Origin of the sequence: Pullulanibacillus camelliae (assembly GCF_014642655.1) — a bacterium.
In the GTDB taxonomy this organism is placed as follows: Bacteria; Bacillota; Bacilli; order Bacillales; family Sporolactobacillaceae; genus Pullulanibacillus; species Pullulanibacillus camelliae.
The window spans coordinates 115,343-173,013 of record NZ_BMIR01000005.1 but is presented as its reverse complement, the minus strand read 5'-3'; the positions used below and the strand labels follow the sequence as shown (position 1 = coordinate 173,013).

Sequence of the window (57,671 nt, the reverse complement as noted above, 5' to 3'; positions counted from 1 at the left end):
CCATCATACTTGAAACAACATTTCCTAATAACATCGGGAGTAAAATGAGGCCAGAATTAGTTGCTGAACCACCATAAACCCCTTGCACAAATATTGGAATAAAAACAATCGGCACCATAAAGCTCGCTCCATAAAACACAGACAACAGACTACTCGTAGCAAACAGCCGTTTTTTAAACATTTTAAAAGAAATAATGGGATCTTTCGCCTTTGTCTCGATGAATAAAAAGGCCGCGGAAAAAGCAACAAATGCTGCAAGCAAACTCATGATTTCAGTTGAATCCCAAGCGTATTCTTTACCGCCAAGTTCCAATCCAAACATTAAGCAAACGACAGCCACAATTAAAGTCCCTGCTCCCCACCAATCAATTTGCTGTTTGTTATGTTGGGAGGATTCATGATAATAGATGCCTAAGAGCAGCATCGCTGCGATACCGATGGGTAAATTAATGTAGAAGACCCAGTGCCAGCTCCATGTATCAGTAATAAAAGAGCCAAGCAGTGGTCCGACAATGCTGGACACGCCAAAAACCGCACCAAAAAGCCCACCCATTTTACCGCGTTTTTCAGGAGGAAAGACATCAAAAACAATCGCAAAGGCAATAGGCATTAATGCGCCACCCCCGACACCTTGAATCGCTCTGTAGATACTCAATTGCACAATGCTATGCGCAGTCCCACATAAAATCGATCCCACTAAAAACAAGAAAATGCCTAACATAAAAAAGCGCTTGCGCCCATACATATCAGAGAGTTTTCCAAAAATCGGCATACCCGCCATTTCTGTAACCAAGTAGGCTGACGTCACCCATACAAACTTATCCAGGCCACCAAGATCAGCCACTATTGTTCCCATTGCCGTTGCTACAATGGTTTGGTCCATTGCTGACATAAAAATTCCTAAAAGCAAGCCCACGACGATGAGCCCTAACTTATTCTCATCCTTCACCTAACCTACCACCTTTTGTTTTATCTTTAAAATAACTAGAGCTTTTCACTTTTTTTAACCTGACCATTCCCCGTTACCTGTATATCCGAGCGGTATTCAACACAGTCAATTTGACAGCCTTGTCCAATATGGACGTGATTGCCTCTCACAGTTTTGGCTATGGTATTTTCTAAATAAATCTCATCGCCTTCAATAAGCTCTGCCGATAATTCCTTATTCAAGAGAGAATGGATGAATTTCCCAAGCCCAAAGCCTTTTCTTCCTCTTTTTACTTCAATGGTGCCTCCACCAATTTCCTGAGCATAACATCTGTGATAAAGGCGGACCTCCACCCGATCAGCATTCAAAAGCCCATGAATGTCAAAGGACCCGCGAGATTTAAAGGTTTCTGCTGAGCAATACGCCCCAACCTTGAGCCGTCCTTGGACATCGATTGCCTCAGCAACTAGATACTGCCCTATCCCCATGTATCCACTTGCTTTCAGGAATCGACATTGCATATGACCATCCACCGACAGACTCCCACTTGCTTCAGCTCTCTTTGCTTCTATATCATTTTTAAAGCACGTAGAGCCGCTGACTTTTAAGACCTTCGTTATCAGTCTTCCGTACACTTTACTGGCTCCTGAGCTCTTAAAGCTTTGGCTCTCAATATCCCCATTAATTTTACCTGATCCACTAATTTCTACTGAATCAAATAGGCCACCACCAGCACTGCCACTTCCTGAAATTTTCAAATCCTTACTCACGGTTTGCATTCGATGTCCTCCTTAGTTCGGATAGCTTTATTTTGAGCTGTTCTGTATAGGTAGCTACATTCAAGCGCACTACAATTGTTGTTGATTGTTCTATGAAGATCTCGCCAGGAAGCACCTGTAAGAGACAGCTCGTCATACCGTATTTCCGCAACATCACTAATTCAGCATTTCTACCGTTAAGTAGAGGGTAATACGCTTTCATCGTTTGAGAAATGAGCTGAGATTCTTCAATGCTTAGGGTGCCGGTTTGCAATGCCTTATCCACCATATAAATAGTCAAAAGGTCCGGGAATGATAATGACTTCACTTGCAAATACTGTTCATTAAACACCCTTGACGCCGTCTTGGAAACAATGTTTTGTTCAAGAGCTTCTTTTGGAGAAAGATTAATATCGATAGGATGTGCTGACATTTGGTCAGCAATTTCATCTAAAGACAGACCTGCTTTCATATTTTTTATTTTATCGATGCGACCTAATATTTTATCTCGCGGAAAAAATGTTTCCTGTCCAGTAAATGTCGCTTTACGAATAAACCATTCCTCCGGGATTAGCTTCTTTCGTTTCCAGCGGTATAACTGGCCGTAAGAGATATTGGTCAATTGTAATAGTTCCTTTTTTGTGATTAAATCCTCTTCCAAGTGGGTTCACCTCTCACCTTAATATAACATAACATTGTTATATAAAAGAATGAGCAATGCTATTTTTTATGTATTCATATCATAAATCACTATTACGTTGATCAAAACAATCTGCGGGGGTAACCCTGCTCCGCCTCAAGTCTGATTTTAACCATTACCTGAAACCTTAAAGAACCAAAAACGTTTAATTAGAGTAAGAATTCAAAATGACATCTGGAGTGTAACCAATGAATTACAAAGAATATGCCGAAAAAGAATGCTTAGAGTGGCAACAAAAAATGCTAAAATCCTCTGGTGTCCTAGGACGCGCAGCAAAAAATATCCAAACCAAAATCAATAAAAAGATCCCACAGCAGGTCCATACTATCGTGACAGAAAGCATTAAAAAGATGATTCAAGCCGTTCTCCTTGGGTCCAAATGGACATCTAAAAAGACTCCGTTAACCGATGTGACACTCGCGGAGCGTGAAGACCGGGTTCGCGCAAGGATAAAGGTTTATAAACGAATTGCAGCTGCTGAGGGCGCTGGAACGGGGGCTGGTGGCTTTTGGCTCGGTATTGCAGACTTTCCCGCTTTACTATCAATCAAAATGAAGCTGCTCTTTGATATTGCCTCGTTATATGGTTATGATGTCAAAGATTACCGGGAACGCTTATATATTCTTCATATCTTTCAAGTCGCCTTTTCCAGTGATGCGACACGCAAAGCAGCTTTTATGAAGCTTAAGCATTGGAATGAAACGGTGAAGGACTTTCCTTCTGAAGCCACCCATCTCAATCAATTAGATTGGCAAAGCCTGCAACAAGAATACCGGGACTATATCGATTTGCCTAAACTCCTGCAAATGATTCCTGGCATTGGGGCTGCTGTTGGTTTTGTCGTCAACTATCGATTTTTAGACAGCCTCGGGGAAACAGCAATGAATGCTTATCGAATGCGCCTTTTAGAGGTATAATAGACAAAAAACAGAAGGCTCTAGGGAATGGTACACATGTCCAAAACAGCTCGATTACTTGAGCTCATGATGACGATCAATGCCAAAAAAGTGTTTACGGCACGAGAACTCGCTGAAGAATTCAACGTATCCTACCGAACAATATTGAGAGACTTAGAAGAATTAAGCAGTTTAGGCGTGCCCCTTTATTCTGAGGTCGGAGTGCACGGAGGTTATCGGATAATAAAGGAAAGGATTCTCCCTCCCGTTTCCCTCAAAGAAACAGAGGCGATTGCCATTTTTTTTGCGGCGCAATCCCTTGAGTATTTCGGCGCTCTACCTTTTAAAGCTGAAATAAAAACCGCACTTAATAAATTTTATCATTCACTTCCGCAAGATGTTAAATCCACCATTGACGAGATGAAACACCGGGTCGCCTTTTGGAGCCCTAAAAGACCACATGCTGCTCCCTATTTAAAAGACTTACTAGAAGCAGCTGTCTCACAAACGTCCCTCTGTATTGAGTATGATGGATCGCATGGCCCTCAGGAACGAAGGATCTTCCCTGTCGGTTTATATAGCCATAATGGATTATGGTATTGCCCCGCCTATTGTTTTAAACGTCAAGCCTTTCGCTTATTCCGCGCGGACCGTGTCTTAAATGTACTCCCAACACCTCCTCCTGATGCAGTAGACGTACCGAGCATGTCCATTACAGAATGGCTTGAGCATGCTGAAAGAGGGGGACAAACCACACTGCCTCTCAAAGTTCAATTGACAGCAGAAGGTGTGCGACACGCTCAAAATTTACTAGACCTTGAAACTATGATAACTATGAACGCAGATCGAACGGGCACACTCTATGGCAGGATTCCTCAATCAGAAATAGGTTACTTTACCGAGCTGATTTGGTCGTTAGGTACGGAAGCACGCCTTGAAGAACCTATCGAGATCATCGAATTAATACAAGTTAAGCTGCAAAAACTCTCTCATTTTTATAAAAAATAGTGACAAGCTCTGTCACTATTTCGTGCTATAGTAAACATAATTCAAATGAAGGGATGATGCTTCTATATGTCAGATTTAAAAAGCTTTCGAAAAATAGTAGAAGAAGAATTCGAGGTAGGCGTGCGTTCAACACTTGGCCTTGTAAAAAAGGTAAAGGCCAGTGACTGGGACTATCGTCCTGCTAAAAACATGCGCACACTGCGGGAATTAACGGAACATCTTATCGCCATTCCTGAAGTTGATCTGGCCATTATGAAAGAATCGCCAGCTGAAGAGGTTCGCGAGCTTGAAGCAAAATATAGCCAACTTGATACTGTCGACCAATTCGCTGAAGCCATGCAATCAGGGGTACAAGCCTACATAAGCTATTTGGATTCCCTGTCCGATGATGAATTCCTCACAAAAAAAACAAAGCCATTCTATCACGATCATGCCTCTTCCCAAGCCAAATGGATGACAGAAACATTAACACATCTCTTTCATCATCGCGCCCAATTTTTCAATTATTTAAAAGAACTCCATTATGACATCAGCATGTTCGACTTATATGTATAACAGAGTCAGTTTTCCCATAGTAAAGTCAAGATAATATGTTTTTATAAGGAAATAAGCCCGTCCTGTCATCCGAGCGCTAGGATGGGCTATTCCTTTTGAACGTATTTATTTAAATAAATGCTAAACGTTGTGCCGACGCCCTGCTCGCTTTCTACCTCAATGCGACCATTATGAGCTTCAGTTAAATGCTTGACAATGGCTAGTCCGAGACCAGTGCCTCCCGAATTACGGCTTCGCGCTCTGTCCACTCGGTAAAATCTTTCAAAAATTCTTGGTATTTCTTCCTTTACAATGCCAATGCCTGTATCTGTTGTTCTAAAGATCACAGCGTTCCCTTCTTCTGCGACCTCTACAGAAATATGGCTTTTTTCTGGAGAATAGGCGATGGCATTATTAATGATATTCACAAACATTTGCTTCAAGCGCGCTGAATCCCCTGAAGCCACTGTAGTTCCAGAAGTATTAAATTGAACAGAAATCTCTTTTTTCCTAGCGGTCTCTTTTAATAATTCAATGGTTTCCTGAGCGATGCGTGCAACATCAACCGCCTCCTTATTTAATTGAAAATGCTCATCTTCAATCTTTGATAGCTCAAGTAAATCCTGAATAAGAAGCTGCAGTCGATCGCTTTCCTTTAGAATTATCGTAAGAAATTTTTCGCGATCCTCATCGCTAATCTGACTGTCCTCCAAGAGTGTTTCCGCAAACCCTTTTAAAGAGGTGACAGGTGTACGCAGCTCATGTGACACATTGGCCACAAAATCCTTACGTACCTTCTCAAGCTTTTTTAAACGTGTAATATCATGAAAAATGACAACTAAGCCTTTAGAATGGCCGTGCCCTCTCCGAATCGGTATCGAATGCACATCAAAATGCTTACGCTCAATCCCAACAGGAACAACCAAAGTATCGTGAACATCCGTTTTAATCTGGAATGTGCGCGCAATCATAGCGATAATCGCCTTATTCTTGATGACCTGATCATACTTTAAATCCCCATGACTATCGATCTTGTTATCAAAGATCTGTTGAAAGAGTTCATTCGCTAGCCTTATTCGTCCATGACTATCGATAAATAAAAAAGGACTCCCAATGTTTTCAATTAGAGCGCTCAGTTGATCCTGCTGATTCTGAAAGGAACGTCTCATATTTAGTAAAAACGATGACAATCGGTATATTTCATCGTTTAAAGGATTGGCACTGCGATTCCAACGATCAGAAGCACTTAGATTAAAAGACCCTTCTGTAAAACGTTTGATGGTTGTCAATGCCTCATCAGTCACCGTCAACATCGTGCGAAAAAAATAATAAAAAATGGCAATTGTGCAGAAAAAAAGCAGAACAAAAATAAGCGTCAGACTCAGCCAATGCCCCACTAGCGCACCGATGATCAGCCAAAATAAGAATAGACAGCCAAAGACTGTCCCCAACATCGGAAGCCCTAGCCATTGCTTCAATGACATTTTCACTTAGGAACCTCCATCTTATAGCCGAAACCGCGGATCGTTTTAATATAAACAGGCTTTTTCGTATTATCTTCTAGCTTTTCTCTTAGGTGGCTGATATGCACGTCAACAATACGTGTATCCCCTGCAAAATCATAATCCCAAACTGCACTTAACAGTTGATCACGTGAGAGCACGCGCTTTTTGTTTCGCGATAAAAATAAAAGCAATTCGAATTCCTTCGGCGTGAGCTCCATCTCTTCTCCACGAAAATAGGCTTTGTATTCATCAGGAAACACCTTTAATTCAGCAATCGTGATCGGTGAATCATGATCATCCTGCTCCATCTGCTCAGCACTTTTTGAACGCCTTAATACGGCCTTCACTCGAGCGACAAGCTCTCTTGGACTAAAGGGCTTTGTTAAATAATCATCGGCCCCCAGTTCTAAACCAAGTACTTTATCAAATTCATCATCTTTAGCTGTTAACATCACGATCGGCATATTAAATTGCTTTTGGCGAAGCTCCCGACAAACATCCAGGCCATCCATCCCTGGTAACATGAGATCTAAAACAATTAAATCCGGACGCTCTTCCTGCGCTAAGTGGAGGGCAATCGGACCATCAGAAGCAGCAATCACAGTATACCCTTCTTTTTGTAAATGAAACTGGACAAGAGTCACAATAGACTCTTCATCATCTACTACTAATATCTTTTTTGCCACTCAAAACCCTCCCAGCCCAATCTGCTATCTTGTACTATTCATCCTACTTTTATTTTAACAGATTTTTTTGTTTAGTCATTACCCAAATCTGCCGGAAATATAATCGGCTGTCTCTTTATGAAAGGGTTTCGCAAATAATTCACTTGTCTTTCTCTGCTCAATAAGCTCACCATTTAAAAAGAAGGCGGTTTGATCCGAAACGCGCTTTGCCTGCTCCATATTATGCGTCACAATAATAATAGAGTATTGCTGCTTTAATTGATGGACCAACTCCTCTACTTTGGCTGTAGCAATTGGATCAAGTGCGGATGTCGGCTCATCCATGAGAATCACATCTGGGTCAACGGCTAAACAGCGAGCCAAACATAACCGCTGCTGCTGCCCCCCAGAAAGGCGATTAGCATCTTGATTCAGCTTATCTCTTACCTCATCCCAAAGGGCTGCTTGCTTAAGACTTCTTTCCACAATTTCATTGAGAAGTTGCTTATTTTTGATGCCCCTTAGTCTCGGACCGAAAGCAATATTATTATAAATGGATTTTGGAAAAGGGTTGGCTTTTTGGAACACCATCCCGACGCGATGTCGAAGTTGTTCTACAGGATAATGCTTGTCATAGAGATTATTGCCCCTATAACTTATCCGGCCTTTAATCGTAATCTTTGGCTCTAATTCCACCATTCGATTCAAGGTTTTTAAAAAGGTGGATTTTCCACAGCCAGAAGGCCCAATAATTGCTGTCACTTGCTTTTCAAAAATACTGACATTTACATCCTTTAAAGCCTGTTTCTTGTCATACCAGAGTGACAAGCCTTCCGTGCTATAGACTTCCTTTACATCGACAAGCGTCTGCATCCTACTTCTCTCCCTTAATTAACTAAATTGTCCATTAATGTATTCTGCTGTCCGTTTTTCCGTAGGTTGGTTAAAAAGCTCCTGTGTTGCATTATATTCAACGAGTTCGCCTTGATAGAAAAAGGCGGTATTATCCGCAATTCGGGCAGCCTGCTGCATGTTATGCGTGACGACAATCAACGTATAGTGTTCCTTCAATTCAAGCATTAGCTTTTCAATTTTAGCTGTTGAGATCGGGTCAAGTGCGGATGTCGGCTCATCGAATAATATCACTTGGGGCTTTAATGCAAGCGTCCGTGCAATACATAAGCGCTGCTGTTGTCCGCCTGAAAGCGATAAGGCCGAAGCATCTAAACGGTCACTGACTTCATCCCATAAAGCTGCCTGCTCTAAGCTTTCTTGTACCAAAGTTTTAAGCTGACTTTTTTTTCGAATGCCATGGTAGCGCAGGCCATGCACAATATTTTCATAAATGGATTTTGGAAAAGGATTCGGCTTTTGAAACACCATCCCCATTTCCTTTCTCAGTGCAGAAACATCAATAGCTGCATCGAGCAAAGGCACGCCATCATAACGGATTGACCCTTCGCTTCGAGCCGAAGGGATCGTATCATTCATGCGATTCAACGCTCTTAAAAAAGTGGACTTTCCGCACCCTGATGGACCAATCAAGGCTGTAATTGTATTTTTCTCAATCGGCAATGACACTTGTTTGACTGCTTGAAAATCCCCATAATAGACACTTAAATTGTCAACTTGAACAATCGTTTCCTTTCCCAGATCACGCTGTGGCAGTTCAATGATCTTTTTTTCTTGAACACCTATCATAATTGCTGTTCCTCCCTCATGATTTACCGCTCATTCTTTTTTGAATCCATGCACCAAGTCCGCGAGCTGACAGATTAAATATTAAAACAAAGAGCGCAAGAACCGCCGCTGACGCCGCCGCAACTTGGGGAGCATCTTTCACAATGGCCACCGTATTAACAGAATAAATATGAACGGACAATGTTTCTGCTGATCGTAAAGGGTTAAGTGGTGAATCAAAAGCAAATGGCGACCAATTCTTAAAATCAAGATCAGGTGATGTTAACCCCGCAGTAAATAATAGGGCCGCTGACTCGCCAAAGACACGTCCCGCGGAAAGAATAATCCCCGTTAGTATCCCTGGAAAGGCCGCTGGCAATAAGACGTTCTTGATCGTGTACCATTGGCCAACCCCTAATCCAAAGCTTGCCTCTTTAAGGGCAACTGGTACTGATCGAAGGGCATCTTCAGTAACTCTTACAATGACAGGCAGATTAAAGATTGTAAGAGCTACAGCACCAGAAAGGATCGAGTATCCCCAATGAAAGGTATTAACAAAGACGAGCATTCCAAATAGTCCAACGACAATCGAAGGCAGGGAAGCGAGCACTTCAACACATGAGCGGATAAAGCCCGTCACTCGATTCGGCTTAGCGTATTCAGAGAGATAAATCCCTCCAGCAATCCCCAATGGCGTGGTAAAAATCATCGTCACTATGAGCAAATAGAAAGAATTCCACAATTGATCTTTTATGCCACCACCAACCTGAAAAGTGGAGGCGACCGTTGTCAAAAAGTGCCATGTGACATGGCCAAGTCCTTGATAAAATATATAGCCGACTAACGCGATCATAATCAATGCCATTAATCCTGCACATACGCTGATCAGCACGGTGGCCATTCGATTAGTGATTTGGCTTTTCATAGCACTTTACTCCTTCTTGAAAGATAGCGAATGATGAGTATAAAAATATAAGACATGATAAGCAAAATAAGACCTAAGGACCACAGGGCATGATTAAAAGCACTCCCGCTGGTCGTATTGCCCATATGCAAAGTGATAATCGTTGTTAAAGTCGCAGCAGGGTTAACCATGGAATGCGGAATATCCGTGACATTTCCGATAACCATTTGCACGGCGAGAGCCTCACCAAATGCCCGTGCCATACCTAAGACGACAGCTGTTAGCAATGAAGGCAGGGCAGCTGGAATGATCACTTTATAGATGGTTTGCCAGCGCGTGGCCCCCAATGCATAAGAGGCACTCTTTAATTCCTGTGGTATAGATTGAAGCGCGTCAGCAGCAATACTGGTAATGGTTGGCATAATCATTAAGCCAACAACAATCATGCCCGGAAGCAAGCCATACCCAATCCCACCGCCATGATGCGCTATAAAAGGAATAATTAAGGTTAGGCCAATCAGACCATAGACAACCGATGGAATCCCAACCAGAATTTCGATAACGGGTCTAAGTGCCTTATTGCCCCACTTCCTAGAAATCTCCGACATGAATAAAGCTGTGCCAATGCTTATTGGCGTAGCAATCAGTGCTGATAGAAAGGTGATGGCAAACGAACCAAAAATCATAGGAAAAGCACCATAGGTTGGGTGTGCGCTATCTCCTGGATTCCAATCGTTGCTAAAAATAAAATGCAAAGGATTCACACCATCGAATAAAAATAAGCGTAATCCTTGCCATACCAGAAATAGAGTTAAACTGACGGTTGCTAAAATAATGAGTATGGCGCCAAAATAAATGGCTAACTTCCCACGCAATTCACTGTCTCGTCTAAACAATACATTTATATTTTGCCGACGTTTACGCAGGCGATCCTGTGTTGAGACCGCAGGTTCATCCGACATCGAGAAAAGACTCCCTTTATTCAGTGTCATGCTAATGCCTCACTTTCTCTACTTCAAGCTTTGAATAAGAACGTGAGCAAACCATCACACACTTAGGATGGTTTGCTAGAGTTCGTCATTCTATTCAATTGTTATTATTTATCCGTTTGCTTACCTGAGGCATCACGTTCGACCATCATTTTTGTCACTGGAAGATAACCTTGCTTTTCCACTAAGCTACCTTGGACATCGTCACTGAGCATATAGTCGATAAAGGCTTTGGCTACACCTTTTGGTTCACCTTTTGTATACATGTGTTCATAAGCCCAAACTGGGAATTTACCAGTTTGCACATTTTCTACTGTCGGCTTGACACCATCTAAACTCATTGCGACAACACTGTCATCAGAGTCATCGAAGTAAGATAAAGCGAGATAACCTACAGCGCCTTTCGTCGTTGAAATGATTTTCTTAACTGTATCACTGGCATCCTGTTCAATACCCTTTGCAGGCGTTGCACCTTTTAATGCAAATTCATCAAAAGTGGCTCTTGTCCCAGAGCCATCCGGGCGATTCACTAATGTGATTTTGACATCATTACCACCAACCTCTTTCCAGTTGGTCACTTTACCTGTAAAGACTTTGATTAAATCATCCTGAGAAAGATTGGTCACACCAGCGTCTTTATTTACAGCAGCCGTCATGGCAACAACGGCCACTTTATGATCAACGAGCTGATCAGCTGGAATATCAGAAGCTGACTCAGCAAAGATATCTGACATACCGATATTAAAACTTCCATTAGTTACATTGCTAAGCCCTGTTCCACTTCCCCCACCTTGAATTTGGACTTGAGCATCTGGATATTTTTGATTGAAGCCTTCTTTTGCAGCTTCGGCAAGAGGCTGTAATGCTGTTGAACCTCCGACAATGATTTGTCCGGATACTGACGAGGAATCATCTTTACTTTTTGCTTCGGCATTGCTGGAGCTTTTATCCCCACTCGAATTCGACTGACTTCCGCATGCCGTCGCTATAACAAGAACAATAGCTATCATGGCAAATGCTAACCATTTCTTCATCTTTCATTACATCCCCTTTTATAGCCTGTTTTATCTTACAGCCCATATGTTAAAGGGGATTCGTTAACCTGATATGAAGCTATTGTAAAGCAGCATTAAAGAAAGATTAATATTTTGTAAATCTTAGCACGCTATTAGCGGCTATAGAAGGCTTGACCTCTGTCTTTGTCGCCTTCAAGCTAAGTTCGGGTAGCTTTGCTCGCCAAGCTAATATGTAGGGAGCGGTGGCAGGCAGCCCCCCCTCCAAAAACTAGTCCTTCTCATGAATTTCTAAAGCCGTCCTTATGCCCGATTCAACCGCTCCCTCTATCCAAGCAGGATGACTGGAGGCATGTTCACCGGCAAAATGAATATGTTGTTCCGGCTGTGTACATGCCTTTCCAAACCGAAGACGGTTGCCGGGTTGATAAGCAGAAAACCCACCTGCTGCCCAAGGATCTTGAAGCCAGCTATAACTGGCACCTGTGACAAATAAGTCATAGATTTTATGTCCATGCAATTGTGCGAGATTGTCTAATGCCAGTCTTATTCTTTCTTTCTCATCAAGCCCTTCCCAAGGCAAGGTGTCATTCTCCCATGTATAGCTTGCTAAAATTACACCGTGTTTTGTCCCAGGTATAGAATGACTTGGATAATAGGTAAAGCGAATGGGTAAATCGCTCACCGCCTTTCCACCCTCTAATCCTTCTTTCTCCCAGAAGCGCTCTTTAAATTCAATCGCAATTTTCATCGCCGCACCATAATGAACGGATTGGATGACCTTCCATTTTTCATAAGAAAACAAATGGCGAGGCGTGATATTAATGAATTGTAAAACCGGTAGCGGAACCGTCATCACAACGTCATTACAAGCTAAGGTCGTCGTCTCGCCACCATCAGTGGACGTCATCGAAACAAAAACCTTTTCACCGTCCATCGCAATACGGACCACTCTTTTATTAAGAAGTAACGAGGCGTCAAGCTCCGGCAAAAAGCATTGTGGAAGTCGATCATTGCCCCCTTCAATTTCATAAAACACGCCGGGGTTAATGCAGATGAGCATCAGATATTGATTAAAAATTTCTAAGAAGGAAAGCGTTGAAAAGGCTTCAACATCCAAAAGCACTTCAATCATATCTAATGCCCCTTGTGAGAGGTGAACATTGAATGGATTATGCCTTAAATAATCCATTACAGAATAGCTATCAAACTGTTTAATGAGTTGATCCAATGAGTCCTGTGACGTTTCAATTTGCTGCAGCAATGGCGATAAAGCATTTTGAAGCAGTTCAGTAGCAGTTTGTTGTTGCTCTTGCGGGGTAACTGGGAAGTTTAAAATAGCGGGGTGACGCTTGTAGTGTTTATAACGTGTTTTAATACCGTTAACAAATAAAAGGTCATTATCCGATCCATTGATAAATTCATTTAATGGCAGAGAAAACTTCTTAATATATTCCAATGTTAACTTGTGATTCTCGGAGATTCTCATTGCGCCCATGTCCATATACAAGCCCGAGGTAAAAGGCGAGCGCATTGTAAAGACACGCCCCCCTACCCTCGTTCTAGCCTCTATCAATGTAACCTGATGACCCGCTTTTTTTAGAAGAGAGCTCGTAACCAGTCCAGCAATTCCAGCCCCAATGACAATGACTTTTTTGGGATGCTGTGCTGGTTTCAACCCTTGACGAATGATGTTTAAATACCACTTAGTAGTCTCTATATTTTGAAGCAGGTTGATCATGTTTTATCCCCCATGAAATTTATTAGGAAAACTTCTACCCGCTTCATTTTATTCATTTATTTTCCATTTATAATTTGTCTTATCAAGGGACTTAGCCTAATTTTAAATATGGTTCTTAAGCCAATTGGCAGAGACCGGTCCAATATGGACTTGATCGATATTCCCTTGCTTGTCAATGATAATTGTTGTTGGGATCATGGATACCCCAAACTGCGACTTGAATTGCTTATCTTTATCTAACAGAATGGTGAATGGCACATGGTAATGATTAGCAAAGGCTTCCACATCCTTTTTACCATTCATCTCATAGTAGAAGGCATCCACTTGAAACATGACAAAATCAGCATGGGACGCTTGATTATAAAAATCTACAAGATCAGTGGTTTCTCCTTTACAAGGATCACACCATGAACCGAAATAATTTAACACCACGGTTTTGCCTTTATAATCAGACAAATTAATGTGCTCACCGTTTAGACTTTCCATTTCAACAGAAGGTACGGAATCACCGACAGCCAAAGCCGTTGCCCCTTCTTGCCCATTTGCAGCAACCGCAGGTGGATTATGTGACGGTGTAGCCTGCGCATCGCTTTTGTCATCTTCATTTGACTTCGTCTTTTTATCTAACGAGGCGACTTTCTGTTTGACCTCCTTATCAATCTCGTTAACCTGTTGTTTTTGCGAAGGGAAAGGAGCTTCGTTTGGAAAAGCAAAGACTTTCATTACACAAAAAAGAACAGCAACACAACAAAAACCGATCAACATTCGATTGAGCATGATGGACTTCATCCTCCTAAGCAATTCTAAATCATCGTGCTTAGTTTATTTATATGAAAGGTTGTCCTAAGATAGAATGTGGGAATCTTTACTTCCTCATCCTAACGGTTAACCCGATTGGATATAGAGAACTGGGCAAAGAGCATACCCGTTCCTTGCTTGGTATAGAGCATCATCCAATATGAAATGGGCTTCATTGCCTGGTCAAGTGGATTGGAGCGCAAGGCGCGAGACTCCAGCGGGAACAGCGCGTGTCCGAAGATCCATTTTGGAACACAGAGAAGGCCATTCCAAAATGAGCTGAGGCCACTAAGGACGATCGGCTAAAAACATCACATCCATGTGATAACACCGAAGCGAGCAACTCAAGGCCCCCCCAAAAAAAAGTAAAGAACACTTTTCGGGGACCTCGATGGTGCGTCTAACGCCGACCCTACCCATATCGTGTGGATATGAGGAAAGCGAGCTGACTGGAGCGGAATCGCGCACCGTCCTCATGACCAGAAATTTTATACTTTCTTTTCTTTCAAAAAAGGCTCTCTTAAGTTTTTAAACTTAAGAGAGCCTTGTGTTTTATCATTCACACCTCTTGTTGATCTAAAGAAACGACATCTAATTTGCCTGTTTCAGGAGAAATAACAAGTCCATGAACTAAAATGTTTTCTGGAAGTAAAGGATGATGTCTTACAATGTCAACGCTTTGTGCGACGCTTTCCTCTACAGATTCAAACCCCGATAGCCAGTGACCGAGTTCCTCTGGGGATTTACTAAGTGTTGAAGCTTTTACCCCTCTTTTTTCAGCATTTTCTAATACGGTTTTTCCATGAAGACCGTCCATTCCACAGCCATGATGACCAATGATCAGGACTTCCTCTACTGTGAGCTGATAAATCGCAACCAAAAGGCTTTTCATCACGCTATCATAAGGGTCGCGAATGATAGCTCCAGCTGTTTTGATCACTTTAGCATCCCCATTTTTGATATTCAAAGCTTGAGGGAGCAGCTCGATCAAGCGGGAATCCATACATGTCACAATCCCCAGCTTCTTCTTTGGTAAAACATTCGCCAAATACGGCTCATAGCCTTTATTATTAACAAATTGCTCATTGAATTTTAGAATGTCTTCAACTACTGCCACGACTATCACCTTTTTCTCATTTATATATAAGGTTATCGAAGCAATAGCTGGCTTGTCAAACAAAAACCTATCATGACAAAACAGGAAGTTGATGGAAGGATGCTTTGCGTGTTCCGCGTTTCTCAGTCCTCTTCCATGTATTTTTAGGCAAGCACATCAATCATGTCTGGAATCCGCTCTTTTCCTACGACAAGAGCCAGCCTTGATCACCTCTCTGGAATTCCTACCTTTAAGAATAATTTAAAGGCTTTAAAGCATAATATGGGTAGTTTTTCCCATAAACAAGGAGGTTAATATGAAAAAGGATAAAAAAATGTCTGGAGACACAGGAACTTCTGTAACAGGCCAAGGCGGCCCACGGGATAGCCGTTTGACTGAAAATGAAGCAGCCAATACTTTAACCACCCGCCAAGGTCACCCTATTAAAAACAACCAAAATACGCGCACAGTAGGTAATCGCGGTCCGGCAACCCTCGAAAATTATCAATTCATCGAAAAAGTCTCCCATTTCGATCGTGAGCGTATTCCAGAACGCGTCGTTCATGCACGTGGAGCCGGAGCTCATGGGTATTTTGAAACATATGGAAAGGTAGGCGATGAGCCGATTTCCAAATACACTCGAGCAAAGGTTTTTCAAGATGCCGGGAAACAGACACCCGTTTTTGTCCGTTTTTCAACAGTCATGCATGGGAATCATTCACCTGAAACACTGCGTGACCCCCGTGGTTTTGCTGTGAAGTTTTACACAGAAGAAGGCAACTGGGATTTAGTCGGCAATAACCTTAAAGTATTTTTTATTCGTGATGCCATTAAATTTCCAGATTTTGTTCATGCGTTAAAACCTGATCCCGTGACCAATATTCAAGATAATGAACGCGTGTTTGATTTCTTGAGTAACACGCCAGAAGCACTGCATATGATCACGCTAGTATTTTCGCCATGGGGTATTCCGGCGAATTACAGACAAATGCAAGGCTCTGGTGTCAATACTTATAAGTGGGTCAATAAAGACGGAGAAGCTGTGCTTGTTAAATACCATTGGGAACCGAAGCAAGGCATTAAAAACCTCACTCAAAAAGAGGCCGACGAGATTCAAAAGAACAATTTCAATCATGCAACACAAGATTTATATGAAGCCATTGAACGAGGAGATTACCCTGAGTGGGAGCTTTTCGTGCAAATTATGAGTGATGATGAACACCCTGAGCTTAATTTTGATCCTTTAGATGATACAAAAATCTGGCCAAAGGATCAATTTCCTTGGTATCCAGTTGGAAAAATGGTCCTCAATAAAAACCCAGAAAATTATTTTGCAGAAGTAGAACAAGCTGCTTTTGGAACGGGCGTTTTGGTTGACGGTCTTGACTTTTCAGATGACAAAATGCTGCAAGGACGTACCTTCTCATACTCTGATACGCAACGCTATCGTGTTGGAACCAACTATTTGCAATTACCAATCAACGCACCGAAAAAGCATGTCGCAACCAATCAACAAGGCGGTGACATGGAGTATGAAGTCGATACCGCAGGTCAATCCAATCCGCACATCAATTATGAGCCATCGAATATTGATGGGCTAAAGGAATATTCAGATAGTGACAAGGATTACACCCCTCATGTTGAAGGCAATCTTGTCCGAGAAACACTTGACAGAACCAATGATTATGAGCAAGCAGGCAACGCCTATCGCGAGCTTGATGATGTCGAACGCAACGACTTAATTTCGAATCTGGTAAGTGCTTTAGCTGATTGCCGCAGTATTATACAAGAAAAAATGATTGAGCATTTCACAAAATGCGATGAGGATTATGGCCGTCGTGTTAAAGAAGGGCTTGAAAAACACATGCTGAGTATGAAAGCTAAAGCAGAGCAAGCGGTACAAGAAGCGGAACAAAAAGGCCATAGCACCGACTCTTATTAACACATTAGCAAAAGGAGTAAACTGAAAGAACCTAGGACAAAAGTTTAGCTCATAGAGAAGTCGGACGCATTCAACCTTTCGAAGGGATGCGTTCGACTTTTTGAGTGAGTCATGAAGTGTTCCGTCAAAACACTTCGCTTTCCACTCGCACTCCTTCAGCCAACTTGGGAATAACTATTTATCTTTCCAATTGGGACCAAGCCCATAACTATCCGCAAATTTTAACAAATGCCTCAGCAAAAATAACAAATAAAACGCGAAGTGAACAAATAGAGAACAAAACCACGGGGCAAGCTTCCGAATCTAGGAGTAAGCGTCACAAAAGCGCATTTCAACTTAACAAAGGGCTAGCTCCTTTTAACAAAAGCTGTAGGCGTTTTAATACATACCATCGGTTTATCCCTAAGAATTAGCAGCAAAAGGTTATACTTCCTTATTATTTAAAAAAGTGTCGCAAAAGCTGATTCAAGCTTTTACGACACTTTTTTTCTCTTATACTCTAAAGCTATTAAGCTTTTACAGTTAACCCTAGAGCTTTTGCAACACGTTCGCCATAGTCACGATCAGCCTTTAAGAAATGACCAATTTGCCGTTGTTGAATTTCTTCTGGAACCTGCTTTAATCCCCCAATGATGTTTTGAACAAGACGTTCTTTTTCATCCTCAGACATGAGGCGATACAAATCGCCAGCTTGGGAGTAGTGATCATCAGCATCATAAGACACACTGGCAGCGACGCCTGACACTTCAAATGGTGCTGGGCTATCTGCTGGAGACTCTTTTGGCCCACCAAAGCTATTCGGTTCATAGTTTACAGAACCGCCACCGTTGCCATCAAAACGCATGACACCATCACGCTGATAGTTGTTCACTTCATTTTTGGCACGGTTAATAGGAAGCTGTTCGTAATTCCCTGTTAAACGATAACGATGAGCATCTGCATAGGCAAATAGCCGCCCCTGAAGCATTTTATCTGGTGAGGCTTCAATACCTGGTACAAAGTTGCCTGGTGAAAAAGCTGCTTGTTCCACTTCTGCAAAGTAGTTTTCTGGATTTTTATTCAGCACCATTTTACCTACTTCGATGAGTGGATAATCACTATGTGGCCAGATTTTAGTCACATCAAATGGATCGATGTGATAAGTATAAGCTTCTGCCTCAGGCATGATTTGTACATAAAGTGTCCATGAAGGGAAATTGCCATCTTCAATCGCTGCATAAAGATCGCGAGTATGGAAATCAGGATCAATTCCTGCAATCTTAGCGGCTTCTTCCGATGTCATGTTTTTGATGCCTTGGTCTGTTTTAAAATGATATTTCACAAAGAAAACTTCACCTTCAGCATTGACCCATTTATAAGTATGGCTGCCATAGCCGTTCATGTTTCTCCAAGTGGCTGGGATACCACGGTCTCCCATTAAATAGGTCACTTGGTGTAAGGATTCAGGAGATAGAGACCAGAAATCCCAAACTGCAGTTGGATCTTTTAAGTTTGTCGCCGGATTACGTTTTTGGGTATGAATGAAATCCGGGAATTTAATCGCATCTCTGATGAAGAAAATCGGTGTATTATTCCCAACAAGATCATAATTGCCTTCTTCAGTGTAAAACTTCACAGCGAATCCACGAGGATCACGTTCTGTATCAGCGGAGCCCTTTTCACCCGCCACTGTTGAAAAACGAATAAATAGCGGTGTGCGTAGACCACGATCCGATAAAAACTTCGCCTTAGTATATTTTGTCATTTCATTGGTTACTTCAAAGTAACCATGGGCACCAGATCCTTTAGCATGTACGACCCGCTCTGGGATACGTTCACGGTTAAAATGAGCGAGCTTTTCAACTAAATGAATATCCTGCAATAACGTTGGGCCACGTGAACCAGCCGTGATCGAATTTTGGTTGTCATGTACTGGTGTACCAGTGGCAGTTGTTAATTTCTTATTGTCTACCATCAGATCTATGCCTCCTAGAGTAAATATAATCCTCGAGTACTGTTAAACCATCGCTTCATCTTGTACACGCCAACGAGGCACATATATAACAGTACTCATTGCTCACGACATTGGGGACAAATCCCTTTTAAAATCACCTGATGTGATTTCACAGTATAATCTGTCTCTTTTGCGATCGCATTTAGCCATTCCTTAGTGACGTCGGTGAACACCTCATCGACTCTGCCACAAATCTGGCATTGAATGTGTTGATGCTCATCTACGTTTCCATCATAACGACTCGCGGCATCACCCAATTTAAGCTCATGCACCAGTCCCACCTCGGTGAGATAGCGCAGGGAATTATAAACCGTTCCATAGGCAAAGCTTAAATCCTTAACCTTAAGTCGTTCGATGATCTCAGCAGCCGTTGGGTGATCAGACGACTCCCGAATCACGTCATAGATGGCCTTTCGTTGGGGTGTTAGGTTAACTTTTGAGCTCAAGAGTATTCCCCCTTAGATTTTATTTTAGACTTAGTCTAAATATACGTCAATCAAAAATGCTCAATTTTAGACTTTTTTTTATAATGATTAGAGTTAAACCTGTTTTGCTACCAAACGCTTACTATTCTATAGCATCTTCTTTGCAATTGAAATAGCCAGAGATTCTCATGCTTTAAACATCTGCTAACCACTCCCCCGCGGAAAGCGAGTGTCTTCCATTGCAATCAGCCCTCAAAACTTTATGCTTTCTTATTATTTTAGAAAACTTGGCTTATAAGGTCTGCCACAAAGCTATCAATCCCGAAGTTATAAGAAAACTTGGCTTGCACCACTTCGCTGGTCCTCCTGATGTGATTTTTGCCAATCACACACTTAAGTTGTCGCCATGCTTTAATGGCGAAAGTCAAAGCCCTACTCATACTCTCTTCCTTTATGAGCGTCAGCGAAGTTATAAATCTGATAGTATAAAAAAACCACAGTTCGAATACTCTTCCTGTGGCACACCGTTATATTCCTCTAAAAGTCGTCCCTATGAATAGTTTGTCTTCTATTAATTACTGCTGTTTCTGACTCAGCTTCGGACGTTCATAATCCATCATCTTTTCAATAAGCGTTTCTGGATCCTCCTCAATAATTAAAAGCTCTAAAATATCCGCCTGAGCAAAGCCTGCCTCCACACTTGCTTCAATCATATGTAAAAAAGGACTAAAGTAGTTATTGATATTGAGGAGACCAATCGGCTTTTTGTGAATACCAATTTGTGACCAGCTAAATACTTCAATTAGTTCTTCAAAAGTGCCTAGACCACCAGGAAGTGCGACAAAGCCTTCAGCAAGCTCTCCCATTTTTGCTTTGCGCTCATGCATGGTATCCACCTCTATAAATTGCGTCAACCGCTCATGATTAATTTCTTTATTAAATAAACTTCGCGGCATCACACCAATCGCTTGACCACCTTGATTTAAAACTTCATCAGCAACAGTGCCCATTAAACCCATTTTAGAGCCTCCATAAACCAAGCGGATTCCCTTGTTGACCAGTATGCGCCCTAAGGCTTGAGCACCTTTTTTATAGCCTGAGTAACGTCCAATGTTGGAAGCTGCATAAACACAAATGCATTTCATCCCTCGATCTCCTCCTGTCCTCAAATGTTCAAAACTGAAAAAAACTAGCAGCCTACACATTCAGAGCATTCATGAGTAGGTGCTAGTTCTATTATAGGTCAAAACCTCTTTACTTAGGAGAGCTTTTATTTAGGGACTTCTAGTGATCTTTCTACAAGCGCTGCTTCAAAATCTTTAATCAGGTCTTCAGGACTTTCTAAGCCAACTGACAGCCGGAGGAGGCTGTCGGTAATTCCGCGTTTTTCCCGCTCTTCTCTAGGCATTGCTGCATGAGACATCTTTGCAGGGTAGGACAGAATCGATTCAACAGCACCTAGACTAACTGAAAACACTGGAATTTCTACCTTAGAAACAAATTGACGAACCGCCTCTTCATCCTTCAAGGTAAAGGATAAAACAGCACCACCAGAGTCCGCCTGAGCATGATGTGCTTCATACCCCGGGTGCTTCGACAACCCTGGATAATACACCTTTTCCACAGCAGAATGCTGATCAAGATAATCAGCAACTATTTGAGCAGATTCAGCAGATTGCTTCATTCTAACCTGTAGTGTTTTCAAGCCTCTTAAGACAAGCCATGAGTCCTGTACACCTAATATAGAGCCAAATGCATTTTGTAAAAAGCCAAGTTGTTCAGCAAGCTCGGCATCCTTTACCACCGCTAGACCTGCAACGACATCACTGTGACCGCCGATAAATTTGGTGGCACTGTGTAAAACAACATCTGCCCCCAGTTCTAGTGGACGCTGCAATGCCGGAGATAAAAAGGTATTATCCACAAAGGTTAAAATATGATACGCCTTGGCCAAGCCGACAATCTCTCTAATATTCGTCACCTTTAGCAAAGGATTAGAGGGCGTTTCGATATAAATCACTTTTGTATTGGGGCGAATGGCACATTCAACAGCATGAATATCTGACGTATCCACGAAGGTATGATCAATTCCCATACGCTCTAGCACCTGAGTTACCATCCGAAAGGTGCCGCCATAAACATCATCTGAGATCAATAAATGATCGCCTTGAGAGAGGAGCATCAAGGCTGTAGATATAGCCGCCATTCCCGATGCAAAGGCAAATCCTCGCGTCCCACCCTCCAATTCTGCAATGACATTTTCCAGTGCTTCCCGTGTCGGGTTCCCTGAACGGCTGTAATCATATTTCCCATAGGTATCAAAATCAAATTGATGGAAGGTTGAAGCATGCTGGATCGGCACACTCACCGCTCCGGTCTCAGGATCTACTTTATGGCTGTTGTGCAGCAGCCGCGTTTGAAAGGAATATTCTTTTTCGCTCATTTTCTTAACCTCCACTATACAAGAGGTGACGATGACATCCCTAAAAAGAAGCCAATCAAAAAATGCAGACCCTTTTGAAACAAGAGGCCTGCATGCTCTATTTGACTTTCTTATCTATCAAAGCCATCTGCTTTGCAGGATTTGGCACCTTACACATCATGCAGGTTGCCGGGCGTCACTGGGCCAGTCCCTCAGCCACTCTTGATAAGCATCTATATTTTGAATATTTACGATAGAAGAAAGATTATCATCGTTCAATTAATTTGTCAATAGGCCGATCATTTCCCTCTGATCAAGCGCGCCCGTTTCTTTTCATTAAAAACGATATTCACAACCGTTATCAATAAAACAAATTCCCACTCCGCCCATCGAATAAGCTGGATGCTGCTCATCCCCTCATCAATTTTGTGAACAACATAGAGCATGATAAGGCTATTCATCACTACTGCCAACACCCCTCTTGTCAATGATGCTTTTTTATCTTTCCACAATTTAGTCATAATCCCCTTGCTTAATATTTCAAGCAGACTATTAATGATAAGACAGAGGGCAACAAAAAGAATAAGAGACATATGAGAATCATACGTCACACCAATAAGGCTAAAAAAACCGACAATGCCGAAAAAGAAACAGCCAAAAATGATTGCCAATGCAATGCCGATAATGATGCCAATGCCAATAATCACCACTAATTTATCCCTGAATCTTAAGTTTGTAAACTTTCCATAATCGTGACTCATAGCATGACCCTTCCCGAAAAACTCTAAGAAAAACCGGGCGAAAAGCATGCCCGTTCCTTGCTTGGTATAGAGCATCAGCCAATATGAAAGAAGCTTCATTGCCTGATCAAGTGGATGGGAGCGCAAGGCGCGCGATTCGGAACACTCTAAAATCGTGTGTTCCTCGAGCGCCGCTGACTCATGATGCGGAGATTAGACTCCTGCGAGAAGTGGAGATCGGTAAGACCTTAGCAGTGCAAAGGCGCGAGGAGGCTTACCACTCCCCCGCGGAAAGCGAGCGGCCTGGAGCGGAAATCCGCACCGTCCTCATGATCAGAAATTTTATACTTTCTTTTCTTTTAGAAAACTTGGCTTGCACCCCTTCACTGGTACTCCTGATGTGATTTTTGCCAATCACACACTTAGGTTGCCCGCAAGCCTTGATGCGAAAGTCAAAGCCCGCCTTATACTCTCTTCCTTTATGAGCGTCAGCGAAGTTATACATTCTGATAGTATAAAGAAAGCTTGGCTTTTTCGCTAAAGCCCTTGATATGATAAAAGTCACATGCTAATATCCCTTGGCTACCGAAATGTATTGATAATATGGATCTATTATACAACGCATGCTACTCTTTCACATCCTCCGTCATACCTCTTAATACTGTTTTTTCAATATGCTTATCCAAACCTTCATAATCATAATGTTTAATCGTCTGATAGAGTTCTTCTCTAGTCTGCATCTCAGAGACATAGCTTCGTTGTGTCCCTTGTTCATCAATCGCTTTAAATACAGACTCATACGCCTTAGCAGCGACCCGAAGCGAGGTAACAGGATAGATGACCATACTATAACCAAATTCAGCAAATTGCTCAGCCGTATAATAAGGGGTTTTTCCAAACTCCGTCATGTTAGCCAAAAGAGGAACCTTTAGAGCGCAGCTCACTTGTTTGAATTCTTCTTTTGTCGTAAAGGCTTCTGGAAAAATCGCATCTGCTCCCGCCTCGATATACTTTTCAGCTCTTCTGATCGCTTGATCGATCCCTTCGATTGCTTTGGCATCCGTTCGAGCCACCACGATTAAAGATGGGGCAATCTCCTTCAATGTTTGGATTTTTTCCATCATTTCTTCTATGGAAACAAGCTTCTTCCCGTTTAAATGGCCACATTTTTTAGGAAGCTCTTGGTCCTCGATTTGAACGGCAGCGACTCGCGCCTCTACCATTTCCTTTGCCGTACGTGCGACATTTAAAACACCGCCATAGCCTGTATCAATATCAACTAAAACTGGAAGGTTTGTCGCCCTGATGAGTTCACTGGCGCGATCAGCGACCTCATTAGAATAAATCATACCAAGGTCTGGCAGCCCACGACTCGCGGTGTAGGCAGCTCCTGACAAATACAACGCTTTAAATCCGACTTGCTTAGCCATCAATGCTGCCAACCCATCATGTGCACCAGGAATCTTTAAAATGGCATTGTCCTTCATTAATGCCCGAAAGCGTTCGGCAAGTGTTTCCTGTGTTAAGTTTTTTTCGACAATCCAAGTCATGCTTAAACCGCTCCTTTTAAGGTGTCGTTAAAAGTGAAAGAAAGCTGGGAACAGCTGTCTCCGCCAATGTCTCTTGGTCCGTACAGCATGCATAAATCCGCTCAGCCTGCTTATTTGAAAAACGCGTGCGAACATGAGTGTAAAATTTCTCTAGCAGGAGAGGAATCCCCTCTGCTCTTCTTTGTCGATGCCCAATCGGATACTCTACAGCAATGGTTTCTGTATGTGTTCCATCATTAAAGAAGACTTGCACCGCATTGGCGATGGAACGCTTGTCAGGGTCAAGGTAATCCTTGGAATATTGTGGATGGTGGATCATTTCCATTCGGTCTCTTAATTGATCGATATAAGGATTCTGAGCAGCCTCATCTTCATAATCATCTGCCGTCAGATGCCCTTTGATTAATCCGACTGCCGTTATATATTGAATGCAATGGTCCCGATCAGCTGGATTGTTCAATTCACCCGTTTTATCAATAATACGCAACGCAGATTCATGGGTGGTTATCGTGATACGGTTAATCGCATCTAAACGATGGACCACTTGAGGATGTAATTGAATAGCGGCCTCTAATGCCGTTTGCGCATGGAATTCAGCAGGATATGCTATTTTAAATAAGACATTTTCGATAACGTACGAATCAAGTGGTCGCGCGAGAGTAATCGGCTTCCCATCAAATAAAACATCTTGAAAGCCCCAACCTGAGGCGGTTAATGCGGTTTTATAACCCATTTCCCCCTTCATTGTCATTAAGGCTAAACGTACTGCACGGCTTGCTGCATCACCAGCTGCCCAGGATTTACGTGAGCCAGTATTCGGTGCATGGCGGTACGTTCTTAGGCTGGCATTATCAATCCATGCTTGTGACAGTGCTGAAATGACATCCTCTCTAGTCCCACCTAATAAGGCTGTTGCTACAGCAGTAGAAGCCACCTTAACAAATAACACATGATCTAGTCCTTGCCGGTTCAAGCTGTTCTCAAGAGCCAATATGCCTTGGATTTCATGGGCCTTAACAATGGCTTCGAGCACGGTACTCATTTTTATGGGTGCTCTTCCCTCAGATAGATTCTTAAGACTAACATAATCGGCGACAGCAAGAATGCTTGCGAGGTTATCTGAAGGATGTCCCCACTCTGCGGCAAGCCATGTATCATTATAATCCAGCCACCGAATCATACAGCCAATATTGAAGGCAGCCTGTACCGGATCAAGCACATAAGCTGTTCCAGGGACACGCACACCATTCGGGACTACCGTACCCGGAATAATGGGGCCAAGATGCTTTGTGCATTCAGGATAACGCAGAGCCAGAAATCCACACCCTAGAGTATCCATTAACACATAGCGGGCCGTCTCCAGCGCTTCTTCACTTGTAATTTTCTTATAGACTACATAGTCTGCGATCTCTTCAAGTACATGATCGACTTCATTGTGTTTTATTTTATCCATCCAGTTCATTCCTTTCTTGACATCATGGGTGAAGGCCGCGTGGCCCAGTATAATTTACTCTTGGTCGAAAGAGACGATTATTTTTATGCTGTTCAATGACATGGGCAGCAAGCCCCGCCGTCCGCGCGGCAAAGAATACTGGGGTGTAGAGCTCAATCGGAATCCCCAACAAATAATAAACAGGAGCTGCATAGTAATCTAAATTGGGATATAACCCTTTCTCATTCGCCATTACTTCTTCCCCAGCAATACACATATCCAATAAACGATAATCTTGTCTTTCATCCGATAAGCGTTTAAGAGCGCGCTTCATCAGGCTTGCCCTCGGGTCCATTTTCCTCATATAAACCCTATGCCCGAATCCCATGATTCTTTCTTTGCTCTGCAACTTTTCATAGAGTAGTTTTCTGAAGTTCTCTAATGTACCCGCTTCCAAAAGCATCATCATCACAGCCTCGTTTGCTCCGCCATGCAAATGTCCTTTTAATGAAGAGACGGCTCCAGTTAGCGCGCCGTATATGTCAGCCTGTGTGGAAGCAATGACCCGTGCCGTGAAAGTGGAATTAGGCATCTCATGTTCACTGTAAGCAACAAGCGACTGGTCAAATACCTCCGACTCCAAATCCCCATGATACTTACCAGTCATCATATATAAAAAATTACTGCTAAATGACAAGGAGACATCAGGTGCTAGTGGCGTTTTATCATGAAGGAGATGATAGCTATTGGCGACGATCGTAGGTATCTTTGCAAGCAATCGATAGGCCTTTTCACGATTTCCTTCTGGTGTGCGTTCCTCAAGAATCGGGTCAAAGCCACTCAATGCTGACATCCCCGTTCGCAGCGCATCCATTGGATGAGTCTCCTTAGGTAGCGCTTTAAGAATCGACAAAATGGCTTTTGGTAGCCCATAATCGTTTTTTAAGCGCTCCTCCAATATTTTTTTGTAAGTGTCACTTGGCAGCTGATCTTCTAATAATAACGCGACAACATCCAAATAGCCCTTCTTTTCAGCAAGTTCAATAAGATCATAACCTTTAATAACAATTTCTTCTGCTTCTACATCTAGGTAGGATACTTCAGTTTCTGATGCAATAACACCTTCAAGACCTGGTTTATAGGTGCCTTGGATATCCATCCATCATTCCTCCCTAATGAAAGTGCTTACAATTTTATTTTAGCATTTGCCTTCCATAATCCCAACTGTTTTCTTAACCGAACCTGTTGTAGTCCAATTCGTCTTTTACATTCCTCTGGGTTTTAAAAGGAAATACCGGAGGGCACTATGTTGACTTTCTTTGCAACCTGGATCTATTGCCCAAACCTTACTCCCACGTTCGCACAATATCACTCTCATGATCTTTACTAAAATTTTATTTTTGATATATTTTGCATGTAATTCTAATTAAAAAGTGGTATTCTATAATAGGAAAACAAAGAGGGTATGAGTGAAGGATTGAGTGGTCTTATTGTGCATTTTTTCACTTATTAACAGAAAGCATCACTCGTTCTGCTTATTCTTTCTAATTCATTACAGTAACTCTTATTTCACTGTACTTATTCTAACAGTTTTAAGGCATAAAATAGGAAGTACGGAGGGAAAAGTAATGACGACAAATGTCTGTTACTGGCAGTGAAATAAGAAGACACAGTCACAGATCCGCTCGAGAACTCATGAATTCATTATCGTATCCTAGAATGCATTGGCCTACATAATCAGGTCGTTTTCAAAGTTTTACCCGTGGAAAACGGAATCGTCTAAGAAAAGGAGATATCGGCATGTCAGAAACTAACCAAAACGCTTCTGAAAACCAAAACAGCACTCCAGCTTCAAGAGTCGAACAACTTGATGTTCTTGATCAACTTCTCAAGCCAGAAGTTCAAGAATCTTTAACGACTCTTGTGGAAAGCTTACCAAAATTAACCGAAGTGGTAACGCTTCTTACAAAGTCATATGACTTTTTCCAATCAGTTGCGACTGATGAAGTGCTTATCAATGACTTTAAAGGTGGATTTCAGGAATTTCTTAAACCTATTGAACACAAAGCTAAGGATCTTGCAGCGACAGCTATTGAAGCAAAGGATGCCGCTGAGCAAAGCCATGAAACCATCGGACTATTTGGCTTGCTTCGTCTGCTAAAAGACCCTCAGATCCAAAAATTATTCCGATTTGTTCAGGCTTACCTAAGAATTTCTGCTGAAAAAGAAAATAATTAAGCAAGAAGTAGCGTTAAATAGGTTGCATTATTAAAATCGAAGGACTTAAGAAAAACTTATAGTCCTTTCTCATTGAATCACGGACGGAGGATGATTATGTCAAAACATATTGTTATATTGGGTGCCGGCTATGGCGGCTTGCTCAGTGCATTGACAGTACGTAAACACTTAGATGTTGATGATGCCTATGTAACCGTCGTAAATCGCGACGCTTCACATCAAATTATTACCGAGCTTCATCGCCTCGCAGTAGGCAATGTTTCAGAACAAGCAGTTGCTTTACCCCTTGAGAAATTACTGCGCGGCAAAAACATTGATCTTAAAATTGCTGAGGTAAAAGAAATCTCACCAGATAACAACGAGGTAGCCCTTTCAGACGGCAGTAAAATCGGATATGATGCTCTCGTTGTGGCACTTGGTAGTGAAACAGCGTTCTTTGGCATTCCTGGATTACAGGAAAATGGCTTTACGCTTAAATCTGTTGCCGATGCCAATCATATTCGTGAATTTGTGGAAGCACGTGTGCGCGAATACGCTAAAACCAAAAACAAGGTTGATGCCAATTTTGTCGTTGGTGGTGGCGGTTTAACAGGTATCGAATTAGTCGGTGAATTTGCTGACTGGATGCCTGCCCTCACCAAAAAATATGGCGTCGATCCTAAAGACATTTCACTTTATTGTGTTGAAGCTGCTCCAACTATTCTTCCTGGCTTTCCAGAAGAGCTCATCGAACGCGCGACAACAAGTCTTGAAAACCGCGGCGTCACCTTCGTCACTGGCGTTCCAGCCACCAAATACGAGGATAACGTCGTAGAATTAAAAGACGGTCAAACCATTGAAACAAAAACGATGATTTGGACAGGCGGCGTCCAAGGCAATAGCGTTGTCGCCAATTCGGGAATTGAGGTCAATCGCGGCCGCGCTACGGTTAACGAATATCTCCAATCCACATCACACAAAAATGTTTTTGTTGCTGGAGATAGTGCAGTGGTCTTTGCACCTGGCGCTGAGCGTCCATTCCCACCAACAGCTCAAATCTCATGGCAAATGGGTGAGCTGATTGGATACAACCTTTTCGCTTACTTAAAAGAGGGTGCAATGAGCGAATTTTCCCCTATCTTCTCTGGAACATTAGGAAGCTTAGGACGTAAAGACGCCATTGCAACCATCGGCGGTAACAAAACACAGCTTAAAGGCATGCCAGCTTCATTAATGAAGGAAGCCAGTAATCTGCGTTACTTGGCCCACATCAATGGTCTCTTTACGCTCGCTTATTAATTTTAATGCGTCATAAAAAAGCTCCCGGCAATTTGTGCCGAGAGCTTTTTTGCTGCTTCATGTTTATAATATTTTTGCTAGAAAGCTTTTTGTTCTTTCTTCTTGGGCATTTGTAAAAATGTCTGAAGGTGTGCCCTCCTCCACGATGTAGCCGTCATCCATAAAGATTACTCGGTCTCCCATCTCCCGGGCAAATCCCATTTCATGGGTCACGACAACCATCGTCATGCCTTCACGAGCCAGATCCTTCATAACCTGGAGCACCTCGCCAACCATCTCTGGGTCTAGAGCAGAGGTTGGCTCATCAAAAAGCATGACCTTCGGCTTCATGGCTAAAGCGCGCGCAATAGCCACACGTTGCTGTTGTCCCCCTGACAATTCATCAGGATAATTGTTTTCTTTTCCAGTTAATCCAACTTTTTTTAATAGCTCCCGGGCCGCCGCGTTACTTTCTTCTTTTGACTGTTTTAATACTTTCCGCGGGCCAATCGTAATGTTTTCTAATATCGATAAGTGTTTAAACAAATTAAATTGCTGAAAGACCATGCCAACATTTTGTTGAAGCTCATGGAGCTTCGTCTTCGGATTCGTCAGTTCCATACCAGCAATCTCAATCACACCGCTTGTGGCTTTTTCCAGACCATTTAAACAGCGCAGAAAAGTACTTTTGCCACTTCCTGATGGGCCAATAACGACGACGACTTCTTGTTCTTCCACATGGTTTGAAATGCCTTTGAGTACTTCATTTTCCCCGAATGATTTATGAAGATCTTTAACGCTTATCAACCTGGAGCCTCCTCTCTAAATATGCTGCAACTTTGGACACTATAAATATTACAATAAAATAGAGTAGAGCAACAACTGACCAAATTTGGAACCCAGCATAAGTCGCCGCGATGACAATTTCACCTTTGTATACTAAGTCCACAACGCTGACAGGTGCAAGCAATGACGTATCTTTTATCGTTTGCGCTGCCTGGTTGACCAATGGTGGAATCATGCGCTTGAAGGCTTGTGGAAGTACGATATAGCGCATCGTCTGGAAACCAGTCATGCCAATGCTGGCTGCTGCTTCCTTTTGACCACGATCCACCCCTTGGATGCCTGCACGAATAATTTCAGTAACATAAGCCCCTTCATTTAGTGCAAGCGTCAGAGCAGCAGCAAGAATCGGATAGTTTCTTGGACCAAACCATTCATTAAGCGGAATCACGCCTGGCAACCCTAGGACAATAAAAAAGAGTTGAACAAGCAAAGGCGTTGAGCGAAAAATTTCTACATATACTGTTGATACACCACGTAAAATCCAAATTTTAGAAATGCGCATAAGTGCAAAAATCAATCCAAATATGATCATTAAAACAATAGCGACTGCTGAATATTCTAATGTTAATCCAAGTCCTTGTAATAAAACGGGAAGATTATCTACAATAACCTGCAAAATTCAACGCTCCTTTTGAAAAAATTAGCGTAGCACATTGTGCTACGCCAGCAGAGAATCGCTTATTGAAGTTAATCTTCAACTGCCACATCCTCTGGCTTTTTCACTTCTTTCACGTAACCATTCATATCTCCACCGAGATATTTCGAAAATAGTTTTTTATAAGTTCCATCGTCTTTAAGCCCGGCTAATCCATCATTGATTTTATCGAGCAATTCATCAGATTTTTTCTTGCTCACGGCGATGCCATAATATTCACCGGTGAGTAAGCCACCAATGATTTTCACATTATCCTTCTTATTCGTAAAATCAATATTGACTGGATTATCAAAGACAACAGCCTCTGCACCGCCATTTTCTAAGGCTTGATAGGCATCATTGATATCTTTAAATTGCTTGATATCGCTGTCCTTGAAACCATGGTCCTTCAAATAGTCCACGGAAGAGGTTGCTTTTTTGGTTGCGACAAGATGCCCTTTAAGATCATTCACGCTCTTAAACTTGGAATCTTTTTTTACCAATACAGACAAGCCCGATTTGTAATAAGCATCAGAGAAATCCACATTCTTCATTCTTGATGTTTTGATGGTAATTCCTGCCACTGCGACATCAATTTGGCCAGATTGCAACGCTGGAATGATACCGTCAAATGACATGGTTTTTAATTGCACCTTATACCCTTCTTTTTTTGCAATATCTTTGATCATGTCAATATCAAACCCACTGACCTTGCCCGCAACTTCTGATTCAAATGGTGGAAAAGTGGTATCAGCACCAACAATAATTGTTTTGCTATCCTTACTTCCACTACTTCCACTTGATGATGTTGAACTACTCCCTTGATCCTTACTACTCCCACAAGCTGCCAGGATCATCCCAAAGGCAAGAACGACAACAAGAAGTAAAAGCCCCTTTTTCTTCAAAATCATTTCCCCCTTTATGTAGTCACTATCAGCGTTGCGCATTGACAAAATAAGTGAATCATAAATTCACTTATTATTTTCTCAATTCACAACATATTAATAATGTTAACATTTGTAAGATATTTTTCAAGTGAATAATCTTTTATATATAAAAAATTTTCATATAAAATAATTTATTCAACTCCTCTCTCAGTGCGCTTGATATAAATTTCAAATCCTTATTTAAGATTGTCCGCAAGCCTTAGGTGTGAAGATTACAGCTTGAACTTATAACGTTCCTCCAAAAAAGCACCCGTACAGATATAAATTCTTACAATACAAAAAAGCCGCCTCTTATAGAGACAGCTTATTTCTATTGCGATGAAATTATGCGGGTTTTGCTTCCATTTCCACGGAAAGCTTAATTTCATCACCAATCAGTACGCCACCTGTTTCAAGGGCAGCATTATATGTTAAACCAAAGTCACTTCGCTTAAACTTACCTTCTGCACTAAATCCAGCGACAGTATTTCCCCAAGGATCTTGACCTTGTCCTTCATAAGTGGCGGTAACGGTCACAGGCTTTGTAGTATCACGGATAGTTAGATCCCCCGTAAGTTCATATTCACCCTCGCCCGTTTTAACAATTTTGGTTGCTTTATATACCATCTTTGGATACTTTTCAATATCAAAGAAATCGGCACCTTTTAAGTGACCATCTCTGTCATTGTTGCGTGTATCGATACTCTCCATGTCAATGATGACTTCGATATCAGCTGTTGTTAGATCTTCTGGATCCGCCTCGATATTAGCCTCGAAGTTATGAAAAGTGCCTTTGACCTTTGATACCATCATATGCTTAACAGAAAAATCAATGCTAGAGTGTGAGCTATCCACAACCCATTTTGTTTTAGCCATGTGTCCATCCTCCATATTCATGTTTATATTTGATTTCATTACTTACCAATCGTTAACTGGTTACTTTTCGTAATTTAATATATAATGATAAATAAAGAATGTCAAGCATTTATTTAAAGGCTATTATTGACAGCCTGTCTCAACTTTTATGAGACTATACAGATTGTTGAGACACCAAGCGTTAAGTGAAGCATTATATTTAGCCCTATTATAATGTTTAGAAAACGCAGACGCAGGAACAGGGGATTTTGAGTCAAAAGTACTTGGGAACCCTTAAAGTGCCTTGGCTAAACGGTACATTCCTTCAAGAAACTTTGACTAACTTATCATTTAAGAAAGGACTTGTATGACATCTTAATCAAGGAATCATGGTATACTGATATTAGAGGTGATTATTATGAAGCAAACTGCCATCTGTCCTCGTTTTGAAAAAGGAATGAGTTTGCTAAGTAAACGATGGGTTGGATTACTTATCAATCAATTACTCATTGGTCCTCAACGTTTTTGTGAATTGGAATCCTCCATCCCAATTAGTGGGCGATTGCTTTCAGAGCGATTAAAAGACTTGGAAAAAGAGGGAATCGCAAGCCGTGTGGTCTATCCTGAGACCCCAGTTCGTGTGGAATACTCTCTGACGGAAAAAGGTCGTGCACTTCAGCCTGTCATCAATGCCATTCAAGAGTGGTCGAGTGCATGGGTCGAGCCCGATGAAACGACTGAAATGACAAATCAACAATAACGTTGTGAATAAATCATTAAGGCGAAGGATTTCTCCAAAAAAGGAGAGGATCCTTCGCTTTTTACTTTGTTTCATTGTGACTTATTTCACATCAATGCCTTGCAACTTGCGGTACACTCATGAAGAATACTCAAGGTACTGCTAGGCATGTTTTTCACTCGTAAAATTGGGGTACGCTGATAGCAATACCCAAGGGAAAGGAATGATATATATGCAAAGCCAAAAACAAAGCCGCATTGTCATTATTGGCACAGGGGCTGTTGGCTCAAGCTATGCCTTTGCTCTACTAAATCACCATTTAACAAACGAGCTTGTTCTCATCGATATGAACAAAGAAAAAGCTGCCGGTGACGCTCTGGATTTAAATCATGGCATTCCCTTTGCTTCTCCTATGAAAATCTGGGCTGGGGATTATGAAGATTGCCGCGATGCCGATCTCGTCGTCATTACAGCAGGCGCAAACCAAGCCCCCGGCGAGACACGATTAGATCTCATCGAGAAAAATCTCAACATTTTTAAAACAATCGTACACCAAATTATGAATAGTGGGTTTAATGGCATCATCCTGGTCGCCACGAATCCTGTTGACATTCTCTCATATGCCACATGGAAGCTCTCTGGCCTACCAAAAGAAAAAGTGATCGGATCAGGCACCATATTGGATACCTCTCGCTTCCGTTTTTTACTCAGTCAGTATTTCAATGTTGATCCAAGAAATATTCATGCCTGCATCATGGGGGAACACGGGGACAGTGAATTGCCTGTTTGGAGTCATGTCCATGTTGGCTCTCGTACACTAAAGGACCTTGTTGATGTAGAAGATCAAAATGTGCAAGAAGAGCTCAACGGTTTATTTGAACAGGTTAAAAATGCTGCCTATGAGATTATTCGTCTGAAAGGCGCTACTTATTACGCAATAGCACAAGGGCTGATCCGACTGACTCGGGCGATCTTGAATAACGAAAATTCCATTTTAACAGTTTCAACTTTAATGCAAGGACAATACGGTTTAGATGATCTATATATCGGTGCACCTGCCATCCTTAATCAAGAGGGCTTGCGTGAAGTCATTGAGTTGAACTTGTCATTAGAAGAGCATGTCAAATTAAAAAAATCCGGAGAGCAATTAAAAGAAGCACTCGCTCCCTTCAGACATCTTTTATAAATGGAGGCCTTTTAAAAAGAGGACCGCAGCTCCAATCCAAAGAACGATGTTATATTAGAAAAGCTAAGCTTCGACTTGTTTTCTTGTGAGAACCTTTTAAACGGATGAGGGGTAACAGCAAGTATCTGGGCAGACGATAGGCTTAGTTTTTCTTATATGAGAGAACATGTTATAGTTTCTTATAGAATAAAGAAACTAGGCTGTTCATCAAGCCTCGGCAGTGACGCCAAGGCCTGCTCTCACTTCGGACTCCGTTGCGCTTTTTTTACTTAGGAGGGCTATCCGAAGCAGTGCAGAGTGCGATAAGCCTTTTACAAAACAGTTATTCACCAATCTTTGTTTTATAAGTTCTAACAATAAAATCAGGATATCTTTTATTCTATGGAGAGATCAAAAAATGAAGGATCAGCCCAGAAGTAATCAAAATAAAATCGCCGAGCTCGTACTTAATAATGTTTTAGATGGCATTATCACCATCAATCAATCTGGTCTCATTGAATCCTTTAATCCTGCTGCTGAACGCCTCTTCGGTTATCAAATGGCAGAGGTGATGGGGAAAAATATTAGTATGCTTATGCCTCCCCCTTATCGTGCCGAGCATGATGACTATATACAAAACTATTTGAGATCTGGCGAAGCGAAAATCATAGGTATCGGTCGAGAGGTCTCGGGTAAGCGGAAGGATGGCTCGACGTTTCCGATGGATCTTGCCGTAACAGAATTCAAAGTCGACGGCATTCCACACTTTGTTGGTATTGTCCAAGATATCACGCAGCGTAAAGCTACAGAAGAAGCTTTACGTAAAGCCTTACGAGATGATTTTCGGCATACAGTGAAGAATCTAGAAAGCCTCGTTTTTAAATTTAAAACGGACAATAATGGACAATTTACATTCACGCTCTCTGAGGGGAGATTAGGTAGAAAACTGGACCTTACTACTGACACGATTCAAGGACGTACTTTGGATGATATCTTTCCTCAAAAGATTGCATATACCTTATTACCTTATTTTGAGCGGGCTTACGATGGAGAACATACTAATTTTGAAATGGACTACAAAGGGTATACACTTTATATTTCCCTATCTCCAATCTTTGAAAACGGTCATGTCTCAGAAGTGGTCGGATCCGGGACAGATATTACTAATTTGAAAAAAATTGAAAAGGAGCTCTCACTAGCTCGCGATCAAGCCCTCGAAGCCTCGGAGCTTAAATCAGAGTTTTTGGCTAACATGAGCCATGAAATCCGAACGCCCATGAACGGGATTATCGGTGTCACAGATCTCCTTCTCGATACAGAGCTCAATGCCGAACAAAAAGAATATGCCGAAATCATCCATAGCTCATCACAAGCCTTATTAACGATCATCAATGACATCTTAGATTTTTCGAAAATGGAAGCAGGGAAAATGAAAATCGAGCACATTGATTTTAATCTTTTTGAAATTGTTGAAGGGATTGCTGAAATCTTATTATCCAAAGCGCTCGCTAAAGGGTTATCTCTACTCACCTTTATTGACCCGGCCATCCCCTCACTCATGCAGGGTGATCCCGTGCGCTTGAGACAGATTCTATTAAATCTTGCTGATAACGCCATCAAATTCACATCATCAGGCAACGTCATCATTCGTGCCGCCCTAAAAGAAAAAACAAAACAAAAAATCATCGTTCATTTTAAGGTGATTGATAGTGGGATTGGCATTTCGGCTGAGGAAAAAGAACGCTTATTCCAACCCTTTGTTCAAGCTGACGGTTCAACCACTCGCAAATATGGAGGCACTGGATTAGGACTGGCTATTTCAAAACGCTTAGTGGAACTGATGGGCGGGGAGATCGGCTTGGAGAGCACCAAGGATAGAGGCACCACCTTCTGGTTCACGCTTCCTTTAAAATATAAAGAACAGTATGCGGCAACCGAGATCTCTAAAGTCATTGATAAAGTGGCTTCATTAAATATTCTTATCGTCAATGAATCTGAAGCAGAAGCTAATATCATTCAGCATTATCTTGATTCATGGCATATCGCTAACCAAACAGAGAATAACGGCATTGATGCCCTCTCTCATTTAAAACACGCTGCAGTCAGCAAAAAACCTTATGACTTTGCAATCGTTAATATCGATCAATCAAGCTTAGATAGCATCGCTTTTGCCACTATTGTACAAAAGGATCCACAACTGGCACAAACAAAATTGATTTTCCTCAGTCAACTGGATGACAAAGCGCTTAAAGAAAAGGCACTATCCAACGGCTATGCGGCTTCTGTCCAACAGCCAGTCAAGCAGTCACAGCTGTTAGACTGTATCATGACATTTATTGATCAGGATAAGGAAATCCCAGCGGAACGTTCCGATGAGAGCACAGCACTTGGTTTACAGGATGCTCCCAAACACCAAGTGGATATTCTGCTCGTTGAAGATAATCCAGTTAATCGTAAAGTGGCGCAATTCCAATGTAAAAAATTAGGATACGAAGTGGACACGGCACTTAATGGAAAGGAAGCCATCGATAAAATCAACCACCATGCCTATAACGTGATTTTGATGGATATTCAAATGCCAGAGATGGATGGATTGACCGCCACTCAACACATTCGGGGACTGGCCACACCCAAAAGGGATACGCCGATCATCGCTATGACAGCCAATGCCATGCCTTCAGATAAAGAGAAATATCTTGCTGTAGGCATGGACGATTATTTAAGCAAGCCTGTCAATCTTAAGGATTTAAAAAACGTCTTAAATAAATGGATTCAAAAAAAGGCAGAGCCCGATGAGGATTCAGATGAAACAGCCATTGATATTGACAAACTGCAAGCGACTTATGGAGAAGAGGTCAGTGAAATCAAAGCATTCTTAGATACCTTTATTGATACAACACCTGACTTTTTAGAAGTACTCGACCAAGCGATCAATGAGCAGAAGAGCAAACAGGCCAAAGAAACGGCACACGGTCTAAAAGGAGCAGGCGTCGTTATCGCCGCTGACCCCTTTGCCGCTATCAGTAAAGATATTGAAAAGCTTGTTCAAAATGGAGAGTGGACAGCTGCCAGAGCAGCTTATATCAAGCTCACCAAGGCCTTTGAAGCCATTAAAAACAGGGTCGAACACTTGTAGTAAGACCCTTTCTTTTACATTTTATTTTTTGTGGTTGGCATTCATAGTCTCTCCCAGAGATACACTACTCAGGGAATTCCCTGAGCTCCTTTTATTGCAATAGGCCTCTACTTAAGGCAAACTCAACCACTTCATGGCGCTTCGTCAGGCTGAGCTTCTCCATGATATTGCGTTTGTGTGTCTCTACAGTTTTGACGCTAATAAATAGTTGCTCAGCAATTTCTTTATTTGAAAAGCCTTTAGCAATCAGAATAAATATTTCCTTTTCACGTTCAGACAGCTGCCTGTAAGCTTCATGCTCCTCACCATTGGCTAAAGGATGGAGAAAGCCCTCGACGAGATGCTTTGCAGCGGTCGGATAGAGGTAGACTTGCCCTTCCGAAACGGCATATACGGCGGCAATCAGTTCAGAATCTAGTGCGCTTTTTAAAATATATCCGGAAGCACCTAATTTTAAGAGACGGAAAAGATACTCAGGTTCATCGTGCATCGTTAGAATTAATACATTCACGTTTGGCATAGCCTCTTTGATGGTCTGGGTGGCTTCAAGTCCACTCATCCCCGCCGGCATGCTAATGTCCATGATTACAATGTCTGGATTTTCTTGCAGGGTTTTTGTGATCGCTTCATTTCCATCACTTGCTTCAGCCACTACTTCAATATTTGCTTCTGCATTTAGAAGTCGTTTCACACCACTGCGCACAATGGCATGATCATCGGCAACGATGACACGGATGCGTCCACTCATTAGGAATCCTCTCCAATAACGGCAATTTCATTCTGTCTTATTATAACACCGCATGGGTAGAATTGCCTAACCCGATTTTATTACAGGCGACAGATGCTTAATGGACACCCTTCACAATGGCAAATCTTTTTTAAAGCCTCTAGATTAAGGATGGTCATCCGGCCATTGGCATAATGAAGAATCCCTTCTTTGTCTAGCTGAACTAACATACGATTAACAGTTTCACGCGTTGCCCCAATCATATTCGCCAACTCGTAATTTGTAAACTTTTTGCTTATAACGATGGTATTCCCACTGCGTATCCCATAAGTATGAGCAGCTCGAATAATTGTCGAAGCCAAGGCCCCATTTTTACCGTGGAATAAAATATCTCTAAGCTTTAGTTGAATGAACCGCTGCGACTGGCTCAACCATTGACTGAAATCCATCGCAAACACTCCATCCAGCGGAAGATGCTCCAAAATATCACTTTGTTTAATTCGTCCAATTCGACATGTAGCAAGGGTTTCAGCACTAAAGGCTGTAAGTGTCTCCTGATCATTGTTAAACTCTCCGAACAAATCGCCAGGATAAAAATATTGCAAAATGAACTCCTTGCCATCATCCGTCACCTTTGACAATTTCACTGTCCCTTCAATGACATAATACAAATACTCACACACATCACCTTCACAATATATCGCTGATTTTTTTGCATAACGTTTTTCATGCATCCATCCTTTTAGCAAATGGAGATGTTCAAATCCGCTCGTATTCGGTTCGAATGTGGTATTGCCTTTATATAGAAGTGCCTGTTCCATTTGTCATCATCCTTTTTTCCTCACGTTTTTCTAACTAACTCCATCATAGAAGTTAAGCCAAAGGATGACTATCGGGATTTTCCCTGATTTTATCGATAGACGCCATAGCATTTTTTCGTAATGAGACTAAGAAAAAAAGGGGCAAAACGCACGCCCATAGATGATAGATTCTTTACTAAAATATAAAAGCGATTAACAACACGTGCTTATTCAAGGTTCATCTAGAATATTTCTCAACACCGCTTAGCCATAGAAGGACTCTCCAAGATACCTATAGAAAGGTGCAAGCTAAACAGCCTCTTGCGAATCTAGTAATCAGCATTCGAATCATTCATGAAGCGTGCGCATCAAAGTACGAATTTCAATCCACGCACTCATGAAGAGTGCGACAGCAAAATCTAGTAAAAATATCCTAATAAAATTGCATTTTACTAAAAAACCGCTTTTGTTTTACCATTAAAATCCATTAAAGGAAATGAAAATAATAAAAACAGACGCATGNATCTTTATAAAATAAGTATAACATGATCTTCATTTACGACAATCTAGTAAAAGAGATGCCTTCCTTTTAGATAGTTTTTTTAAATGAATATTTTGTTCTTTTGTTTGAAATTTTGTTATTTTGAGGATGGCTTTTGTTAAAACGGGTATGCCTTTTGTCACGTTCACTCCTGGATTAGGAAATTTCCCCCTCAGATTTGTTCTCTATTTGGAAGCTTCGAGTTTTATTTGTGATTTTCAGTGAAGCTTTTGTTAAAACGGGCATCCCTTTTGTAGCGTTACTCCAGGCTTTTGCTAACTTAACCCAACCTTTTGTCACGCCCGCGCTTGGATTCGGAAGCTTTCATGCTTAATTGCTGTAGCCTGATGTTCGCACTTCCGCACTCATACACTAAGGGGCGGGCCAAGCCTTTAGGTGACGAAAGCTAAATCCCTAACCTATAAAGTATAAAGTCTTCCACAAAGTTATAAATTTTAACGAAGACAAAATGCAGAAATCCCCTTATTTTTATAAAGAGTTTCTGCATTTAATCTCCTAATACCATGAGATAACGTGTTCCATCAGGTCAATGATTTTGTCGACTTTTCATTCGTTCATGATAGAGGATAAGTTGCTTGGATAATAGCTCAAATCCCCAGTCTCTTTATCACCTTATTTGTTATTTTACAATCAATACTGGGCAGGGGGCATACTGTGCAACATAATGACTCACACTTCCCAGGAAGACCTCTTTAATACGATTCAATCCCCTATTTCCGATGATGATGAGGTCGGTAGCCTGTTCCTTAGCGAAGCCGACAATGGCCATCCCCGGATCCCCCTCTAGAAGCTCCGTCGCGACTTGAGAAGTGCTTTTTATCTCTTGTTTTGCATACTCTAATGCTTGCAGCAATTCCTTTTTCACTTCTTTATTCAGTGCTTCATAATCAATATAAATGCTTTCTGTATAGAATTTTGGTGTAAGCTCACTTTTGTTTACAGTAAGGATTGTTATAGCTACATCCTGTTTTAAGGCGGCAATCTGTTCTGCCTTTTCTAAAACCTTTTCTCCCATTAGCGATCCGTCATAGGCGACTAAAAGTTTCGTTTTCTGACTCATTCTCCTCATCCTTTCAATGCGTGATAATGTTTTTTATGATTTTTATCATTCAAGTGAAGGAATGTCCTCACTCTTTGTTTAAGTTTTAGCCATGGATCTAGTCCTATCGTGGCGGCATGGCTACCTGCGATAAGGACAAAGAGTACAAGCAATAGCATCTGTGGATTCGTGCTCGTCGTTCCAGAAAAGAGATAAGCAAAGTTCATCACAGCAGCCATCAGAGCTGAGAAGGTCGTTAACACCCCTAAAATAAGGCCAATACCGACAAGGCATTCTCCCCAAGGGACAAGCACGTTGAAAAAGCCGGCATGAGGAAGTACAACATTATCTAAAAAGCTCGCCCACCAGTGTTGAACAGAAGGATGATCACCAGTTGCTGCCTGAGTCGCCCCTTTTAAAAAACCTGTAGCATCAAAGCCCCCCGTGATTTTCTCCCATCCCGATGTCAGCCATTCCCATCCAAGATAGACTCTTACTATGAATAAAACGTAAGCGACAAACTTATTTTCTCTTACAAATGTGATGAACATGGCTCATCATCCTTCCTTAGTGGAAAAGTATTATTTCTTACATCCTCATCATAACGGCTTTCAATAAAAAAGATTGTGAGAAATTTCACAATTAATATGACAAACTTGTAAATAAGTAAGAACGCATCGTTTTGTATGAAGCAACAACATTTTCGTAATCATAGCCGTGCACAACATTTTTCATAAGAGATAATGAAATTGACTCACTTAATAAAGAGCACTTGCTCTAGGACGTCTTCAAAGACTCTTATTTTGATAAGAAAGCTAGGTTGCCAGTTCCTTAAAATGAGTGTGAGAGAAAACGAAAAGAAATCACCTATTACCGAACGATAAGTAGCCAGGGGAACGGGAGCGTAGTCAAAATACGGAGACTCCTCCGGGAACGGGGCGAGGGTGACTTCACGAATAAACTTCGAGTTGTTCCGAGGAAGCTGACAACGAAGCGATACGAGTAGACGCAGGAACAGCGGCTTCTTAGTCTAAGTCTCTCACATTTAAAGGTCCTTCGGCTAAAAACATCCCATCCATGTGGTAACACCAAAGCTAGCACCTCCTGTGCGCCTAAGGCGGTGCCTGTGGAAAACGAGTAGTTTGACGGAGCGCTTCATGACTCACTCAAAAATCCGAACGCATCCCTTCAAAATTGTGAATACGTTCGGATTTTCTATGAGCTGAATCCTTCTGTCCCAGCCCCTAAAAGAAAATAAATGATTAAAGGGCGATAACCGCACCGTTCTCTGTATGTGAACGAATGGCCGCTTCGATGACTTCCTGAGCTGCCAAGGCGTCACGTCCCGAGCCTTCAATGTCTTGCGGCTCTACCTGTTCATGCACTTGATGTATAAAATGAGCGAGACGGTGTTTAATCGTATCATTAAAGTGTCCCATGCCAGTTAATAGTGCATTTTGAAACATTTTGAGCTCACTGCTGCCATGAGGATACAGAACCGTCCTTTCATACACATTATCAATAATAAAGCGTCCTTTACTGCCAGCGACTTCGCAATATTCAATAGGATGCCTATTATCCATATCATAGCTCCCCATTAAATGACCGACAGCGCCACTGACAAATTCAAAATTAAGCGAAGCCGTCGACCATATTGAGCGACCAGGAGCTTTCGTCATAAATGCTTGCACTCTTTTGACCTCGCCGCAGAAATAACGCATGACATCAATAGAATGTGGGTGTAAGGCCCGCATATGAAGCCACGGACTAGATTCATTGGGATTGCCGATAGTCAATTTCATATTCATAAATAGCAACTGTCCTAAATCGCCTTTTTGTATCCATTCCTTCGCTTGATATGCTGAGGGGACAAACCGGTGATTAAGGTCACAAGCTAAACGTACCTGCTGTTGATCAGCATATGCCACCAATTGCCGTGCCTCTTCTATATTATTTGAAAGGGGCTTTTCTACTAATACATCCTTGCCAGCTTCCATGGCAAGCATCGCTGGTTCAAAGTGCTGGGAACCATTTTCAAATCCAGCAGTCGCTATACTTACAACATCAATCTCTTCACAAGCCAGCATCACCTCAAGTTGAGAATAAGCAGGAACGCCAAATTGTGCTCCCACGGCTTCTGCAAGTGATTGATCAAGATCACATACGGCCACAAGTGTCGCTTCAGTCATATGATTATAAGCCTGACAATGGATGCTTCCGATATGATTGACACCAACGACAGCAACTCTTACCAAATCCAGATCACCTGCTTTCACTTCTTTTTAGGGTGCCTTCTCACATAGATGAAAATGAGTTATTTTACACCTCATCTTTTTTGCTTGGCCTGCAGCTTTTCCGCATTTTTAATTGAACCAATATACAACGCCTCATAGGCTTGTTTAGAGGTTTGAAAAGGACCTGTGCCTAATCCATGCCAATTTAAATTTGTATACATGGGATTGGTACGCCCTGTTTCCCGCTCACGCTTTTCTATATGAGCCTCCATTTTCATGGTTAATTGTTCGACAATCTCAGGCCGTGCTTCCGCGAGATTGTTTTCTTCCTTAGGATCTGTTGCTAAATGATACAATTCAATCTCAGGCTTAAAATGAAAGTCAGGCTCTAGAGCACGGATCAGCTTCCAATCAGGTGTGCGCCAACCATGCTTGCGCATCCACGTGCATTCTGTAATATAAAATTCCTTCTCAATAGAAATAGAGGCCGCGGCGTGTACAAATGGGGTTAAGCTCCGCCCATCAAAGGATAGTTGATGCTCTATCTCAAGGATATCTAAAATCGTCGGCATGACATCTTTGATTTGCGAATAGCTCTTGACCCTTTTTCCTTCAGGGAGACGCCCTGGATAACGTAAAATCAACGGCACTACCAAATTACTTTCATATAATCCATGATGATCATACCAGCATTGATGCTCATTTAACGTTTCCCCGTGATCAGCAGTAACAATAATGAGCGTGTCTTCCGCAATCCCCAATGAGTCAACAGCAGTAAAAAGTGTTTGAATACAGGCATCCATATAGGCCACAGCCCCATCATATTGGGCATCGACATAGTCCGCATCTGTCACTCCTTTAGGAATCCACGAGCTTAAGAAATCAGCAAACGGTTTAAATTGATACATCTCTGTTAAAGAAGCATGCTCAGGGGCATATTCATCGCCGCCATAAAACATCCTTTCAAAAGGTTGTGGGGGTAAGTAAGGTGAATGAGGATCCATATGTCTCAAAAAGAGAAAGAAAGGTTGATCAGCTTTTGCTAATCGCTCCAGCTCTGGAAGAGCGACCTCATTCACATTGTTAGCTTTTGGTGCACGCCCCGTCTCATCCGGCTGCCAGGCTTCATAATCCAAATACTGCTGAAAGCCTCGGGCAGAAGGATTGCCTGAAAAACCAATGCATGTCGTACTATAGCCAGACTCCCCTAAAACTTCTGCCAGCGTCTGAACATGATCTCCAAGCGGTCCCTCATGTCGTAAGGACACCACATCAGTTCCAAAGCAATCCCTTCCCGTTAGCATGGAAGCATAGCCGGAAGTCGTAGGAATACTTGGGCTAAAATGATTTTCAAAGAGCACGCCACCTTCTGCAAACTTACTAATATGTGGTGTTGTTAACCGCTCGTACCCATACGCACTCATATGATCGCGGCGTAGACTATCAATTCCTAATAGAAGTACATTTGGCTGTTTCTTCATCCTATTAAATCCTTTCAACAGAAGAATTTTGTGATTCTAATACCTTAAAACAGGCATTGAGATACCCATAGCTTTCTGCAGCAATCATTGATACTTCTGCTAACGAATGGCCCTTGGCTCCAATCACTTCCAAACAAACCGGACCAGAATAATGGTCCTTGACCATCTGCTGACAATAAGCAAACAAGTTGATATCCCCACGTCCACATGCCTGATCCTGTATTGGTCCAGGTCCTTGAGAACGGCCTTTACAATCCCGAATATGAATATGCTTCACTCGATCCATCACCTGCGCCAAGGATTGGTCAGGGACTTCATCACTTCTGTAAATATGGCTGGGATCCATATCAATACCAAAAGCGGGTGAACTGATGGCTTCCATGGCACGTAGGGTCGTAGGGGTATCATGGATCGCATTGCCAAAATGCGCCTTAACGCATAGTGTGACACCATACCGCTCTGCTTTTTTGGCAAGATGATCTAATGTTTCAATGGAGGTGCTCAGATCTTCTTCTACCCCTGCTTTTCCACCTGGACCAACATTGACAACAGGGATGCCTAATGTGGCAGCTGCCTCAAAGGCTTTGGTCAAGCGATCCTCGTCAAGCGAAGCCACCTCCATCGCCAATAACTCTAAACCATTTTCTGTTACACACGATTGAATGTCCTTCACTTGTTCACGCCAACGCTCTAAGACCAAATGCTCACACATACCTTTGATCGCAGCAATTTCAATCCCACTATAACCGCTTAATGCAATATGCCGTGCAGCTGTCGGAAAGTCAAAGTCCTTAAATAAAACGGAATTCACACCGAGCTTAATCATGATGGCTGCACCTCCTGTGAACTTTTAAGCGCTTGATCCTCAATCGAGACAATTGTCCCGGTTTCCCAAGAGCGAATCGCTGCTTCAATAATCGTCTGTGCTTTTAATGCATCACGCCCTGAGCCATCGACCTCATCATAGCTGACGGTATCAGAGAGCTGATCAACAAAAGCACTGATACGACTTTTAAAGGTTTCATTAAATGAACGCATACCGCCTAAATAAGCATAGGTTTCCGTTTCAATGGAATGGCGGGGATAAAACGTCAGTTGCTCGCAAGCATCCTCAATAACAAAACGCCCCTTTGAGCCTACGACTTCGCAACGCTCCAATCCATAACTCGCCCCTGCATCATAACTGCCAACAAGGTTCCCAATGACACCGTTTTCAAATTCAAGTAGGACTTGAGTGTTGGACCAAATGGATCGCTCTTCCCCCTTCAGCATAAACGCGGCGACACGCTTAACATCCCCACAGAAGTAGCGCATCACATCCAGAGAATGAGGGTGAAGGGCGCGTAAGTGAAACCATGGAGAGGATTCCACTGGATTATTAATCCACATGCGCATATTGATCATATGAAGCTGGCCTAACCGGCCTGTTTGCACCCATTCCTTTGCTCGAACAGCAGCAGGAGTGAAGCGATGATTTAAGTTAATGGCATAGGGAACCTTTAGCTTTTCCGCAAGGGCCACCATCTTTCTTCCTTCCTCCAACTGATTTGAAATCGGCTTCTCACCTAAGACTGGAATGCCAGCTTTCAATAACTGCACTGTCGGTGCATAATGCTCACTGCCATTTTCCTCCCCCTTTGTACAAACACTAACAAGATCAAGGGCAATGCCACTTTGAAGCATCTCTTCCACACTATAAAAGGCACGACCACCAAACTGTTTGGCCGCTTCATCAGCCTTTTCCACAATGCTATCGCACACGGCAACAATCTCTGTCTTTGGATTATCTTTATAAACAGAAGCATGAATACTGCCAATATGACCTACACCAACGACTGCAACCTTTAACATAACTTGAACACACACCTTTCTCCATTAAATAAAGTGGGAATAACAAAACGATCAGAATCTAGTTCTATTTTATTTTATTTTAAAGCCTCAAGCCTTTCATTGCTGATCACGCCTTTTATCGTGTGGATTAAGCCAATCTTTCTTATTTTAAAGACTGGTCATCCCATGAATCCTTCCGCGATATTTTCCAGGTGATATCCCCACATTGCGGCGAAACAACCGAGAGAAAAAGGCTGGATCCTCATAGCCAACCTTAAAAGCAATCGCAATCACTTTTTCATTAGTATTTTCCAAAAAATACTTAGCACGCTCGATGCGAATTTTATGAACCATCTCGATCACCGTTAAGCCTGTTTCTTGTTTAAACAAGCGATTCAAGTGACGCGAGCTAATATTAAAGAGCTCACAGAGAGCAGGAATGGCAATCTTTTCATCATAATGACGTTCCAAGTAGCCACAAATCCGCAAAACGAGTAAATGCTGTTCACTATACCCAAAGCTTCCACAACCTTCTAAGCGCCTTTGTTTTTCCTCGCGATAAACCCGAGACAAAAGAAGCAGTAATTCAATCATTTTTAAGCGGATCAAGGTGGAAGCATCCTGATGAAGACTCTCAAACTCTCTCAGCATCGTCTCGAGTATTGACTGTACATGTAAGGCATCATGATGAACCAGATTCAAATGATGATGAAATCGATCATCCGTATCAAGAAAGGGTTGAATATAAAAGAAATCAATGGATTGTGAGACACCTAGCTCTTTAAGTAGTGAAGGGGCAATTAAGTTAGGTAAAAACAAACAATTAATGATCTCAATGGAACGACCAGGTGGGATTCGGAAGGTATGATCCTCCCCTGGATTAATAATGAAAACATCCTTTGCTTTTAGCTTATAATGCTTTCCAGTAAAAACATGTTCCGCCTCACCAGCAACAACGTAGACCAATTCAACAAATTCATGCGTGTGTACAGGAGGATAATTTTGACTGTCATGAATATAGCGATTAATGCAGAAAGGAAAGGTCTTTTCCTTCATATACGTTTCACTACTAAAAACAATCATGTTTTAAGCTCCTTTCAACCAATGCATACGCCTCTTTCTTGCTTAACTCAGTATTTTACATTTTTACTGCTCCTGATGTAAGGCCTTTCATAAATAAACGCATGGTAAAAATAAAGAGCAAAAGTAAAGGTAATGAAGCAATGGTGTATCCCGCAAACATCGGCCCATATAACGTTTGGGAAACAAATTGACTCTTGAACTGAATTAAGCCAACAGTAATTGGAAATTTACTAGAATCACTGATTAAAACAAGCGGCATCATATATTCATTCCAAATCGTAAGCAGGTTCCAAATCGCCATCGTGCCGACAATCGGCTTAGCAAGTGGGAGAACAATCTGCAAAAAGACACGCATTTCACCGCAGCCATCGATACGCGCCGCCTCAAAGAGCTCTTCTGGTAGGGAGGCAAAGGATTGCCGAAAAACAAAAATAGTAAACGCCTGACCAGCGGCAGCAAAGGCCAGGATCAGCCCTGCATAAGAATTCAAAAGTCCAAAGCCTTTGATTAATAAAAACAAAGGAATAAGGGTTAACAAACCAGGAATCATCAGCAAGGCAACCACTGACATGTAAAGAAAATTCTTGCCCAAAAAGCGAAGGCGGGCAAACGAATAGCCAGCAAGCGCAGACGAGCAAATAATGAGCAGGACACTAACCACTCCGACAAACACGGAGTTAAAAATATACCCGCCAATCGACTCCCACGCTAATCTGTAATTTTCAAAATGAAGTGGAAAAGTGATGCCAAAAAAATGACTGTAAAATTGTCCATTCGTCTTAAATGAAGTGATAATCATATAGATGAATGGATATAGAGCTATAAATGCAAGAATGACTAAAAAGCAATGACTCCAAAAGTCCTTGCGCAAATGCTGTATCAAGCTCCTCTCTCCCTTCTAAGCCTCATATTCCGTACTTGGGTTAATATACTTCATCTGAATCCATGTCAGGATTAATACAATGACAAAAATGATCATCGAAACCGCCATACCGAGGCCAAATTGACCATTTTGGAAGGCAAGAAAGTACATATATAATCCAGGAACATAAGTGGAATAACCAGGTCCTCCGTTTGTCATGACCAAGGGCAAGGTCACATTTTGCAAAAGCTGAATGACCGTTAATATCAGAATGAGCTTTACCTGCCCCATCACTAATGGCATTTCAATGTGTAAAAAGCGCTTGATTCGTGTAATGCCATCCAATTTCGCCGATTCATAAATGCTCTCTGAGATATTCTGCAATCCTGCAAAAAAGATGAGAAGATTAAAAGGAATAACAAAAGGGAAACCGACAAACATGAGTGCATACAAAGCAAGCTTAGGATCACCGAGCCAATTTTTTATGAAGCCATCCATGCCAACAGCATGCAACAAAGCATTTAACACACCGACATTTGGATCATAGATAAAGCTCCAAATCATAAACATAACAATCCCAGGCACAACGACAGGAATGACGAACAACACACGATAGATATACTGCATCCTTTTGCTATTCAAATGGTAGATGACGACAGCAACAATAAGAGGAACAAGGAGTTCAATAACGACCTTTATAACAGCCCAGATACCAACATTTTTTAATGAAAGCCAAAAGATCTTGTCATGAAACAATGCACTATAATTTGTAAGACCTGTAAATTGCGGCTGATTAAAGCCATCCCAATTCGTAAAAGAAAAGCCAATGGCAATCATCGCTGGATAATACATGAACAGAATCAATAGAATGAAAGAAGGGATCAGCATGCCATAGCCTGATTTCCAATTGTAACGAAAGTGCTTTTTAAGGCGCGAGTGTTTTATTACCCGAGCGATTTTCACATCCTCTACCGTCTTTGCCATTTCTTCACCCCTTTTTTAGCTCGCCCATAGCCAAGGCATGTATTTGGATAGCTTCCTGCTTCCTTTGGAGGGAAAGGTGCAGGGCTTCCTTAGACACAGTGGAAACGCCCGCTCATTTGTTATTTATCTAGGTACTCGGAAAGATCCCAATGGTTGTCTTTAATCATTTGATCCGCCGTTTTGTTCATCTCAGTCTTTGCCGTTTTTCCAAATTGCGCGAGGGAAATATCGCCTAAAATATAATTCTGAAACGCTCTATAAATAGCATCCTGCTCTTTCTGTTCGAGATTAATGCCACCAAAAATGCTCTTTAATGGCTGATTAATCAAATCGGATAAATTGCTTAGCGGTGCTGTTGGCTTTGCTCCAGCAATGGTAGGCACATCGCGTCCAAGCTCATTAACAATCGCCTCATCATGCTTTGGTGTGGTGATAAACATCAACCAATCCACAATGGCCTTTTCCTTTGCTGGCGTAAGAGAATTGTTGGCCTTTTGTGAGGGGACTGCATACTGAAAGCCTGCACTGGGACCACCAATAGAAGCTGAGGAGTCGAAATCAGTCGCAAATTCAGATGTTGCTTTATCCGGATAAGGATTTTTAAAAGATCCCCATTCAAAACTGGGCTTCGCCGACTTGATTTGTTCTGCAGCCCACGAGCCATCAAAATACATGCCAACATTCCCCTTAAGAAAGGCAAGCATTGTTCCCTGTCCATTGGAATCACTGCCAGTAAAATCCTTCTGCCAATAGGATGAAAAATCCTTAATAATCGGCCACAACGCCATCCACTTCTTATTCTCTGGACCAAAGATCCCTTTTTTAATTGCGATCACTTGATCCTTATTGGTCATCGTTTCACTGCCAGAAAACATGAGGTTATCATATTCATCTGAATAAAAATTAGTATAAAACAATCGCGCCAACCACGTGATTCGATCCATCCCCGTCGGGCTAGAAGCTAAGTCCCAAGCAAAAGGCGTATAGCCCGCCGCCTTCAGTTTTTTGCAGGCATCAATGAATGCCGACCACGTTTCAGGAAAGGATGTGATTCCGGCCTTCTTAAAGGCCTCTTTATTATAAAAGGTGGCTGTCCCTACATAGTCGCCATTAATGACATAAGTGCTGCCATTCGGCGCTTTGGTTTCCGACATGATTTGACTGTTTAACAATTGATTCCAGGGCGTGTTATCTGCATACGGGTTCTTGGCTTTTAGGTAGGGAGATAAGTCGATCAGCGTCCCTTTTGCTAAGGCCGAATTGGCGTCATACCACTGCGACCAAATGATATCAGGAAGCTGTCCACCGGCAGCTTTTGTTCTCACCCATGTCATGTAATCTTGATCAGCAGGAAGGCCTTTGATAAATTCGATTTTTACCCCTGTTTTCTTTTCGTATTCATCCGCTAGTGTTTGCATCACTGTCGCTTTCTTATCATTTTGCAGAACAATTTTGTTAGGGCTATAATCCCCTGCATACATGGTAATCGTCCCTTTAAATGGTTTTCCTGAATCCTTTCCGCTCCCTTGCTTAGAAGAAGTGCCAGGCACCACCGCACAGGCAGATAACACACTTAAAGCAAGCGCTAGCATGAATCCTATCCGTCCTAGCTTTTTGAATCCCACCGTCATCACCTCTACTTAATTTATGAAAGGGCTTACACAAAGAGATATTTTTCACTTAATGGTTATCTATCCTTGCAGGATCAGGATTGTGACACCAGCTTTCCCACGACAAGCCGTATTCATCCAATATTTTTTCAATGCGCCTTTTAAAGGGAAGGCCTTCCGCTCTAAGCACTGTTATCATCGGGTCCTCACGCTCATCACCTAGCTTTGACCTAACCCAACGCTCCAAGGTTTCTTCAAGGCGTGCTTTTATTTCAGGAAAATTCTGTGCGACATTATGTTTTTCCTGTGGATCACGGATAAGATCATACAACTCATACTTCGGTCGGACAAAAGGGCCCGGATCATACATCTTGATTAATTTGAATTGCTGTGACCGAATGGCACGACTGGCTTGCCACGCACATTCACTGAGAAAGATGGTCGAACGAAGGTGCGTTTGTTTTCCTGTTATTAGCGGCCACAGGCTTTCTCCATCGAGCCCTATTGGGGACGCCATTCCTATTGCCTCTAGGAGTGTTGGCATCAGATCAGTGTGTTGAACCATTGCTCTTATACGCCTACCTTCTGGAAGCTGTTGAGGCCAGCGCATAATCATGGGTACATGGACTGTCGACTCATAAAGCCCACAATGATCCCAAAAGATATCATGCTCGGTCAAGCTTTCTCCATGATCTCCAAATAAAATGAGCCAGGTCTCTTCTAAAATACCTAATGCATCAAGAACATCATCTAACTCTTTTAACAAGTCATCTAGATATCTAATTTCAGCATCATAGAGGGCATTGAAATAGTCTGCATCTGTAACACCTTTAAGCAGGTCATAATGATGGTACTTAAAAAAAGGATAGGCTCTGTGGTGAAAGGCTCGGTTCATACTTGGATTAGCGGGATCCCGGGGATTTTTTTCTGCTGAATAAAAGTCCGAAATATATTCCTTAGGTGGCAAATACGGGGTATGCGGATCCCAATAATGTAAAAATAAGAAAAAGTCTTCATCCTTATGGGCTTTAAGCCACGGTTTGGCATAAGCATTAATCGTTCGGCCGTCGATCCATCGCTTCTCTCCCTTCGTATTAATATAGTAGCGATACCCTCTGGCAAACCACTCCTTTAGATGATATAAATTATCAACCGCTGCTGTTGTCCATCCTGATCTTCTTAAGATATCTGGAAGCCACTCGACAGATTTAGGTAAATACGTTTGCGTTGATCCGTGCGACACCACACCTGTGGACAAACCTACCTTTCCAGTAAACAAACTCGTATGGGCCACTTCAGTCGGAATATCGGAGGCGAAGGCTTTTTCAAACAACACTCCCTGTGAAGCGATCGCATCAATATGCGGACTTGTTGCTTTAGAATAGCCATAGCATCCCAAGTGATCTGCTCTTAGAGTATCCAGCGAAATAAATATACACTTCAACTACCTCATCCTTTAGTTTCGGCGTCTTACTTATAAGTTTAAATATTTTAAAAATTTTAATCGTAGTCATTTCAGACAAACGCATGGCGGATTCTGCCCTGTCAGATGTCAGCTAGACGTGCCACTCATATTAACGACTTTGATCAGCTTTTCCCATTTTGAAACCTTGTTGTCAGGCTGACTGAAGGATTATCCACTCTATTTATTCATATGACATCCTCATTTGTTGAGCCCTCTGATTCGGAAGCTTACACCGCCGTTAGTTTCACTTACTGTTTGAGTCCGAATGCTATGCTTTTTTCTGTGAAGAAAAAGTCAGAGTAATACTTCCAATAATGTTTGTCTGTTTCCAAAGAAGTCCAAGGCATACCTAATAATTTAAACACGAAAAAGGGGATTTGAATCAGATGGAAGATAAAAAGTTAGAAAAATTGGCTTATCGCCAAGCTTTAATGTCGAAAGTCAAAGCCCGCCTTATACTCTCTTCCTTTATGAGCGTCAGCGAAGTTATACATTCTGATAGTATAAGAAAAACCGGGCGAAGAGCTTGCCCGGTCCTTGTCCTTAGTATAGAGCATCATCCAATATGAAATAGACTTCATTGCCTGATTAAGCGGATTGGAGCGCGAGGCGCGAGACTCCAGCGGAAAGTGGGTGATCAAAAGGGCTGGGCAGATGTCTTCAGCTCATAGAGAATCCGAACGCACCCACAATTTTGAAGGGATGCGTTCGGATTTTTGAGTGAGTCATGAAGCGCTCCGTCAAACTACTCGCTTGCCACAGGCACCGCCTTAGGCGCGCAAGGAGGCGCTAGCTTCGGGTTTCAACGCACCACCGGGATCCCCGAAGAGTGCTTTTTACGTTTTGGAGTGGTATGGATGTGCTAGCTTAGGCGTTATCACATGGATGTGATGTTTTTAGCCGAAGGGCCTTGAAAATGTAAGAGGCTTGACTAAGAAGCCCCTGTTCCTTCGTCTGTTAGGCTTGCTTTGTCGTCAACATCCTCGGAACAACGCGTCGTTTATTCGTGAAGTAACATTTGCCCCGTTCCTGTAGGCGTCTCCGTATTTTGACTCCGCTTCCCGTTTCCCTGACTACTTATCGTTCGTTACGAGGGTGATTTCTTTTCGTTTTATCTCACCCTTTGATAGGTTCTTTATTTTACTTCATGCTCTCGTTTCCATTTACGGATTCTGCGCCAAGCAAAGAGCTCATAAACAATTGGTACTACAACAAGAGTTAAGAGCGTTGAGCTTGCTAAGCCCCCAATGACAGTAATCCCCAGACCTTTGGAGATCAGTGCGCCGCCCTCCAATCCAAATGCCAATGGCAATAAGGCGCAGATCGTAGCTATCGCCGTCATTAATATCGGCCGCAAACGCGTTACACCCGCTTCTAACAACGCCTCACGCGTGGATATGCCCTCTTTCTCTTTATGAATAACACGGTCAATCAACACGATAGCATTTGTAATGACAATCCCTATCAGCATTAATGCACCAATCATTACTGAGACACTGATGGTCTCTCCAGAAATGAAGAGGGCCAAGAAAGCGCCTATAAGCACAAATGGGAGTGAAAGTAAAATGACAAATGGTGTACCCGCACTACCAAAGGTAATCACCAAAATCAAATATACAATCGCAATGGCCGCCAGCATCGCTAAGCCGAGCTGCGTAAAGGTCGTATTAATGTCTTCAGACACCCCACCCATAGATACACTTACACCTGAAGGCAGATCAATTTTATCAACCTTCTTTTTAACATCAGCAGTGACCTTACTGACATCCTTACTCGTAATGTCTCCAGATACGCTCGCATAAATCTGACCATTCCGACGCGTGATCGTATCAGAGGTTTGCCCTTTATCCCGATCCGTAATATCTGATAATGCAACAGAATTACCTGATGGCGTCTTAATCTTTGTCTTAGCGAGGTCATCAATCGTTTGATAGTTAGACTCATCACTCGCTAGATAGACATTGATATCCTCATTGCCCTTTTTAACCGTCGTAATCGCATCGCGTTGACTGTTTTGTGTAAATGCTGCTGCGACTTGCGCCGTTGTTAATCCAAGCGCACTTAATTTATCTTGATCCACACCAAATGTGTACTCCACATAATTTTTAGACAAACTGGAATCGACATTTTTAAGGTGGCTATTCGCCTTCATGACCCCTTGAATTTTTTCAATGGTCGGCTTGATTTCATCTATGTTATCTCCGTAGACATACATTGTGACCTGGTTACTTGAGCCACTTGAAGAGATATCAACCGTTCCCCAGTCGCCTTTACTTACAGACTTTTTCAAATGCTTCAATACAGTGTCTTGTTCTTTATCAAAATGTGGTGTGTCATCATCATATTGAATATAGAATAACGCTTGATTCTCATTCTGGCTTAATGGATTGCCGCCACCTATGGAGTATTGGATCACTTTGACATGCTTGCGACTATCAAAATAGGATTCCGCTTGCGTACCCACCTTCTCGACATCAGCCTGAGTCTGGCCAGGATCTGGGTTATACGTGATCGCCATCATTTTCTGTTCATCTGACGGGATAAAGCTTACCCCAATAAATGGCACAAGGGTGAATGAGCCAACAAGTAAAAGCACTGCGATGATTGATGTGATCCACTTATGATTCAATGTCCAATTTAAAAAGCCTCTATATCCCAATGCAAACCTGCTCGGTCGCGCGTCATCACGCTTTGCCTTCTCCTTCAGTCCATTCTTAAACAAACTGTGCGCGAGCATCGGTACAATGGTGATCGCGACAAGAAGAGACGCCAATAAAGCAAAGACAATAGTTAAGGCAAAGGGTAAGAAGAGCTGTCCGATCATCCCTGTAACAAAGCCTAAAGGTAAAAAGACCGCGATGGTAACAATCGTAGAACTCATAATCGGAATAAACATTTCCCGCGTTGCCGCAATGATTAACTCTTTTCCTTTTAATTTTTCCCCCGTTAAGGATAAGCGCCTGTATATATTTTCAATAACGACAATAGAATCATCAACGACACGCCCAATAGCCACTGTCATGGCACCAAGTGTCATAATATTTAAGGTAATATCCATCTGTTTTAAAATGATCATCGCAATGAGCAATGAAAGTGGAATGGATACAACCGATATGATCGTTGATTTGATATTTCTTAAGAACAACAGGATAATCAGCATGGCAAAAATGGCACCAAGCACCGCTTTTTCAATCATGGCATTGACTGAATCTTTAATCGGTTGAGCCTGATCTAAAGTGTTGATCACCTTTAAGTTAGGAAAATCCTTTTTTACTTTCTCCATTTGATCATTGATGCCATTTGCCACATCAACTGTATTAGCATCAGATGCCTTTACAATTTGAACGGCAATTGATGGTTTGCCGTTTGTACGGCTTATTGAGTCTGCCTTGCCCACCATTTTAACATCAGCTAGCTCGGACAATTTTACCGTCGGCAGCTGTATCGTTGACTGTTGGCTGGATGGTGGTACTGCTTGTCCAGCTGCTGCTCCCTGTGTGCCTGCTTGCTGACCAGCCCCTTGTTGGCCGGCCATTGCTTGAACAGGTATTTCAAGGTTCTTCAAATCCTTAAGCGTTGTCGCCTGTCCATTAATGACCACGGATTGCTGTGTGTCACCAAAAGTGTATAGGCCTAAAGGCACCGATGCATTATCCGATTTGATAGTGTTAATGACCGTCTCTTCGTCTAACCCGTACTTATCCAAAGCCTTTTTATCGAAGGAAAGATCAATCTCCTTGACCTCTTTGCCGGATACATCAACGGATGAAACACCCTCGACGCCTTCAAGCTTAGGAACGATTTGCTTATCAACCGTTTGTGTGAGCTTCTCTAATGACTGGTGATCGGACTGAGACACACTAAAAGTTAAAATTGGGAAAGCATCTAAGGAAAGCCGATTAATAGTCGGTGTCTCCACATTATCAGGGTAATCGATTTTGCTTACCGCATCCTTAAGCTTGTCCTCCGCCTGATCGAGATCTGTACTGAATTCATATTCTACCTGGATGGATGATGTATTCTTATAAGAGTTGGAAGTGACGGTTTTCACTCCCGGCTGATTCTGAATCGCTTGTTCTATTGGTTTAGTTACTTTATCCGCGACTTCTTCTGGCGTTGCTCCAGGATCTACCGCCGATATCGTCATCACCGGAGGCGTAATGCTGGGAAGAGTCTCCATTTTCATATTTACACTTGAATACAAACCTGCTACTATGACAATAATGGTCATGAGCCATAGGGCAAATTTATTGTTGAGCGAGAATTGAATAATACGTCTCATCAACTTCCACCTTTCTAATAGATAAACAAACGGAGCACTGACCAACTGGTCATAATGCTAGTCTAGATGACTGGATAGTCAGTGTCAAGGCGTTTTCACACTGTCACCTTTTAGTTATTGGACAATCTAATTTTAATTATACTGGACTTTAACTTTTATAGTTTAACAAATTAATGACGTTTTACTGTATAATAATAACTGACTGGTCATACTAAGCACATAAAGGAAAGTGAATAAGATGAAGGAAAAAAAGAAGCTCATCATTGAGTCTGCTATAAAACTCTTTGCCGAAAATGGCTTTCATAATACTAGCGTCCAAGAAATCGCTAACCATGCACAGATGTCTAAAGGGACCGTCTATTTATATTTTGACTCAAAGGAAGATCTCCTCTTAAAAATCTTCTACTACTATTACGATTCAATAAAGAATAAAATCAATTCAATAAACAAACTACAACTGACGCCAAAGGAAAAATTCACTAAACAAATCATGATCCAATTTGAGGAGATTCATGATAATCATAGCTTTTTCACGATGTTCATGCGCGAGCAAGCCCTTACCTTCCACGATGAGCTACATACATTGATCAAAAAAATGCGCACAGATACACTCCGATGGATAGAAAATAGCATTCTTGATATTTATGGATCAGAAGTCCAGCCTTACATTTATGATTTATTTTTTATTATTGAAGGGTTAGCCCAAAGCTATTTTAAACTGATATTTGATCAAGTGCCTCTTAACTTTGAACAGCTCGCTCACTTTATTATTCGCCGTTTTGATGACGTGGTTCAGGGGTTACTCTCATCGGGAGAACAACCCTTTTTACATGCTGATATGGCACTATCAGGCTTGGAGTGTTCTCATCACCATTCTGAAACCCCTATAACCTTTGAGCAGGTTACGAACGCTGTTAATGAATTGAAGGAAAAATTAGCAGAGAAAAATGATAATGAGGACATGCTCAGCTCTCTTGCCGTTCTCGAAAGTGAAATGAATGAGGAAACACCTAGACCGATCGTCATTCAAAGCATGCTCGCCAATATCAAAGGCGACCCAGCACTGCAGAACAGTAAAAAAATCATTGCAGATTATTTTCGTGTCAAAAGCAAATGAGAAAAGTAAGCGTGTCAATTGTATCAGAGCATCTCCTCTCTCTGCCGCTGAATCTTTTTTATGGAGACGTTAGTCATGAG

The 57,671-nt window shown here is 42.0% G+C and carries 50 protein-coding genes and 1 riboswitch (2 of these 51 running past the window's edge); of the genes, 11 read left to right on the top strand and 39 right to left on the bottom strand.

Annotated features, from left to right (window positions below; all coding sequences use genetic code 11):
- The 3 genes in view from IEW82_RS07425 to IEW82_RS07415 are tightly spaced (at most 35 nt apart) and all read right to left on the bottom strand, a layout consistent with a single transcriptional unit that may run on beyond the window.
- Positions 1–949 carry the 5' portion of an MDR family MFS transporter gene (locus tag IEW82_RS07425; RefSeq protein ID WP_268237344.1) on the bottom strand. The gene continues 584 nt to the left of window position 1, outside the view, so the window shows 949 of its 1,533 coding nt (coding positions 1–949); the start codon lies at positions 947–949; the stop codon falls past the left edge of the window.
- Positions 950–984: 35 nt separating this feature from the next.
- Positions 985–1,707 (bottom strand): cell shape determination protein CcmA, encoded by a 723-nt coding sequence (locus IEW82_RS07420; RefSeq protein WP_188691597.1) that lies wholly within the window; start codon positions 1,705–1,707, stop codon positions 985–987.
- Positions 1,691–2,347, bottom strand: a complete 657-nt coding sequence (locus IEW82_RS07415) for a YhbD family protein (protein WP_188691594.1) — start codon at positions 2,345–2,347, stop codon at positions 1,691–1,693. The genes IEW82_RS07420 and IEW82_RS07415 overlap by 17 nt, the downstream gene beginning before the upstream one ends.
- Before the next feature lie 227 nt (positions 2,348–2,574).
- Here IEW82_RS07415 and IEW82_RS07410 point away from each other — a divergent pair, with 227 nt between their 5' ends.
- The 3 genes from IEW82_RS07410 (at position 2,575) to IEW82_RS07400 (ending at position 4,845) form a co-directional block, all read left to right on the top strand.
- Positions 2,575–3,303: an EcsC family protein gene (locus tag IEW82_RS07410; protein WP_188691590.1), complete on the top strand. Its 729-nt coding sequence runs from the start codon at positions 2,575–2,577 to the stop codon at positions 3,301–3,303.
- A gap of 36 nt (positions 3,304–3,339) precedes the next feature.
- Positions 3,340–4,290: a helix-turn-helix transcriptional regulator gene (locus IEW82_RS07405; protein WP_188691587.1), complete on the top strand. Its 951-nt coding sequence runs from the start codon at positions 3,340–3,342 to the stop codon at positions 4,288–4,290.
- Between the two features lie 66 nt (positions 4,291–4,356).
- Entirely contained in the window at positions 4,357–4,845 is a 489-nt protein-coding gene (locus tag IEW82_RS07400) for a DinB family protein (RefSeq protein ID WP_188691584.1), read from the top strand.
- Positions 4,846–4,931: 86 nt separating this feature from the next.
- On the opposite strand, the gene pnpS is transcribed toward IEW82_RS07400, so the two are convergent.
- The 10 genes from pnpS to IEW82_RS07350 form a co-directional block, all read right to left on the bottom strand.
- Positions 4,932–6,308, bottom strand: coding sequence for a two-component system histidine kinase PnpS (pnpS, locus tag IEW82_RS07395; RefSeq protein ID WP_229672425.1), 1,377 nt, complete (start codon positions 6,306–6,308; stop codon positions 4,932–4,934).
- Between the two features lie 2 nt (positions 6,309–6,310).
- Positions 6,311–7,015 (bottom strand): response regulator transcription factor, encoded by a 705-nt coding sequence (locus IEW82_RS07390; RefSeq protein ID WP_188691566.1) that lies wholly within the window; start codon positions 7,013–7,015, stop codon positions 6,311–6,313.
- 78 nt (positions 7,016–7,093) lie between these two features.
- Entirely contained in the window at positions 7,094–7,867 is a 774-nt protein-coding gene (gene pstB / locus IEW82_RS07385) for a phosphate ABC transporter ATP-binding protein PstB (protein ID WP_188691563.1), read from the bottom strand.
- Between the two features lie 18 nt (positions 7,868–7,885).
- The gene (pstB, locus tag IEW82_RS07380) at positions 7,886–8,695 is read right to left on the bottom strand and encodes a phosphate ABC transporter ATP-binding protein PstB (protein ID WP_188691560.1); all 810 of its coding nucleotides are present in this window, start codon (positions 8,693–8,695) and stop codon (positions 7,886–7,888) included.
- Positions 8,696–8,711: 16 nt separating this feature from the next.
- On the bottom strand, positions 8,712–9,599 hold the full coding sequence (gene pstA, locus IEW82_RS07375; RefSeq protein WP_188691557.1) for a phosphate ABC transporter permease PstA: 888 nt from the start codon (positions 9,597–9,599) through the stop codon (positions 8,712–8,714).
- Positions 9,596–10,570, bottom strand: coding sequence for a phosphate ABC transporter permease subunit PstC (pstC, locus tag IEW82_RS07370; RefSeq protein ID WP_229672416.1), 975 nt, complete (start codon positions 10,568–10,570; stop codon positions 9,596–9,598). Before pstC ends, pstA begins: the two co-directional genes overlap by 4 nt.
- 104 nt (positions 10,571–10,674) lie before the next feature.
- Complete coding sequence (locus IEW82_RS07365; RefSeq protein WP_188691555.1) at positions 10,675–11,601, bottom strand: phosphate ABC transporter substrate-binding protein; 927 nt, start codon at positions 11,599–11,601, stop codon at positions 10,675–10,677.
- A gap of 250 nt (positions 11,602–11,851) precedes the next feature.
- Positions 11,852–13,321 carry a flavin monoamine oxidase family protein gene (locus IEW82_RS07360; RefSeq protein WP_188691552.1) on the bottom strand — a complete coding sequence of 490 codons (1,470 nt, stop codon included), beginning with the start codon at positions 13,319–13,321 and terminating at the stop codon, positions 11,852–11,854.
- A 102-nt stretch (positions 13,322–13,423) separates the two neighbouring features.
- Positions 13,424–14,098, bottom strand: coding sequence for a TlpA family protein disulfide reductase (locus tag IEW82_RS07355; RefSeq protein ID WP_188691548.1), 675 nt, complete (start codon positions 14,096–14,098; stop codon positions 13,424–13,426).
- Between the two features lie 580 nt (positions 14,099–14,678).
- Complete coding sequence (locus IEW82_RS07350) at positions 14,679–15,236, bottom strand: beta-class carbonic anhydrase (RefSeq protein ID WP_188691545.1); 558 nt, start codon at positions 15,234–15,236, stop codon at positions 14,679–14,681.
- 295 nt (positions 15,237–15,531) lie between these two features.
- Between IEW82_RS07350 and IEW82_RS07345 the strand changes: the two genes are divergently transcribed.
- Positions 15,532–17,157 carry a catalase gene (locus IEW82_RS07345; RefSeq protein ID WP_188691542.1) on the top strand — a complete coding sequence of 542 codons (1,626 nt, stop codon included), beginning with the start codon at positions 15,532–15,534 and terminating at the stop codon, positions 17,155–17,157.
- Between the two features lie 508 nt (positions 17,158–17,665).
- Here the strand turns inward: IEW82_RS07345 and IEW82_RS07340 are convergent.
- The 8 genes from IEW82_RS07340 to mmgD form a co-directional block, all read right to left on the bottom strand.
- On the bottom strand, positions 17,666–19,111 hold the full coding sequence (locus IEW82_RS07340) for a catalase (protein ID WP_188691539.1): 1,446 nt from the start codon (positions 19,109–19,111) through the stop codon (positions 17,666–17,668).
- A gap of 95 nt (positions 19,112–19,206) precedes the next feature.
- A complete protein-coding gene (locus IEW82_RS07335; RefSeq protein ID WP_188691536.1) occupies positions 19,207–19,596 on the bottom strand; it encodes a Fur family transcriptional regulator in 390 nt (129 codons plus the stop codon).
- A gap of 554 nt (positions 19,597–20,150) precedes the next feature.
- Entirely contained in the window at positions 20,151–20,720 is a 570-nt protein-coding gene (locus IEW82_RS07330; RefSeq protein WP_188691533.1) for an LOG family protein, read from the bottom strand.
- Positions 20,721–20,845: 125 nt separating this feature from the next.
- The gene (gene metC / locus IEW82_RS07325) at positions 20,846–22,018 is read right to left on the bottom strand and encodes a cystathionine beta-lyase (protein WP_188691530.1); all 1,173 of its coding nucleotides are present in this window, start codon (positions 22,016–22,018) and stop codon (positions 20,846–20,848) included.
- 107 nt (positions 22,019–22,125) lie between these two features.
- Positions 22,126–22,229: riboswitch (SAM riboswitch) on the bottom strand.
- Positions 22,230–22,296: 67 nt separating this feature from the next.
- Positions 22,297–22,758 carry a YrvL family regulatory protein gene (locus IEW82_RS07320; protein ID WP_188691528.1) on the bottom strand — a complete coding sequence of 154 codons (462 nt, stop codon included), beginning with the start codon at positions 22,756–22,758 and terminating at the stop codon, positions 22,297–22,299.
- 605 nt (positions 22,759–23,363) lie between these two features.
- Complete coding sequence (gene prpB / locus IEW82_RS07315) at positions 23,364–24,287, bottom strand: methylisocitrate lyase (protein WP_188691525.1); 924 nt, start codon at positions 24,285–24,287, stop codon at positions 23,364–23,366.
- 16 nt (positions 24,288–24,303) lie between these two features.
- The gene (locus IEW82_RS07310; protein ID WP_188691522.1) at positions 24,304–25,740 is read right to left on the bottom strand and encodes a bifunctional 2-methylcitrate dehydratase/aconitate hydratase; all 1,437 of its coding nucleotides are present in this window, start codon (positions 25,738–25,740) and stop codon (positions 24,304–24,306) included.
- Between the two features lie 22 nt (positions 25,741–25,762).
- Positions 25,763–26,878: a citrate synthase gene (gene mmgD / locus IEW82_RS07305; RefSeq protein WP_188691518.1), complete on the bottom strand. Its 1,116-nt coding sequence runs from the start codon at positions 26,876–26,878 to the stop codon at positions 25,763–25,765.
- Positions 26,879–27,519: 641 nt separating this feature from the next.
- Between mmgD and IEW82_RS07300 the strand changes: the two genes are divergently transcribed.
- Entirely contained in the window at positions 27,520–27,957 is a 438-nt protein-coding gene (locus tag IEW82_RS07300; RefSeq protein WP_188691515.1) for a DUF1641 domain-containing protein, read from the top strand.
- A 96-nt stretch (positions 27,958–28,053) separates the two neighbouring features.
- The gene (locus IEW82_RS07295; protein WP_188691512.1) at positions 28,054–29,235 is read left to right on the top strand and encodes an NAD(P)/FAD-dependent oxidoreductase; all 1,182 of its coding nucleotides are present in this window, start codon (positions 28,054–28,056) and stop codon (positions 29,233–29,235) included.
- Positions 29,236–29,298: 63 nt separating this feature from the next.
- Here the strand turns inward: IEW82_RS07295 and IEW82_RS07290 are convergent, their stop codons facing one another.
- The 4 genes from IEW82_RS07290 to IEW82_RS07275 form a co-directional block, all read right to left on the bottom strand.
- A complete protein-coding gene (locus IEW82_RS07290; protein WP_188691510.1) occupies positions 29,299–30,021 on the bottom strand; it encodes an amino acid ABC transporter ATP-binding protein in 723 nt (240 codons plus the stop codon).
- Positions 30,008–30,676 (bottom strand): amino acid ABC transporter permease, encoded by a 669-nt coding sequence (locus IEW82_RS07285; protein ID WP_188691507.1) that lies wholly within the window; start codon positions 30,674–30,676, stop codon positions 30,008–30,010. Before IEW82_RS07285 ends, IEW82_RS07290 begins: the two co-directional genes overlap by 14 nt.
- A gap of 71 nt (positions 30,677–30,747) precedes the next feature.
- Positions 30,748–31,599 carry a basic amino acid ABC transporter substrate-binding protein gene (locus tag IEW82_RS07280; RefSeq protein WP_188691503.1) on the bottom strand — a complete coding sequence of 284 codons (852 nt, stop codon included), beginning with the start codon at positions 31,597–31,599 and terminating at the stop codon, positions 30,748–30,750.
- A 366-nt stretch (positions 31,600–31,965) separates the two neighbouring features.
- Complete coding sequence (locus tag IEW82_RS07275; RefSeq protein ID WP_188691500.1) at positions 31,966–32,496, bottom strand: YceI family protein; 531 nt, start codon at positions 32,494–32,496, stop codon at positions 31,966–31,968.
- 397 nt (positions 32,497–32,893) lie between these two features.
- Between IEW82_RS07275 and IEW82_RS07270 the strand changes: the two genes are divergently transcribed.
- The 3 genes from IEW82_RS07270 to IEW82_RS07260 all read left to right on the top strand — a co-directional run bounded on the left by IEW82_RS07270 (position 32,894) and on the right by IEW82_RS07260 (position 37,515).
- Positions 32,894–33,235 carry a winged helix-turn-helix transcriptional regulator gene (locus tag IEW82_RS07270; RefSeq protein ID WP_188691498.1) on the top strand — a complete coding sequence of 114 codons (342 nt, stop codon included), beginning with the start codon at positions 32,894–32,896 and terminating at the stop codon, positions 33,233–33,235.
- 211 nt (positions 33,236–33,446) lie between these two features.
- Positions 33,447–34,400, top strand: coding sequence for an L-lactate dehydrogenase (locus IEW82_RS07265; RefSeq protein WP_188691495.1), 954 nt, complete (start codon positions 33,447–33,449; stop codon positions 34,398–34,400).
- A gap of 397 nt (positions 34,401–34,797) precedes the next feature.
- The gene (locus tag IEW82_RS07260) at positions 34,798–37,515 is read left to right on the top strand and encodes a hybrid sensor histidine kinase/response regulator (protein ID WP_188691492.1); all 2,718 of its coding nucleotides are present in this window, start codon (positions 34,798–34,800) and stop codon (positions 37,513–37,515) included.
- Between the two features lie 91 nt (positions 37,516–37,606).
- On the opposite strand, the gene IEW82_RS07255 is transcribed toward IEW82_RS07260, so the two are convergent.
- The 14 genes from IEW82_RS07255 to IEW82_RS07190 all read right to left on the bottom strand — a co-directional run bounded on the left by IEW82_RS07255 (position 37,607) and on the right by IEW82_RS07190 (position 56,474).
- Positions 37,607–38,263 (bottom strand): response regulator transcription factor, encoded by a 657-nt coding sequence (locus IEW82_RS07255; protein WP_188691489.1) that lies wholly within the window; start codon positions 38,261–38,263, stop codon positions 37,607–37,609.
- Positions 38,264–38,343: 80 nt separating this feature from the next.
- On the bottom strand, positions 38,344–39,063 hold the full coding sequence (locus tag IEW82_RS07250) for a Crp/Fnr family transcriptional regulator (RefSeq protein WP_188691486.1): 720 nt from the start codon (positions 39,061–39,063) through the stop codon (positions 38,344–38,346).
- 1,160 nt (positions 39,064–40,223) lie between these two features.
- A complete protein-coding gene (locus IEW82_RS07245; protein WP_188691483.1) occupies positions 40,224–40,664 on the bottom strand; it encodes a universal stress protein in 441 nt (146 codons plus the stop codon).
- A gap of 5 nt (positions 40,665–40,669) precedes the next feature.
- On the bottom strand, positions 40,670–41,194 hold the full coding sequence (locus IEW82_RS07240; RefSeq protein ID WP_188691481.1) for a DoxX family protein: 525 nt from the start codon (positions 41,192–41,194) through the stop codon (positions 40,670–40,672).
- A 711-nt stretch (positions 41,195–41,905) separates the two neighbouring features.
- Positions 41,906–42,898 carry a Gfo/Idh/MocA family protein gene (locus IEW82_RS07235; protein ID WP_188691478.1) on the bottom strand — a complete coding sequence of 331 codons (993 nt, stop codon included), beginning with the start codon at positions 42,896–42,898 and terminating at the stop codon, positions 41,906–41,908.
- 71 nt (positions 42,899–42,969) lie between these two features.
- Positions 42,970–44,358 carry a sulfatase family protein gene (locus tag IEW82_RS07230; RefSeq protein ID WP_188691475.1) on the bottom strand — a complete coding sequence of 463 codons (1,389 nt, stop codon included), beginning with the start codon at positions 44,356–44,358 and terminating at the stop codon, positions 42,970–42,972.
- Between the two features lie 4 nt (positions 44,359–44,362).
- Positions 44,363–45,184: a sugar phosphate isomerase/epimerase family protein gene (locus tag IEW82_RS07225; RefSeq protein ID WP_188691472.1), complete on the bottom strand. Its 822-nt coding sequence runs from the start codon at positions 45,182–45,184 to the stop codon at positions 44,363–44,365.
- Positions 45,181–46,209, bottom strand: coding sequence for a Gfo/Idh/MocA family protein (locus tag IEW82_RS07220; protein WP_188691468.1), 1,029 nt, complete (start codon positions 46,207–46,209; stop codon positions 45,181–45,183). The genes IEW82_RS07225 and IEW82_RS07220 overlap by 4 nt, the downstream gene beginning before the upstream one ends.
- A gap of 147 nt (positions 46,210–46,356) precedes the next feature.
- The gene (locus tag IEW82_RS07215; protein ID WP_188691466.1) at positions 46,357–47,271 is read right to left on the bottom strand and encodes an AraC family transcriptional regulator; all 915 of its coding nucleotides are present in this window, start codon (positions 47,269–47,271) and stop codon (positions 46,357–46,359) included.
- A gap of 55 nt (positions 47,272–47,326) precedes the next feature.
- Positions 47,327–48,154: a carbohydrate ABC transporter permease gene (locus tag IEW82_RS07210; RefSeq protein ID WP_188691463.1), complete on the bottom strand. Its 828-nt coding sequence runs from the start codon at positions 48,152–48,154 to the stop codon at positions 47,327–47,329.
- A gap of 15 nt (positions 48,155–48,169) precedes the next feature.
- A complete protein-coding gene (locus tag IEW82_RS07205) occupies positions 48,170–49,117 on the bottom strand; it encodes a carbohydrate ABC transporter permease (protein ID WP_188691460.1) in 948 nt (315 codons plus the stop codon).
- 119 nt (positions 49,118–49,236) lie between these two features.
- On the bottom strand, positions 49,237–50,742 hold the full coding sequence (locus IEW82_RS07200; protein ID WP_188691457.1) for an ABC transporter substrate-binding protein: 1,506 nt from the start codon (positions 50,740–50,742) through the stop codon (positions 49,237–49,239).
- Between the two features lie 55 nt (positions 50,743–50,797).
- A complete protein-coding gene (locus IEW82_RS07195; RefSeq protein WP_188691454.1) occupies positions 50,798–52,171 on the bottom strand; it encodes a sulfatase family protein in 1,374 nt (457 codons plus the stop codon).
- Positions 52,172–53,327: 1,156 nt separating this feature from the next.
- Positions 53,328–56,474 (bottom strand): efflux RND transporter permease subunit, encoded by a 3,147-nt coding sequence (locus IEW82_RS07190; RefSeq protein WP_188691451.1) that lies wholly within the window; start codon positions 56,472–56,474, stop codon positions 53,328–53,330.
- Positions 56,475–56,712: 238 nt separating this feature from the next.
- On the opposite strand from IEW82_RS07190, the gene IEW82_RS07185 reads away from it, so the two are divergent.
- On the top strand, positions 56,713–57,591 hold the full coding sequence (locus IEW82_RS07185; protein WP_188691448.1) for a TetR/AcrR family transcriptional regulator: 879 nt from the start codon (positions 56,713–56,715) through the stop codon (positions 57,589–57,591).
- 75 nt (positions 57,592–57,666) lie between these two features.
- On the top strand, positions 57,667–57,671 hold the start of the coding sequence (locus IEW82_RS07180) for a phosphatase PAP2 family protein (protein ID WP_188691445.1). The gene runs 646 nt beyond the window's last position; the window shows 5 of its 651 coding nt (coding positions 1–5); the start codon lies at positions 57,667–57,669; the stop codon falls past the right edge of the window.

Excerpts from the sequence above, each read along its gene's own strand:
- IEW82_RS07420 (WP_188691597.1), bottom strand. The coding sequence starts at position 1,707 with ATGCAAACCGTGAGTAAGGATTTGAAAATTTCAGGAAGTGGCAGTGCT.
- IEW82_RS07410 (WP_188691590.1), top strand. The coding sequence starts at position 2,575 with ATGAATTACAAAGAATATGCCGAAAAAGAATGCTTAGAGTGGCAACAA.
- IEW82_RS07405 (WP_188691587.1), top strand. The coding sequence starts at position 3,340 with ATGTCCAAAACAGCTCGATTACTTGAGCTCATGATGACGATCAATGCC.
- IEW82_RS07400 (WP_188691584.1), top strand. The coding sequence starts at position 4,357 with ATGTCAGATTTAAAAAGCTTTCGAAAAATAGTAGAAGAAGAATTCGAG.
- pnpS (WP_229672425.1), bottom strand. The coding sequence starts at position 6,308 with ATGTCATTGAAGCAATGGCTAGGGCTTCCGATGTTGGGGACAGTCTTT.
- pstB (WP_188691563.1), bottom strand. The coding sequence starts at position 7,867 with ATGCAGACGCTTGTCGATGTAAAGGAAGTCTATAGCACGGAAGGCTTG.
- pstB (WP_188691560.1), bottom strand. The coding sequence starts at position 8,695 with ATGATAGGTGTTCAAGAAAAAAAGATCATTGAACTGCCACAGCGTGAT.
- pstA (WP_188691557.1), bottom strand. The coding sequence starts at position 9,599 with ATGAAAAGCCAAATCACTAATCGAATGGCCACCGTGCTGATCAGCGTA.
- pstC (WP_229672416.1), bottom strand. The coding sequence starts at position 10,570 with ATGACACTGAATAAAGGGAGTCTTTTCTCGATGTCGGATGAACCTGCG.
- IEW82_RS07365 (WP_188691555.1), bottom strand. The coding sequence starts at position 11,601 with ATGAAGAAATGGTTAGCATTTGCCATGATAGCTATTGTTCTTGTTATA.
- IEW82_RS07360 (WP_188691552.1), bottom strand. The coding sequence starts at position 13,321 with ATGATCAACCTGCTTCAAAATATAGAGACTACTAAGTGGTATTTAAAC.
- IEW82_RS07355 (WP_188691548.1), bottom strand. The coding sequence starts at position 14,098 with ATGCTCAATCGAATGTTGATCGGTTTTTGTTGTGTTGCTGTTCTTTTT.
- IEW82_RS07345 (WP_188691542.1), top strand. The coding sequence starts at position 15,532 with ATGAAAAAGGATAAAAAAATGTCTGGAGACACAGGAACTTCTGTAACA.
- IEW82_RS07340 (WP_188691539.1), bottom strand. The coding sequence starts at position 19,111 with ATGGTAGACAATAAGAAATTAACAACTGCCACTGGTACACCAGTACAT.
- IEW82_RS07330 (WP_188691533.1), bottom strand. The coding sequence starts at position 20,720 with ATGAAATGCATTTGTGTTTATGCAGCTTCCAACATTGGACGTTACTCA.
- metC (WP_188691530.1), bottom strand. The coding sequence starts at position 22,018 with ATGAGCGAAAAAGAATATTCCTTTCAAACGCGGCTGCTGCACAACAGC.
- IEW82_RS07320 (WP_188691528.1), bottom strand. The coding sequence starts at position 22,758 with ATGAGTCACGATTATGGAAAGTTTACAAACTTAAGATTCAGGGATAAA.
- prpB (WP_188691525.1), bottom strand. The coding sequence starts at position 24,287 with ATGACTTGGATTGTCGAAAAAAACTTAACACAGGAAACACTTGCCGAA.
- IEW82_RS07310 (WP_188691522.1), bottom strand. The coding sequence starts at position 25,740 with ATGGATAAAATAAAACACAATGAAGTCGATCATGTACTTGAAGAGATC.
- mmgD (WP_188691518.1), bottom strand. The coding sequence starts at position 26,878 with ATGGATATCCAAGGCACCTATAAACCAGGTCTTGAAGGTGTTATTGCA.
- IEW82_RS07300 (WP_188691515.1), top strand. The coding sequence starts at position 27,520 with ATGTCAGAAACTAACCAAAACGCTTCTGAAAACCAAAACAGCACTCCA.
- IEW82_RS07295 (WP_188691512.1), top strand. The coding sequence starts at position 28,054 with ATGTCAAAACATATTGTTATATTGGGTGCCGGCTATGGCGGCTTGCTC.
- IEW82_RS07275 (WP_188691500.1), bottom strand. The coding sequence starts at position 32,496 with ATGGCTAAAACAAAATGGGTTGTGGATAGCTCACACTCTAGCATTGAT.
- IEW82_RS07270 (WP_188691498.1), top strand. The coding sequence starts at position 32,894 with ATGAAGCAAACTGCCATCTGTCCTCGTTTTGAAAAAGGAATGAGTTTG.
- IEW82_RS07265 (WP_188691495.1), top strand. The coding sequence starts at position 33,447 with ATGCAAAGCCAAAAACAAAGCCGCATTGTCATTATTGGCACAGGGGCT.
- IEW82_RS07260 (WP_188691492.1), top strand. The coding sequence starts at position 34,798 with ATGAAGGATCAGCCCAGAAGTAATCAAAATAAAATCGCCGAGCTCGTA.
- IEW82_RS07255 (WP_188691489.1), bottom strand. The coding sequence starts at position 38,263 with ATGAGTGGACGCATCCGTGTCATCGTTGCCGATGATCATGCCATTGTG.
- IEW82_RS07250 (WP_188691486.1), bottom strand. The coding sequence starts at position 39,063 with ATGGAACAGGCACTTCTATATAAAGGCAATACCACATTCGAACCGAAT.
- IEW82_RS07245 (WP_188691483.1), bottom strand. The coding sequence starts at position 40,664 with ATGAGTCAGAAAACGAAACTTTTAGTCGCCTATGACGGATCGCTAATG.
- IEW82_RS07240 (WP_188691481.1), bottom strand. The coding sequence starts at position 41,194 with ATGTTCATCACATTTGTAAGAGAAAATAAGTTTGTCGCTTACGTTTTA.
- IEW82_RS07230 (WP_188691475.1), bottom strand. The coding sequence starts at position 44,358 with ATGAAGAAACAGCCAAATGTACTTCTATTAGGAATTGATAGTCTACGC.
- IEW82_RS07225 (WP_188691472.1), bottom strand. The coding sequence starts at position 45,184 with ATGATTAAGCTCGGTGTGAATTCCGTTTTATTTAAGGACTTTGACTTT.
- IEW82_RS07220 (WP_188691468.1), bottom strand. The coding sequence starts at position 46,209 with ATGTTAAAGGTTGCAGTCGTTGGTGTAGGTCATATTGGCAGTATTCAT.
- IEW82_RS07215 (WP_188691466.1), bottom strand. The coding sequence starts at position 47,271 with ATGATTGTTTTTAGTAGTGAAACGTATATGAAGGAAAAGACCTTTCCT.
- IEW82_RS07205 (WP_188691460.1), bottom strand. The coding sequence starts at position 49,117 with ATGGCAAAGACGGTAGAGGATGTGAAAATCGCTCGGGTAATAAAACAC.
- IEW82_RS07190 (WP_188691451.1), bottom strand. The coding sequence starts at position 56,474 with ATGAGACGTATTATTCAATTCTCGCTCAACAATAAATTTGCCCTATGG.
- IEW82_RS07185 (WP_188691448.1), top strand. The coding sequence starts at position 56,713 with ATGAAGGAAAAAAAGAAGCTCATCATTGAGTCTGCTATAAAACTCTTT.